This window comes from Paenibacillus sp. YAE3 (genome assembly GCF_057546105.1).
The window spans coordinates 1-57,671 of the sequence record NZ_BAAIYF010000017.1 but is presented as its reverse complement, the minus strand read 5'-3'; the positions used below and the strand labels follow the sequence as shown (position 1 = coordinate 57,671).

The following is a 57,671-nucleotide window of genomic DNA, read 5'->3' as shown; positions in this document are numbered from 1 at the left end:
CGCATCCTCGTTGCCGTCGAAGCCGACGACCGGGATATTTTTGCCGGAGCTTTGGATCGCTTCGATTGCGCCAAGCGCCATTTCGTCGTTATGGGCGAAAACCGCCTGCACTTCAGGATGAGCCTGCAGCAGGTTTTCCATGACGTTCAAACCTTTGGTCCGGTCAAAGTCCGCCGTTTGTTTGGCGACCACGTTCAGGTCCTTGTCCGCGACTTCATGGAAGCCTTTGCCGCGTTCGCGGGTCGCGGATGCCCCGGCGACGCCTTCGAGTTCGACGACCTTCGCGCCTTTGCCGACCGTTTTTTCGATAAATTCGGCGGCCATCCGTCCGCCCTTCACGTTATCCGATGCGACCAGGGCTTTCACGTCCCCTTTGTCTGCGGAACGGTCCAGCGTGATGACCGGAATGCCCAAACTGTTGGCCGACTGCACCACCGTCGAGATCGCGGCGGAATCCGTCGGGTTGATCAGTAGGACGTTGACGCCTTTTTGCATCAGGTCATCCACGTCGTTGCTTTGTTTCGCCGAGTCGTTTTGCGCGTCGACGACGATCGTTTCCATGCCGTGTTTTTTCGCTTCGGCCACGACGCCGTCCTTCAAGGATACGAAAAACGGGTTGTTGAGCGTGGAGACGGACAGGCCGATTTTGATATGCTTCAAATCTCCGCCGGTTTTGGGTTTAGCCCAGCCCGGCGGTTCCAGGGAACAGCCCGTGGTCAATATCAGCAGAAACGCCGCCAGGATTAACGTTAGCTTTTTCATATGATTCTCTCCCTTATGCCGATTTCTTCCGGTCGATGAGTACGGCGATCACGATGACGATCCCTTTGACCACCATCTGATAGAAGGACGATACGCCGAGCAGGTTCAGACCGTTGTTCAAAGTTCCGATAATGAGCGCGCCGATGAGCGTGCCCACGATGCGTCCGCGTCCGCCGGAAAGGCTTGTCCCGCCCAGAACGACAGCCGCGATGGCGTCCAGTTCGTAAGAGGTACCGGCCGTCGGCTGCGCCGAATTCAGACGGGAAGTCAAAATCGCGCCCGCCAAAGCCGAAAGCAGGCCAGCCAAAGAGTAAATCATGATTTTAACGCGGGATACCTTAATGCCGGATACGATGGCCGCTTTTTCATTGCCGCCGATGGCATACGTTTTGCGGCCGAAAGCCGTTTTATGAAGCACGATCCACAGAATCGCGAAAGTAATGATCATCGTAATGGCCGGAACCGGAATGCCGAATTGGTAACCGCGGCCGAACAGCTGGAATGTCATGCTGTCGCCCAGACCGGTGATCGGGTTGCCGTCCGTGTAAACTAGCGTAAGTCCTCTGAAAATCGTCATCGTCGCCAGCGTGGCGATAAACGGCGCCATCTTCCCTTTCGTAATCATGATGCCGTTGATCATGCCCATGACGCCGCCAAGCAAACAGCCGATAATGATGGCCAAAACCGGATCAAAGCCGGCCACGAGCATATTGGCGACGAAGGCGCTGGACAGCGCCAGAATGGAGCCGACGGACAAATCGATTCCGCCTGTCAAAATGACGAACGTCATGCCGAATGCGATCAAGGCGTTAATCGATACCTGCCGCAGCAGGTTAAGAATGTTAAGCGGTTCCAAAAAGCTTGGATTCAGAACCGATACGATAATGATGAGAATGATCAGGCCCAGCAGCGGCCCGAGCTTTTGCGTGATTTGCGAAAACTGGAAGCCTTTGGCCGTTTTTGCTTCATTAAGTGTTGTCATGTTACTGTCCCCCTGTAGCCAGCGTCATAATTTTTTCCTGCGTTGCTTCGTCTTTGCTCAGTTCTCCCGTGATATGTCCCTCGTGAACCACCACGATCCGGTCGCTCATGCCGAGCACTTCCGGCAGTTCGGAGGACACCATGATGATGGCGACGCCATGTCCGGTGAGTTCATTCATCAACTGGTAAATTTCGCGTTTGGCGCCGACATCGACGCCCCGGGTCGGTTCATCCAAAATTAGGAGCCGCGGTCCGATGCCCACCCATTTGGCGATGACGACCTTTTGCTGGTTCCCGCCGGACAGGTTTCCTGCCGCCGTTTCCCGCGAGTGCGTTTTGATCTGCAGCCGCTTGATCAGCGCATCCACGAAGGCGCTCTCTTTTTGCGAGGATATGAGACCTTTGGTCGTAAACCCGCTCAAGCTCGGCAGCACCATATTTTCGCGTACGGAGAAATCAAGCACCAGCCCTTCGTCCTTGCGGTCTTCCGTAATAAAACCGATCCCCAGCTTCACGGCGTCCACCGGTTTGCGGATCACCGCTTTTTTGCCGAACATCCGGATTTCGCCGCTGTCGAGGCGGTCCAACCCGAACAATGCCCTCATGATTTCGGTTCGTCCCGAACCCATAAGTCCCGAGAAGCCGACGATTTCGCCTTCGCGGACCTGGAAGCTGACGTCCTGGAACAATCCTTTGCGCGTGGCATGCTCCACTTCGAGCACGACCTCGCCCGGATTCGGATTTCTTGCCGGGAACCGTTCGGTCAGCTCTCTGCCGACCATTTTTTTCACGACTTCGTCGAAGTTCGTATCCGGAATATTTTTCGTATCCACCGTTTTCCCGTCGCGCATGACCGTAATTCGGTCGCAGATGGTGAATATTTCCTCCATCCGGTGCGAAATATAAACGATGGAAACACCATCTTTTTTCAGGGATGCGATCACTTCGAACAGCTTCTGGATCTCCCGTTCCGTCAACGCGGACGTCGGCTCGTCCATGATAATGACCTTGGCTTCGGAAAGCAGCGCCTTAGCGATTTCGATCATTTGCTGTTGGCCGACCGAGCATTCGCCCGCTTCAACGTTGAGCGGAATGTCGACGGCAAGTCTTTGAAACTGCTTCTTGGCAAGCGCCTTCATCTCTTTATATTTTAGAAATCCGACCGGAGATGACATTTCCCTGCCGATAAACAGGTTGTCAAGCACCGTCATATCCGGCCAAACGTTCAGCTCCTGGTGGATAAAAGCGATTCCCTGCCGTTCCGCTTCTTTCGGATTCGTGAAATACGTCTCCTTGCCGTCGATGAGGATCGTTCCCTCGTCTCTGGCATGCAGCCCGGTAAGAATGTTCATCAGGGTGGATTTGCCGGCACCGTTTTCCCCCATCAGGGCGTGAACCTCGCCTTCGCGCAGGTCGAAGTCGACGCCGGACAGCACTTGGTTGCTGCCGAAGGCTTTATGGATACCTTTCATTTGGATCTGCATAAGGGCTCCTCCTTAAAGTTTTTGCGAAGCAAAAACTGCTTCGTAAGCATAGGCTTAGTTTTTGCGAAGCAAAAACTTGCTTCGTAAGCATTAGCTTAATTTTGCGGGGCAAGGCTTCCTGAACGGCTTCGCAACGCCCCGCGTCCGGAAGCCAAGCTCCAGGCTTTTTTAGCCGAAATAAACGCCTGCCTGCAAAATGACGTTCGCAAACGGCTTTGCCTCGCCGGTCCGGATGACGGCTTTCGCTTTCCGGGTCCGCTCCTTAAATTCCTCGTGCGGGCAATGCTCGATGGCGCAGCCGGCGAATTTGTTTTCTATATAATGGAACGCTTCGGGATTATCGGTCCCGATTTCCTCCGCGATGACGATTTTTTCGATTTCCATGTCGGATGCGACCGCATTAACGGTTTCCTCGAAACTTGGCGAGCCGAGCGTCAGCGCCAGATCGATTTTGGGGACGCCGTCGGGAACGGGAAGCCCCACGTCGGCGATCACGATCGTGTCGGTATGGCCCAGGTCGGCCAAAATTTTTGAAATGTGACTGTTCAAGATGCCTTGCTTTTTCATGTTACAATTGCGCCTCCACTTCTTCGCGATAAGGCATGCCGCCTTGGGCCCCGAATTTCGTGACCGACAGGGAAGCGGCCCGGTTGGCGAAACGCACGCTGTCGTAAATCGGTTTTCCTTCGGCCAGAGCGACGGCAAACGCGGCGTTAAACGTATCTCCGGCGCCCGTCGTATCCACCGCCTCCACTTTATAAGAAGGCACGAGCACTTCCTTTTCGCCGTCGAAATAACGGACGCCACGGCTGCCTTCCGTAATGAACAGCTTGTTCGGATATTTGCGCAGCGCTTCGGAAACGCTTAAATCGGAGAACAAAATCGTTACTTCATGCTCGTTCGGCGTAAGGTATGCCGCGTTTTCAATGAGCTCCTCCGGCACCGGACGGGCAGGCGCGGGATTCAGCAGCAGCGGAATGCCCTGTTTTTTGCACAGCCGGCTGACATGCACTACCGTTTCCTCCGGAATTTCCTGCTGGATCATGACCATATCGGCTCCGTCGAAAGCAGACAACGATTGGTCGATATAAGCGGGCGTTACCTCGTTATTCGCCGCTTTCACGACGACGATGCTGTTGTCACCTTCGGCCAGCACGATGTGGGCGGTTCCGCTTTCCATATGTGTAACCGGTTCCACATGATCGATAGAAACATGGTTCGCTTTAAAATTGTTCAAAATGATGTCTGCGTAATGATCGTCTCCTACGCGTCCGATCATCGTCACATCGGCTCCGAGCCGCGCCGCGGCTACCGCCTGGTTGGCGCCTTTGCCGCCGGGAACCGTTTTGAAGCTTTCGCCGAGAACCGTTTCGCCGGCTCCCGGGCGCTTCGACGATGTGACGACGAGGTCGATCGATGAGCTTCCTACTACAATGATTTTAGCCATACTGCTCCACCTTTCTCGTCGTATCCCGCTCCGTGAACGTAACGGGCATTTGTATCGTTTTATTGTCTACGTTTTCATTTTCGATCAATTGAATCAAAAGGCTTGCCGCCGCTCTTCCCATATCGTACGCCGGCTGCCGGATCGTCGTCAGCGAAGGCGTCAGCAGCGTGCTCAGCGGTATATCGTCAAAGCCGATGATCTGCACGTCGTCCGGAACCTTTTTGCCCAGCCTGAGCGCCTCATGCAAAACCGCCGTCGCCACGATATCGTTGCTCGCAATGACGCCGTCGGTGTCGGGATGTTTCTCGAACAGCTCCTTCGCCCAGGTCCCCGCTTCCGTAAAGGAATACGAAGAGGTATGGATGACGTTGAAAGCAATCCCTTCGTTCGACAGCACATCGATCGCTCCCTGGTAGCGGTCCTGCGCCGGGCGAATATGCTTCGGCCCCTTGATCACCGTGATTTTACGGCTGCCGCGGGAAAGCATTTCCTGGGCGGCAATCCTTCCGCCCTCCCTGCCGTCCGAATAGACGGATGGGCGATTGTCCGCCGTCCGGTCGAGGAACACCACCGGAATGTCAAGCTTCCGGTATGTATCGTTATCCGGATGGTTCGTGGAAGCGATGACGCCGACCACGTTGTTTTGGACGAACGTCTGAATGTAATCTTTTTCTTTTTTCCTATTTTCATCGCTGTTCCCAAAGATAATCCGAAAATCGTTCGCCTGCATCTCATCCTCCACCCCGCGCGCAAGCTCGGGAAAGAAGGGGTTGGTGATGTCGGGCAGCAGCAGGCCGATCAGCCTGGACTTTCGTTTATACAGGGATCTGGCGACCTCATTCGGCGTGTAATGCAGTTCCCGGATCGCGGTTTCAACCTTCCTGCGGGTATCTTCATGGACATAACCTGTTTCATTGATCACGCGCGATACCGTCGCTACCGAAACCCCGGCATGCTTAGCCACATCTCTTATCGTTGCCATCTCTATTTATCACCTCAATGTGGAACCGGTTACACATATAAAATAGCACAACCCGATTTTTTTGGCAAGCATGAATTCGCATACAAAATACGGAAACGCGGCTGAAAAGCACAGGATATATTGGCGTTATATGATAATAGGGGACGAACTTTTATCACACGGTGACAGATTACTCCTTACATAATATGTAAACCTCTGATAAAATTAACCATGATCAGTTATATCCGCTGCCCTCCCTCGGGTTTTTCCGGATGGGGCCGTCTGAAATCTTCACTAGGAGGAGGTCCGAAATGGATTCCCGGAATGAAAGACCTGAAGAAACAAGGGAACGTCTGAGGCAGGAGGAACGAAAAAACAACCCTTTCGGGGCGTTTGGCGACGGAATCAACCGCGCCGAACATGGAAGTTTAACCGATTTGACCGGCGGATTAGGATGGAAAGGCACCGGTGTTATCCTATCGGTTCTGGTCATAGGGTATGTCATCTATAATATATGGTTTTGACGAATCGATCGGGCGGGCGATGACCTTGGATCAACCATTGGACAGCCTAAAAAAGACCCCTGGCAAGTTACCGCTCAGAGGGTCTTCGTCGTTCATCCCGAGCATCCGTGAGATGTTATTCCCCCGATAAATGGGAGTCCAGCCATGGCAGCAGCACCGGAAGCACATGCCGCGCTTGCATCGCGCCCGTATGATCGAGCCCATCCAAAATCCGCACGTCCCATCCCGCTTGCGTCAATTCGCCTTTGCGATGAACAAGCGGAGATACGATATCGACCGTGACGTTTCCCCACTTCTCCCCGTATTCGATGCGATCCTTGCTTCCCGCAAAACAAAGCCGCGGACAGGTCAGCCGGGATTGGGCCTTCCGGTCGTCGAACCCTCGCAAATGTTCGTAAAGCGTGACAAACTGCCTCGTCTGTTTTTCGCTCATGGACACTTCGACGTTGGACCAGTCGTATTCCTCGGTGGTTTCTCCCCATTCGGCCGCTTGCGCCGTTTCGCTCGGTTGGTTGCCGTAAACATTGGACAATGACATTTGATGCGTCGCGTTCGTGACTTTCAGCATTTCGCCGTACGGGCCATCGATCGGTGGATATCCTCCCATGACCAATGCCGTGAGCCGGTCGGTCCGGATCGCAAGCTGCAGTCCGCTGAGCGCCAGCCAGGAATAACCGTAATAAGCAAAACGCTCCGCTTCCGCCGCATCGGCAATCCGCAGAAAATCGGCGGCGATGTTTTCCGGGGTTAGCGTGTCCGGCTTTGGCGCTTGAAGCACATGCCCCTCGTAGTCGAAAGCGATGACGCGATATTTTCGGCTTAGTTCCGCTATAAGCGTGCGTCCGAGCGCCGGATCGGCTCCCCATTTTCGCATTTCATCCGCTTGCGGCCCTTCGACCGGAACCGGATTGACGGGCAGCAAAATAGCCGGGCCCTCGCCTTCAATGAGGACATCGATCCGGCTTCCATCGTGTAATTGAACGTTCATCTGTTAACCCTCCCCATGATTGGACTATTCCCCCAGAAACCTGTATCTTCCCGCTTCTAGCTTGGTAATCAAATTCAACGTGTTGGACAACTCGCTGTTCACATAGTTTTCCCAGAGCCCCGTCAGCTCCGGATGTTTGGAAGGTTCGGACGGCATTTCCTCCGTAGGCAGCGTGCGCAGAAAGGAAGCCGACTCCTTCAAAGCGGATGCCCGGTCCGAGAGCAGACGAATGACCTCCCCCCTCGGCAGCATGTCCATAAAAGCGATCCCGACGGCAAACGTCTGGATTTCGAAGCTTTGCAGCGCCGATCGAAGCAGGGATTCGAACTCGGCTTTCCCCTCCTTCGTGACGCTGTATTCCGTGCGCGAAGGCCCGAGCTTGACGTGGTTCCCGGAAGCCTCCGCACGTGTCAGCCCTTGAGCCTCAAGCTTTTCCAAGGCATGGTAGATCGATCCGGGTTTGACGTTCGTCCACGTCTCGGCCCGCCAAGAGGTCAGGTCGTTGTACACTCCGTAGCCATGGCTGACGCCTCTTCGCAACATGGAGCCTAACACAAGCAGTCGTACCGTTGACATTCAAAACGCTCCTTTCATTGACTTCGCATAAATCATAACGCAAAATAGATATCTAGTCAAATTTGAATAGATAAAAAAGCGCAAAAAAATGTCCCCCAAAATCAAAGCGATGACTTTAGGGGACACAGATCTATGCCCATTCGATTTGAACGTTTTTGCCTTGCGGCGAACCTTCAAACTCCAGAAATACCGTCTGCGTTTCGGCGTCATAATCGAACGTGATGTCCTCTCCGTCCACGGACGCCCGCCGCGGCGGATGCGGCACCCAGGCCCGGGTGCTGACGCGAATCCCTTCCGGGGATTCCGCCGTCCAATGCAGCCCCCGCTCCGATTGGATCTCCTTCCGGATTCTGGACGACGCGGCCAATATCCGCGCCTGCCCCCGATTGCCGGCATCGTAATCCAAATCGTAAAGCAGCACATTGCCGTTCGGCACCAGTTCCACGCGTGTGGCCAACGACAATCGGTCATCGAACAGTCGAATAAACGATCCTTCCAGCACCACGGGGTCTACACAGCCGGTTTCGTCAAGAAGATGGGCGATGCGGTAAGGCCCCCGCTGGATGTCGAGCAGGCGGTTTTCCTTGAACACCGCCTCTTCTCCGCGGAAAGCCAGCGCTTCCCTCAGGCTGTCCAGGACGCTGTCCGCGCCTTCGGCCGTTTCCGCGAATGCAGCCGGATGTTTCCGACGAACCATGACCGCCCCGGCGCCGGCCGGATGCAGTCCTTCTTTCGGGCAGCGTCCAAGCCCAAGCGTTTCGAAAAGATGCTCCTCCGGACGTTCATATGCGCCGCGCCGCGTTTCCCGGTTCCACCATTCCCGGACCCGATGGTAAGGGTCGCTCCCGTCCCCGGCATAAATCAGCACGCCGCCCTCCCGGATCCACTGCGCCAGTACCTGATGGATGCCGGGATGCTCAGGCTTCATGAATTCATAGCTTAAAAACAATACCTTGTACTCATCAAGATAGCCGGGAAAATGAAGCAAGTTATCGTATTGCAGCGGTCTCACCGGCACCCCGAATTTAAGCAGAGGAAGCGCAAGCCCGTAAAAAGGCGACCAATCCAGCAGCTTCCGCTCCTCCATGTTTAACTGGTCATCCGTTTCGGTACCGTCGTAGCGCGATTTCGAAACTTCCTGCTCATCCGTGTTCGCATCCACGCTGCCCCGCTGGAACATCGCCGAATTGGCAAGGCATAACCCAATGCCTGTACCCGGACGTTCGGCCGCGTCCGCCGAGTATCGATGCATTTCGCCAAGCATATGCATGACGCTTAGCAGCTTCGTCGCATACCGGCCGGGGATCGGCTCCTTGCCGGTGCCGTCTTCCTTCGGATAAGTTCCTTCGAACACGCGGCGCGGCCAAGGGCAAACCTCGTATTGGCTGACGCCCGGATGCAGCAGCGAAGCCGTGACGGTCGCCAAATAATTTTGCTCGTAATCGGCCCATGTATGCCGCGGGTTGTCTTCGATCGGATCATGGAGGAACCACATTTCGCGCCCCGTCCCCCGGGTCAGCTCCTGCATCATGCCGTATTCCAGGTAGGCCGTTTCAAACGTCCGCTCGCGGCGCACGCCCCGGTAGACGTTCGGCGTCCGGCTCGTTCCCGTCCAGATTTGGGCGATAAAACCGTCGCAGGCCGGCATCGTCACAAACAGCGCTTCAGGGCTGACGATCCTCCACTGGGTATAGTTGATCAGGCTATGCGTCGGGATGTAAAAACGCACGGTCCGGCCATAGGTCGCAAGCGCGTATTCCTTCATGGCGCTGCAAATCCGGTCCAACGCCCGGTAATACATCGCCGCTTTCAGCTTGGAAGCCCGGTACTGCGCGTCATGGGAGGCATGGGGCGGAATCCATTCTTCCCCGTAGACGTTCAGCCACTCCCGTTTGAACGCTTCGGAATAGCCGGCCGCCGCCCAAAATTCCGGCTCCTCCATATGGATCGCCTCCACGCCGGCATCGATCGCTTTTTGGATATGCGCAGACAGATAATCCGCAAAAGAAACGGTCGGCACCATGTAGGGAACGTCCACGTTATGAAGCAGGTGGTTTCCGGCGCGGTCCGTCTGGGCTTCGTCCCAATGATTCCGGCCGTCGAACCGGCCGTACAAATAATCCTGATAATCGCCCCAAGCCACGCCCGTCATCAAATGTACGGTATATCCGGCTTGTTTCCAGCCGGAGATTCGTTCGGGCAAATCGTCCGAAATCCCGTACACCATCACAAAATCGGTGCGCAGATCGTATTTCGGCCCGTAGGGCCTGGCTTCCTGGAATCCCGTCCACTCCGGAGCAGCCTTGGCTGATCGTTTCACCACCGTTTTCCTCCTTAGTTCGGCATGGCGAGCTTGACGACTTCCTTCCCTTTCAGCTCCTCGTTCACGAACTTCATCGCGTCGTCATATCCGGTTTTTTTGATCTGATCGCGAAGATCGTTAATGACCTTCAGCGCCGCATCGTCCGATTTGGCGAAAATCGCCTGCTTCCACACGTCGCCAACTTGGTCCATGGAAGGTTTGAGCGCTTCCCAACCCGGCGCTTTCGTGATGACGTCGCCGGGATTAAACGCGGAGATGACGCTGATGCCGTTCGGCCGCAAAATTTTGCGCGCGTTGTCCATCGCTTTCAAGCGTTCCTGATCCGCCCAGATGTCACCGCCGCCCACCGAGTTGATGCGGTCCATTCCCGTCATGTTTTCGAGGCCGATGCCGATGCCTTCGTTTTTCTTCACTTTCCCGGTCGTATCTTCGTAAAACTTGTCGAACCATTCCTTTTTGGCTACCGGTTTGCCGTCGACCTTTTCCCAATGCACCCCTTCGACACCGTATCTTACGAGCATGAACCCTTCGTCCGAAGCCAGGAAATCCAGCAGCTTGAGGGCGGCGTCGACGTTTTTGGCCTTTTTCGTGATGACCGTCACGTTGTTGCCCTGGATCGAAAGATCCACTGGACGGTTCGGCTCCGCCCCGGCTCTTTCGAGCGGACCGACCGGCACGTAATCCGAGCCCGGATGGGACTTCACGTAATCCTTGGACGCATCGAGAATGGCAGGATAATGCGCGGCCAATACCGCGATGCGGCCTTGCTTGATTTTTTCGTTCGCGATCGGGTCCGTTTGGGTGAACGCTTCCGGATCGAGCAGGCCTTCGGCGATCAGCTTGCGGTAGTATAACGTGTAATCTTCATAGGCTTTGGTGAAAAAGACGTTTTCGAGCGAGCCGTCGCCTTTGTCGACGTAGCTGGTGCCGTAAAACATGGTACTCCCGATGCCCACGGCCCATCCGTCATGGAAGCCGCCCAGCGGCAGTACCGGCATGCCGTTTTCGGTAAGGTTCGCGTCCTTGATTTTTTTCAGGAACTGGTACAAGTCCTCTTTCGTTTTGACCGATTGCGGATCGACCCCGATCTTTTCCGCGATGTCCTTGCGCACATAAAAGCCGTAAAGCCAATCGTTGACGTCATTCCCCGTCGCCGGATGGTTCTGATACAGCATGTATTTTTTGCCGTCGATGCCTCCGATCGCTTTTTCGTAAAGCGCCGGCGGAACGTTCTCTTTGGCGATCGCCTTGGCGAGGTTCGGGTACTTGTCGATTTTGTCGGTCAGATCCACCAATTGTCCTTCCTTGGCGGCTTTGATAATTCCGTCCAGTTCGCCTCCCCATGCGGGTCCGGTATAAATGTCGGGCAAATCCTGCGTCGCGAAAATCTGGTTGACCTTCTCCACCTCGCTGCCTTTCGTATAGTCGATCTTGATTTTGATCCCCGTTTTTTCCTCGATGGCTTTCGTGACGGGCGTCGTATCGGTGTCCGGTCCGGACGAACCGTTCCAGTTGTTCAGGATCGTCAGCGTCACGGCGTCCCCGTCCGCGGAATCCCCTCCTCCTCCTCCTCCTCCGCATCCGTAAAGCAAGCTTGTAAGCATCAAGACCGACAATAGTGAACCTACCGTTTTCATACGAAATTTCGCCATATAGACCCTCCCTGAAAACTATTTGATATGATCAAGTTCCATGAAGGAACCTGCATCAGCCTTTTACCGAACCGATCATGACGCCTTTGACGAAGTACTTTTGCAGGAACGGATAGACGCATAAAATCGGGAACACGGTAATGACGAGCAGCGCCATGCGCAGCGATTCCGGCGTCGCGCCGGCCATGTTGACGTTGACGGTTTGTCCGCCCTGCTGGGCCGCTCTTTGCATCGAGGAGGACAGCGCCTCGGCTTCGGTCAGCATCTGCTGCAGCAGCGTTTGCACCGGAATGAGGTTTTTGTCCGAAACGTAATAGGCTCCCGTAAACCAGTCGTTCCAGTGCGCTACCCCAATGAAAAGCGATATCGTCGCGATGACGGGACCGGACAAAGGAATGATGATGCGCATGAAAATCTGGAAGTCGTTTAACCCGTCGATCCGCGCCGACTCCTCGATCTCTTCGGGGATGCCCTGCAGGAACGTCCGGATAATGACGATATGCATGAAATTGAACAGCATCGGGATCACATACACCCAGAACGTGTTGATCAGGTGAAGCTTTTGGAGCGTAATGAAATAAGGAATGAACCCGGCGCTGAAGATGGTCGGCAAAAAGATGTAGAAGGTAAAAAAGGTGCGTCCCGGCAGCGTTTTTTTCGATAAAGCATAGGCCATCAGCGTGCATAATAGCACGTGCAGCACCGTTCCGATCACCGTCCGCAAAATCGTGATTTTGTAGGCCTGCCAGATTTGCTTGTTGTCAAAAACCTGGGCGTAGTTGTCCAGGGTGAATTTCCGCGGGAAAAAGTACAACGCGCCCATCATCGAGTCTTTGCCGTCGTTCAGCGAATAAATGAGGATGTAAATAAACGGATAAATCATCAAAAAACCGAACAGGGTCAAGAGGATGTAATTCAACAGATTGAATACGGAAAAACGATGCGTTTGCATACGGCTCCCCCTTCCTTAAAACAGCGAGACGTCGCTGACTTTGCGGGCAATCCAGTTGACGGTGACGATCAGCACCAGCGCGATGCCGCTCTGGAACAATCCGACGGCCGCCGCGTAACTCAATCTTCCCTGCTGGATCCCCGACGTAATGACATGCACGTCCAAGACGCTGCCGATATTCGCGGTCGCCGGTCCGTTCAGGAGAAGCAGCTGTTCGAACCCTGCGCTCATCAAGCTTCCCGTCGCGAGAATGAACAGGATTACCGCGATGTTGCGAATGCCCGGAAGCGTGACGTGCCAAATTTGGCGGAAGCGGCCCGCGCCGTCGATTTTGGCGGCTTCATATAGCTGCTGGTCGATGCCCGCGATGGCGGCCATGTAGATAATGGAGTTCCAGCCGATGTTTTTCCAAATGTCGGAGCCTAGGATCAGTTGATAAAACCAGGTGGTGTTATACATGAATTGCACGGGCTGCATGCCCATGGAGGTTAAAAGATCGTTGACCGGTCCCCCGTACATCGACAGCAGGCGCTGCATCAACGTAACGACGACGATCCAGGACACGAAATAAGGGAGGTAAGATAGCGTTTGGATCGTTTTCTTAAACTTCAAATTGCGGATTTCATTGAGGAGAAGGGCCAAAATGATCGGCATCGGAAAACCGACCAGCAGCTTCAGCAAGCTGATGACGATGGTGTTCCGAATGATCGCCCCGGATTGGTAGTAATCGAAAAACTGCTCGAAATATTTCAGTCCCGCCCAGGGACTGCCCGTAAAGCCGCCGACGAACGTAAAATCCCGGAACGCGACTTGAAGCCCGTACAAAGGCACGTAAGAAAAAATGAAAAACCAAGCGATGCCGGGCAGCATAAACAGATAAAACAATTTGTGGCGCCATACCCTTTTCCAAAGCAAAGATGATTTCATGAACCTCACCTCTCTTCTTGATGGTAAAAGAACCAGCCAAAAGATATGTAAGCGTTTGCATTATGTGCATATGCCTGATTCCCGATGATCCCGTTTCCCCCCTTCGCGCTGCTGTCCCGGGCACCGCTTGCCGTTCGCCTATGATTCGGTGCAGCCGCGGTCCCGCATGTTTCTGTTACCTCGCGATAACCGTCTGTTTTTGCCGGGCGTTTCTGCGCTGTCATTTACAGACTTTGGAATTATAATATAATATATATTTGTTATATTCAATATATTGTTAACAAAAAAACGCAGGCTTTTCGCCTGCGTCGCATGACAAAACGATTCCATTACATCACTTCGGGGGTTGGTGTCGGCGGGGCATATTGACCCGTTGAGTAGGTTTGGTCGATGATCGAACGGATTTCCTTTACCGATTTCCCCTGCTTGCTCAGCTCCGACACGGTCATGGCCGTCTCCACGCATACCCCGCAACGGGTGCCATGATCGTCCCATACGACGCTGCCGTCGTCCGGGTTCACTTCTTTGATAAAACAGTTTAAGTTGCTCTGATGCCCGGCGCTGTCGCCGCAGCCGCAATAACATGGGATGGATTTTAATATTTCCTTGACCTCGCCCGCCGTGCTGTATGCCGTTTTGAGCATCGGATCGAGCGCGTCCAAAAACGTCGGAAGCTTGTCCAATCCCGCCGTTTGCTCCTGCAGGTCCCCGTTTGCGGCCACCATCTGATGCGCGCCTGCGTGACTGTCCTTCGGCTCGGCTTCTTTGGCTCCGCAACCGGCCAGCAGCATGCTTGAAATGACGACGCCAAGAACGGTAATACGTGTTTTTTTGCCCAACATCATCTCTCCTCGTTTTTGGTTCTCGCAAAAGCCGATCTTTGAACCTCGTAATCGGGCTCATATTTCGCCTTTCGCGAATCCGGAATCTCCGCCTTTTAAAGACGGCGCAGCGATTACGCTTGATTGTAATCATTTCGTTTAAGCATTTCTTTTGCTATAATTGGGATCATAAGCTTAACACGCAAGCCGATAGAAAGGTGATTATCCATGGAACCGTCCATCAACCCGATCGAAGAATGCGATGCAACCTGCATGGGCTCGGAAGCCGAACTGAACCGGATCAAGGAAGGACTGATCGATGATCAGGCCGCCTCGCAGGTCGCGGACTGGTTTAAGGCATTTAGCGATCCCACCCGCGTGAAGCTTATCGATGCGCTTCTGCAGCGGGAATTGTGCGTGCATGACCTTACGGTCCTGCTCGGCATGGGACAATCCGCCATATCCCACCAGCTGCGTTATTTGCGAAATTTGCGCATCGTTAAACGCCGCAAAGAGGGAAAAACCGTCTATTATTCGCTTGACGATACGCATATCGAACAAATTTTCGTGCAAACGCTGCAGCACACCCAGCACGGGTAAACTTCAAAGAAAGGCCCTCCCGGGATCGGCGAGGGCTTTTTTTGCCGCAGGTTGCCAAAAATGCTCCGTTCCGCCCTATTATAAGCGAAATCGGTAAAAATGATATGGCGCAATCTTGAATTTTTCGCGATATTTTTTCGTAAGGTTTAAAAGAAACAGCAGCCTTATATCTGGTCCGGTACCATGAACGACGCCGCTTTCGGGAACCCCGTTTGACTTATTCCGGCATATTTCCGGCATTCGGATCCGGTTCGAACGTGTTGTTAAAATCCGTGTATTTCAGCTCCGTCACCATGCCTGCCGCCGCATGATGCAGGTCATGGCAATGGAACATCCAGTCGCCGGGATTGTTGGCTTCGAATGCCACGACGTAATCTTCGCCGGGTTTGACGTTCAGCGTGTCTTTATATTCCGCCGCTCCGCCGAGCGGCGTTCCGTTTTTGCTCAGCACCTGGAACGTATGCCCGTGCAGATGCATCGGATGGTCCTCGCCGGCCGAAGAGTTTACGAAATGGACCTTGACCTTATCCCCCGTTTTCACTTTAACCGGATCGGTGTCCGGGAACACTTTGCCGTTGATGGTATACACCATCTCCCCGTTGCGGCGGCTTGTGCCCAAGTCCATCGTATATTCGAGATTGTACTTATCGTTTAGCGAAAATTTGCCTTTCTCCGGCTTCCCGTATTTCGTCATGTCGACCGTTTCCAGCATTTGGGCCGAATCGTCCTGCTCCTGTTCTTTCTGCGAAGATGGCGCGTTTTCGTATTGGATCGCGATTTTCATGTTTTTGGCGGCCGGGCTATCGCTATGCTCGCCAAGAAGCCACGTTCCGGGATGATTCGCTTCGAATTCGATATCGTACCGCTCCCCGGGAGCGATGGCCAGCAGCTTGTTTTCGACCCATTCCGGATTCGCTATCCGGTTGCCGTCGGTTGCGACGATCCGGTAACGATGTCCTTGCAGATGCAGGGAATGGCTCATATATCCGGCGTTAACCAGCCGCAGCCGCACGATGTCGCCTTCCTTGACGATCAGCGGCTCGGATGCCGGGTACGTTTTGCCGTTGATCGTATATAAATCATACATGCTCATGTCGTGTCCCATGGATGCATCTCCATCATGGCCGCCGCTCATGTCATGTCCCGCCGATGCGTCGCCTTCGTTCCCTGCACCCATGTCCATGCCCTGCATGTCGTGGTCGTTCATATCCATGCCCGGCATGTCCATTCCGTGCTCATCATGTTCAGACGATCCCTCATCATGGCCGCCGGTTGTTCCGCCGCTTTCCGCATCCATGCCGCCGCTCATCCATTCATCCAGGACCAGCGTGTAATCCCGGTCGATGACATCCTCTTCGCTTTCGACGACAAAGGAACCGTAAAGCCCCATATCCACCTGTTTGACGCTATTCTGATGCGAATGATACCAGTAGGTTCCCGGTACCGTCGCTTTAAAGGCGTAAGTAAAACTCTTGCCGGGTGCGATGGCATTTTGGCTGACGCCGGGGATTCCGTCCATCTCGAAAGGCAAGGGGTATCCGTGCACATGCAGGGAAACGGGAACCTTCAGCGTATTTTTGACCGTAATCTTCACCATCTCCCCCTGCTTCACCCGGATTTGGGGACCCGGCACCGAATTGTTGAACGTCCATACCGGCAGCTTGCGGCCCTGTCCCGCATCCAGCGTGCTTTCCTGCGCCGTCAACGTGACTTCCCGCCCGTCCGCCGGGCTTGGCTTCACCGTCTCCGCCGCACCTTGGGTCAACGCCGTCCCGGCTGCCGGTTGATCGGAAGCGTGAGCACCGTGCATGTCCGCTTGTTTGCCTTCAAAGCAGCCTGCAAGGATCAGCGGCAAGGCGAACGTCCCGGCAAATAACGTTTTTTTGATTGCTGCAAATGTGTTCATGCCGAACACTCCTCCTTCATCTTCATGCTCTTCCCTAGTATATCCAGCAAATATGTAGAAAGATGGGATTTCGTCTTCACATTTGCTACACATTTTCAGCTATCGTTGTTTTATCCAAACCATTTTGCTCGACGGCTTGTTATGATGAAGAGGATGAAGATTGTGGAGGGAGAACATGAAGATGAACGCCAAAAGGCACTGCGATTCGGACGAAGACATGTTTCGGATCGATTGCGGAGACGTATTGTTAAGGGAAGCATGCGATCGCGCTTTTGCGCAATGTACCGTCCAATCGGGTCATACAAAAATGCGGTTTCCGTTTTCGCGGAAAAATCGAGATTGACGGGGAAGATTACAATGATTACCTTGTTGAAAAAGGTTTTTGGAACCGGCAGGCTTGAATGGTTCCGGAGAGCGGTCCGTAGAGTTCCAGAAGGATTCGCCACTCTTCCGTTGGGTAAAACGCCAAAAATCCGCGCCAAAGCGCGGATTTTTTTATGACTTTAGGGTTTGATGCTCCCATGTTACTTTTGAAGCGGACCGGCCTCGTCGACCCATACCGTAAGTTCTCCGAACGGTTTGCGTTTTCCTTGTGGCGCCTGTTTTTCGACAGGTACTCCCAAATAAATGAAACCCAGCACTTTATCTTTCGCGCCAAGCCCGAAATGCTCGTTCATCTTGGCGTGGTATGTCGGGGCTCCGGTTCTCCAAATGGCGCCAAGGCCCAATCCGTGGGCTTCGAGCAGCATGTTTTGAATGGCGGCGAATACCGCGCCGTATTCTTCCAGCTCGATCACTTTTTCATGCTCGGCAGGCGTCACGGCTACGGTAATGATCACCGGCGCCCGAAACGGTTTGGCTCTGGCCGCTTCGGCCGCGGCCGCTGCTTCCGGCGAAGACGGATCGGCTGCGGTTGCGAGCGCCACGTCCGCCAAAGCTTCCCCAAGCACCTTCCGTCCCTCGCCCCTCAGCACGAAAAAGCGCCAAGGTTCGGTCATTTTGTGGTTGGGGGCCCAGGTGCCCGCCTCCAAAATTTGCTCGATCTTCGAAACCGGAATCTCTTCTTCGGTGACTTTCCCGATGCTCCGGCGCGTGCGAATGGCCTCAGAAATGTTCATCTATGCGTTCCCTCTCTCCAATTAAGAATCTTTCTCAATGACTACATTGTATCAAAAAATCAATTGCAATGCCTGTGTAATGGGAGCAGGTCACATTTTACCCTGCGCAAATCTCCCGATAACGCCTCGTTAACAAAACTTCAATACAATGACCATGATACATATATTTCAGCCATCATTCGAAAGGGGTCAGTTTCATGACAAAAAAATGGTTCGTTTCCGCCATCGCTGCCTTGGCGGTCGGTTCGGCGCTGCTTCCGTCCGCCCATGCGGCCGCTCCGGAAGTAAAATATTCCTCCAACGGACAAGCCTTCACGCCGTCGACGCCGGCCGTTCTGCAGGACGATCGCCTTTTCCTGCCTTTGCGCGACGTCGCCGATCTGCTCGGAAAATACGTGGATTGGGATGATGCAAGCAAAACGGCTTTGTTTTCCGATAAACCGAAGCTGACGGGAAAATACACGCTTCATGAAAAAGATTTGGCGGAAGGCGTAAAATTTGGCGTCGGCTCCTCGCTGACCCATATTCCGGGCGACCCGGACAACGTCTTTTACACCACGGCCGATCGCGGCCCAAACGGCGAAATCGACGTTGACGGCAAAACGCGGCGCACCTTCCCGCTTCCGAATTACACGCCTTCCATCTACAAAATCCAGTTGGAGCAAGGGAAGATCAATATCCTTGAAACCATTCCGCTGAAAATCAGCGGCAAAGATCCGGTGAACGGAACGGACAAAATTACGGGCCTGCCAAACTTGAAATCCCGCGACGAAGTACCGTACGATAAGGCCGCCCAAAACGTCATTCAATACGATCCGTACGGCCTCGACGTCGAGGGGTTGGCTTATAATCCGCAGGACGGCACGTTCTGGATTTCCGACGAATACGGCCCCTACCTCGTGCAGGTCAAACGCGACGGCACCCTGCTGCAGCGGATCGCCCCAAAAGGGATCGACCCGGCATTAAACACGGCCGCGCTGCCGCTTAAGGACAACCTGCCTGCCGTATATTTGAACCGCCGCCAAAACCGCGGCGCGGAAGCCGTAGGGATTACGCCGGACGGCAAATGGATGTTCATGGCCATGCAGAGCCCGCTCCGCAATCCGGACAAAAGCGTGGACAATTCGCGTACGCTCCGGATTTTGAAAATCGATCTCGCAACATTGAAACCGGTCGCCGAATATGCCTACATCACGGAGGATGCGGGACAATTTCAAGATTTGAAGCAATCGGACATCGTCATTTCCGACCTGGTTGCGGTCAATGAGCATACGCTTCTCATCGACGAACGCGACAAAAACGCCGGGGACGCGGCCCAGCTGAAAAAAATCTTCGCCATCGACCTAAGCAACGCCACGAATGTTCTAGGCAAATACGATGACGCCTCCCAAGCAGGCAAAACGCTGGAACAGCTCAGCTTGACCGAGCTGCGGCAAATGGGCGTTCAAACGCCGGTCAAACGGACGGTGCTGGATGCCGTGGAGTTCAAGTACCCGAACGAAAAAATCGAGGGCATCTCCCTCGTGGACGGACATAAGCTGGTCATCGTCAACGATAATGATTTCGGCGTCAATGACCCCGGCTCGCCAGAAAACGGAACCGACCTCTGGACGTTCGAGCTGCCGTACGACATCAAATAAACGGATATCCTCGGCAAAAAACCGCCTCCCGACGCTAACGGGAGGCGGTTTTTTCATGCATCAGACGGATCGACTATGCGGAATCGGTACAAGCGCCGCTTTTTCCACCCAGACACCCGATTCAACGAAACTCAACCTTCATGTCGTATCCTTCCGGCGCGACCGTCCGGATTTCAATCTGCGGCGGCGCCGAAACGGCAAGAATCAACCGATCCGTTCCTTCGGTCCGCCAGGAAACGTCGATGCGCCCGCCATCCGGCAGCGGCACGGAACCCGAGGCGCGTTCCAGCCCGCATGGCTGCGGTGCCACCCTTACCGTGGTCCAGCCGGGGTTCGCGCCTTGAACGCCAAGGATATAGGCTCCGAGGAAATAGGCCGGTCCGGCGGACCACGCATGGCAATGGCTCCGGGTCAATACTCTCGGATCCTTGAAAAATCCGCTCCACGGGTACATCTCCCAGCATGCCGTCGCGCCGTTTTCGATCATGATCCCATAACTCGCGCGCATATCGTCGACCATGACATCCAGCCGTCCCATCCGGGCCAAGGCTTCGTAATAAAAGAAAGACATGAACGGGCTGCCGATGTTGACGAAGGACGGCGGCGGCTGAAGAATATGGGACGCAATTTTTTCCAGCCTTTCCCCATCCGCGATATCGCATAAATAAGCCACGACATGCGTCTGGGCGCTCAACGTCCCGGAGAAGCCGCCATCCCTGCGGATGCAGTCGGCATACGCCTGCCGCGCCTCATCCCAAAGGTGGATGTTGATCGAGGTTTTCAGCTTGTCGGCTTCCTTCCGGAAACGCGCGGAGCCCTCCTGATCGCCGGCAATGGCCCCTATTTCGGCCGCATGATTCAACGTCCGGCATAAAAACATATTTTGCGGGGCGACCACCCCTTCGTTCGGCTGCTCGAACGGCGCCCAGTCCAGAAGATTCCAGCCGTCAAACGAAAACAGCCCGTTCCCGTCGATATGCTTCAAATATTGCTCCATCGCGAGTTTGACGTGAGGCCAGATCCCGTGCAGGAATTCCTCGCGGCCATCATACCGGTAATATTCGAGGCACGCCGTCACCCAAAAAAAGGTCCAGTTCGGAATGACGCTGTTCCAGCCGCTCGGCACTTGATCTGCGTACAGCGGCGTTTGGAACTCCGAACCCGGCACAAGCTTCAGGCAGCGCTCGACGATTTCTTTGGCGCCGAAGGCATAGTAGCCGACCAGCGCTTCATTTCGGGCATCCCCGACCCAATAGGCCTGCTCGTACGCAGGGCAATCCACGAACGTGTCCTCCATGCATAGGCGGGTCGTATCACGACTGATCCTCCATATTTCATTGAGCAGCGTATCGCTGCTGCGGAAGCTGCCGATGTTCGCCACCGGATAGTTGCTTTGGATCATTTTCACCTCGAACAGGCGGACGGGCCGGCCGGCTCCCCGCACGGTCAGCGCCAGATAACGCAGCCCCCGGCGGATCAAAGACGTGTAAGCCTGCCTGCCTTCGCGGCAGCGGTAACGTAGCGTATTATCCAGCTGGTAGGTGTGCTGCCGCCAGCCGTCCTTCATGAACTCGAAGCCGTACAAATCGATCACGGTGCCGCTTGCGGCGTCCAGCTCGAATGAGATGTAGCCCGACAATTCCCTTCCGAAATCGATGACGATCTCGGTATCCCTACCCGGAAGCACGGGAAGAACGGCGGCGTCCGGGCCTGCAATCGCGGCGAACTGCAAAGAGGCAGGCATCCTCTGGACCGCTTCGTCCCTTTTCCAGACGCAAGAAGCAAAAACGTCGTTTCGGTTTATGAACGGAGGTTCCACCGGCCGAATCCAGGCTGCGTACGGCTGCAGGTCGGAAGCGGACGCGGCCGTTCGAACCGTTTGATAGTCCGGATGTTCGCGGTTCAAGGATCTCGTTGGCCGGTGATCGATTATAGCCACCGCATCAAACGGGCCGATCAAGCTGAACTCGGGCGGATCGGGTTGCGCACCCGATCCGCCGGCCGCTGTTCCCCCGGCCTTCATGGCTTCACCCGCATTTTGATCTGCCGTCGATTTCCCTGCCTTCGGCACGTTTACGGCCTCAAGCCTAAATGGCGAAGCGCAGTCGAAGCCGAGATGAAAGCCATGCCCGTGGCTCACGCCGGTAACGTCCATCAGGAGGAGATGTTCCCCCGCTTCCAAGGTTATCGTTAAATAACGCTCGGGAGCCTCGCCGGTAAATTCCTCCGGCGCGCACTCTTGTCCGTCGACGAAAATGACCGGATCGATGCGGCCCGAATCGGGAAGGCCGATCGTAAAGGAAGCCGCTTCGTTCAGGATGACCCGTGTGGCCAAATAGCCGCAAAAAGCGGCATTGTTGGCATGCTCCCCGCTGTTCGGCGACATCATGCCGTATAAATCGATGACCGCGCTCCAAGCGGGCGGGCGCACGCCGCTCATGCTTTCCACCCGTGACGGATAAACGGTCTCCTCCGTTAAATAAGGAATGTCCCTCGGCACCAGCTTCGTCCACGGCTCCACGCCAACGGGGCCAATGACCGAAGCCTGCTCCCAGTCACTGTCGTCATACGCGGCCGTGATCCACCGATCATCCCATTTTGCGGCATCGATGATTTCCGTAAAAGCCATTTGGCAGGAAATGCGCGAGGAATTCGGGTCATGCCCCCGGTGGATTGCCGTTTTCCAAGAGGAATCGGTGACGATGCTCCATTCCTGCGGACGCGGACCGCCGGAATCCAGGCTGGAATCCAAGCCGGACTCCGCATTCCGAATGTCCAGTTGGACCAAAAGTCCTCCGCGCCCGCGGAGGTATTGGAACGTGGATATGCCGTAATGCATGACCAGTACGGCGATGACCGTTTCTTTTCCCGGTTCCAGCAGATGACCGATCTCATATTCGTCGTAAGACCAGGCGAAAGGCCAGGAACGCACGGGCCCCCGTCCAAGCGGCTTGCCGTCGATGTACAGTACGTATCGGGAATCGGCGCTAATGCGGATGCTGGCGGATTGTACGGAATGCTGCGCCTTGAAGGCGCGCCGGAAGCAGCGCCATTCATTCCTCGGACTCGGTTCCCCGCTTCCCCAGATCCATTCGGCCTTCCATTCCGGATTCGCGGTTTGATTCATTGCGATGTTCCCCTTTCCCATCTTCCTTTTTCAGGTTCATGCGATTCGAATACCTCTATTATTCATGAAAGCCCTTCCTGAAAATAGGGGGATTCGGATCAATAAAAGGGGGCATTTGGCAACAATAAAAAAGAACGCCCGGTCTCCCTTGGAGAGACGAAGCGTCCTTTCTGCGATCTTCGAATGATTTAAAAACTATTAAGCTTTTGCTTTCAGCACCCGCATCGCGTTCAGCACCGCCAGGAGCGTAACCCCGACGTCGGAAAATACGGCTTCCCACATCGTTGCGATTCCGAAGGCGCCGAGCAGCAGGAAGATAGCTTTTACGCCTAACGCAAAAATGATGTTTTGCCATACGATGGCGCGCGTGCGTTTGGCAATCCGGATGGCGGCCGCCACCTTGGAAGGCTCATCCGTCATGATCACGACGTCCGCCGCTTCGATCGCCGCATCCGAGCCGAGGCCGCCCATGGCCACGCCAATATCCGCGCGGGCGAGCACCGGCGTATCGTTGATGCCGTCGCCGACGAACACGATTTTTTCTTTCGGGGATTTCCGGGCGTCCAGCTTTTCGATCTCCTCGACCTTATGCTGCGGCAGAAGTTCGGCATGGATTTCGTCCAAGCCAAGCGAACGGCCGACGGCATCGCCGACGGATCGGGCATCTCCCGTCAGCATCACAGTCGTTTTTCCCATCTCCTTCAAGGTACGGACCGCCTCCGCCGCGTCCTCTTTCACCTCATCCGAAATCGTGATATACCCGGCATATTGCCCGTCTACGCCGATATGAACGATCGTGCCCGCCGTTTCCGGCTTTTCATAGGGAAGGGCTTCCCGCTCCATAAGCTTCGCATTCCCTGCCCATACTTCCTTGCCGCCGACCTTCACTTGAACGCCATGGCCGGAAATTTCGTTGTAGCCTTCAATCCGCGTCTCATCCAATTCCTTTCCATACGCCGTACGGATCGATTCCGCGATCGGATGGGTGGAATGGTATTCGGCATGCGCCGCTATTTCCAGCAGCGCAGCTTCATCCAGCCCTTCGAGCGCCGGATGGATGTTCGTTACTTTGAACGCTCCTTTGGTCAGCGTTCCGGTTTTATCGAATACGACATATTTGACGTCGTTCAACGCTTCGAGATAGTTGCTTCCTTTCACCAAAATGCCGGATTTCGATGCCGCCCCGATGCCGCCGAAAAAGCCGAGGGGAATCGATACCACCAGCGCGCACGGACAGGAGATGACCAGAAAGATCAGCGCCCGGTAGATCCATTCGGCAAAGCTCGCCCCTTGGATGAAAAGCGGCGGAACCAGCGCCAGCAGCAGCGCTACGATGACGACGACGGGCGTATAATATCTGGCGAATTTGGTGATGAACTTTTCGGTAGCCGCCTTTTTGCTGCTCGCGTTTTGGACCAGATCCAAAATTTTCGAAACCGTCGATTCCCCGAAATCCTTGGAGACTTCAATCGTCAATACGCCGTTTTTGTTGATGAACCCGCTCAGCACCTCCTGGCCGGCCCCAACGCCTCGCGGAACCGATTCCCCGGTTAATGCCGACGTATCCACCATCGAGCTGCCTTCGACGACGATCCCGTCCAGCGGAACCTTCTCTCCGGGCTTCACCACGATATGATCTCCGACCTGCACTTCCTCGGGAGACACGCGTCTCGTATCGCCGCCCGTTTTTACGTTCGCATAATCAGGCCGCAGGTCCATCATGGCGCTGATCGATTTCCGGGAACGGTTTACCGCAATCCCTTGGAACATCTCGCCCAGCTGGTAGAACAGCATGACGGCGACGCCTTCGGGATATTGCCCGACGCCAAAAGCGCCGATCGTCGCCAGCGACATGAGAAAATATTCGTCGAATACCTGTCCCCGCAACATATTTTTCACCGCTTGAAGGACGATGTCCCCGCCGGCAACGAGATAGGCGACCAAAAAAATCGCCAGTTCGATATAAGCATTCGTCTGCAGCAGCATCCCGGCAGCCGTCAGCGCCGCACCGACGAGCAGCCGCGCAGCCATGACCCTGGTTCCGCCGCGGCCATGGTCGTGACCGTGGGAATGTCCTTCCTCCCCGTGCGCTTCCGCATGGTCATGCCCGTGTGCGTGATGGTGCCCACGTTCGTGAGGATGACCGTGTCCGCGGCTGACGCCTGAAGATGCGCCCTGCTTCGTTCGGGGATCCAAGACGTTGATGTGCGGCTCAAGCTTTTTGATCTTATGTTTCACCTTGGACGCCAACTCATCGTCTTCGCCGTCGGCTTCATAGGTCAGCGTTTGCTTGACGAAATTAACGGAGCAGGAGGCGATTCCCTCCATCTTTTTCACGCCGTCTTCGATTTTCATGGCACAATTCGCGCAATCCAAGCCGTCCAGCACGAGTTCCCTTTTCACTCTTCCGGTTGCTTCAGCCATCGCAATGCCTCCGATCCAATCTGCAAATATAATATGAGCATATGTTCATGTATTAAACTTGTTAAGCACATTATATTCACTTCGCCGGGACGATGTCAATGAAATCGAACCTAAAATAGCTAGCATGAACCAAAAAAGCCGCGTTCATACGCGGCTCATGCAGAAATATAGAATCATATTCGGGTTTAGGTGCGATTCGTTTTCCTTTTGAAGTCGAACATGATTTTAACGACGAGGGAAAGGACCATGATGAATATCAGCGACAGCTGCCAACCGGTAAAACCCAGCCAAAAAGCTTCATCCGGGGCGGCGCCAAGCAGCGAAGCGGCAAACATACCGATCGCCAGCCAGAGGACCGAAACGATGAAATGATACCCGCTGAACAACCGTTCCCGCTGCCGGAACTGGTAGGCGACGATGGCGGCGGCAACGGCCGCCGAAACGATGTCTGCCGCTCCGCCGCGGCCGGAAAAGACGCGAAGCAAGTTCCATATCCCGTCTCCTGCGGCTAGCCAAGCCAATGCGGTATTGGCATAAACCGCCCATGGCCTGCGGTATTTCAGGCATTTGTACGCCGGAATGAGGAAGGCGACCGCCGCGGCCAACGCCATCCCTTCCGTCCCGCCCGTGTAATACAGGAGAGACAACGGCGAACGAATGACGCTTTGGATATCAAACACGATGACGCTGAACTTCCAGACCAGGATGCCGATCAGAAGGGCCGTCGTAAGATCGTCCATCACGGGCTTGCGAACGGCAGGATCCACGCGTCTGACAAGCAGAAAAGGCGCGAAATAGCCTAAAACGGCGGAGGCTGCCAGCATGAGCAGCGAAAATTTCAGCATGAAGGGGCCGATCATGACAACTTGCAATGGAATGCTCCTTCCCGTATGGAAAATAAGACCGGGCGTGCAGAAGGCATCGACTTGTCCGGCACGTCAAAGAAAAAAACCGGCGGAGACGCCAGGTCATCTGCATCGGCCTTACGAGCGGCAGCAAACGCCGCAGTTCCAAACGGCTTGGTCGTTGCTCGGCGCATATATCCGCAAAAAGCCGTACCGCTTTAGCATGCGCGCCGCTTTTTTGATCTGGCGGCTGTTTTCCGCCAAAATCAGCACCGGTTCATCGGACGTTAATTGCGAATGGTGAACGTAAGGCAATCTTCCGATAGAAATGTTGATCGATCCGGGAACATGGTGCTTGATATAATCGGCCGCGTCTCTCACGTCAAGCATTTGCAGGTCCTGCCGGTTCTCTCGTTGCGCCTGCAGTTCTTCGGGACTGATGAAGGTCAATCCGTTCACCGGCCGCAGCTCTCTTACGGCCCATAAGCCAAACGCTGCGGCAAGAACAGCGAACAATACCCACAGCATCGATACATGTTCCTCCTTTTACCGTAGATGTTCATCGTCAAAATAAACCGAGCGCCGTCCCTGTGGTGGCCCGATTTATGCAGAAAGATTCGTATTTGCGCGGAAATAGTTCAGCTCGTTAACCATACCCTTTGGGGTATAGACCGATTATAAAATCCATCTTGGCAAAAGTCAATCATGATCAAACCTCTTCCTGAAGGACCGTATCCGCGATCCGGAGCTGCTGGTTGGCAAACTCCCTGTACATCGGATGGCTTTCGACGAGTTCCTGATGCGTTCCCCTGCCCGTAATGCGTCCTTTTTCGATAAAAAGGATCTGGTCCGCATCCACGACCGTCGACAGCCGGTGGGCAATGACCAGCGTCGTGCGTCCTTTCATCAGGTTTTGCAGCGCTTTTTGCACGAATACCTCCGACTGGCTGTCCAGGCTTGACGTCGCCTCGTCCAGCATCAAAATCTGCGGGTTCCGCAAAAGCGCACGGGCGATGGAAATCCGCTGGCGTTGGCCGCCGGACAGTTTGATCCCGCGTTCCCCGACTTCCGTTTCGTACCCTTCGGGCAGCTCGTCGATAAAAATATCGGCGTAAGCCATATGGGCTGCTTGTTTAAGTTCCTCATCGCTCACGTCCCGGTCCATGCCGTAACATATGTTATCGCGGATCGTCCCCGCGACGATCGGACTTTCCTGGGGAACGTAACCGATCTGTTTGCGCCAGGACTCCAGCGAAAATTCGCTGACATCCTGCCCGCCGACGCGAATCGTGCCGCTGTCCGGGAGATAAAAACGCTCGATGATCGAAAACAGCGTCGTTTTGCCGCCTCCGCTCGGGCCGACGACGGCCGTCACCTTCCCCGGCTCCAACGTGAAGCTGATATCATGAAGGACGGTGTCGCCTTTTTCGTACGAAAAATAAACATGCTCCAGCTGAATCGTTTGGACCGGGCCGGTCAACGCCTTGCCAACCTTGACGTTTTCCTGGCGGTCTTCGAGAATGCCGACGATGCGTTCCGTCGCACCGACCGATTTTTGGAGCTGCGTGAAAAACATCGTAATCTGGTTCATCGGCATGATGATCTGCACCAGATACAAAATAAACGCCACCAGGTCGCCCGCGGAAAGGGCGCCGCTGGAAACCCTCATTCCCCCGTATCCGATGATGAGCACCATCAGGCCCATCATGACGAACGAAATGATCGGCCCGATGAAAGCCTGGATTTCCCCTTCGCGGATCCCGAGTTTCAGCAAGCCCGCAATCGCCTTCGCTCCCATGGCGTTTTCCCGTTCCTCGGCGTTCGAAGCTTTGACGAGTCGGATTTCGGACAACACCTGATTCAGAATCGTCGTAAAATCGGCCGTTTCGTCCTGCAGCCGGCGCGAAATATTCAGCATGATTCGTCCAAGCGGCACGAGCACGGCCGCGGTCACGGGAATCGCCGCCAGGATGATCAGCGTCATTTTCCAATCGAGAAGGAGCAAAATGACGATCGCCCCGACCATCGAAATGACCCCGTTAAAAAATCCCGTGACATGCTCGGACACCAGCCCTTTGAGCACGGCCGTATCGTTGGTCATCCGGCTGATCGTATCGCCCGTGCGGTGATTGTCGTAATAGGGAATCGTCAGCTTCAGCAGCTTTTGCCACAGCCGCTCCCGCAGTTTGGCGACGACCTCCTGTCCAAGGCGGTTCAACAAATAAATCGATATCCCGCCCGAGATGGCGGAAGCGACGAAGCTGGCGATCAGCATGGCGATTTGGGACGGTTTAATGCTGTCGGCCGTAAAACTGTCGACAAGCCCTTTCGTAAACAGCGGAACCACGAGGCTGACCAAAGTCGAAATGACGCTGAGCAGCACCGCCACGGAAAGCATCCAAACGGAAGGTTTGGTTTCGCGGACCAATCGGACGAACGCTTTCCAGTTTCCCTTTTGATAACCCTCATTCATACGATGATTTCCCCTATCCGAATATTCTTTTTATGATCCCAATCCGATTATACATATATTTCCTGATGAAGTCATATTTCGGGGCCGGTTTGTCGAATCCGCAACTTTTCAGACAAAAGCAAAAAGACGCGGACCATTTTCCGCGCCTTCGTTTCAGGATACGAACAAGCTGTTGACCTTCAGATCGATGGAATCCCAGAAGGACTGGATGTCTTTTTTGAGCGGTCCCTGCATGCCGCCGGTTCCTTTTTCGTAAATCACGTCGTTGTTCCGGTTTATGGCGTCGAGGTACTTTTCCACGATAATCGCCGTCTTGGACTCGGGATGGTCGCTGACGAAGGTTCGGTAGCTTTTTTTCACGTCCGGCAGCAGCTTTAACGTCCGGTCATCGATGGCGTCATAGCGGAAGTCGGTCAGATACGTATCCAGATAGGATTTGTACATCTGCAAAACTTCTTTCGCCCGGAGCCCTTGCGGGTGCTCGATCAAATAATATTCGGCTTTGAGGATCCGGTCGCCGAGCTCTTCCCTCGAGACCGCGATCGCCCCGTCTTCGATATAGTTTTTCTCCGAGTCCATCGCTTTCAACGCCAAGTAGCTTCGGATATCACCGGAGACATAACGGCTGTATCGTTGCAGCTTTTTGTAATCGACCTTCCAGTAAAACATGCCTTCCGTATTGCCGAGGGCCAGCCCTCCCGCCATTTGGTCCAAAAGCCACTGCTTGAGCGTATCGTCGCCTTTGATGTTGTCTACGTTCATCGGGTAACCGATTTCGTTCATTTTTTGCGCCGTTTCGGGCTTTGACAGCATCGTATCGAAGTTGTCGTTCAAGCTGGGCAGGTACCGGTCATAAAAATGCTCGAGCTCCAAAATGAGCCGGTCCGCCTGCTCGGGCGTCGTTTGCGGCATGTTGTCGTCCAAAAATCGAATCGTCTCTTCCGCATCCTTCGCCTGCGATGCCAGCAGTTTGAATTGCTCCAGCACGTCTTCTTTCGTTTCGGCCGGCTCCCCGGCGGGAGGCTGCTGTTGTTCATGCTGCCCGGCAGGCGTTTGAACCGTAACCTTTTGGGGACTGCCGCAGCCGCTGACGGCGATCATCAAGGATATCCCCAGCAGCAGGTGAACGCTTTTCCGTTTCAACCTCCTTCGCCCCTTTCCATATCTCTAGTCACTTAAACCGATATATCTCTGTCATCAGTTTGGTTCTTTCCGTCGTCAGGTTCATCTCGGGATGTTCCTGGCTCATCATCAGCCGATCCCCGTCAGGGCTCCAAATCAGGATGCTCTGCAGGTTCGGGTATAACGACACGAGGGTCGTATGGCCCGTCTTCGCGTCCATCACATAAAGGCCCGAGCCGCCCCGCTCCAGGTTGAACATCGAATAGGCCAGCTTGGAACCGTCCGGCGACCAGGCGATTTGCCTGATGAGCCGCCCTTCCGTCAGCCGGGTCGGCTTTTCGGTTGCACCCGTCCTGACAAGCTCAAGCGTATTGGCCTGTTCTCCGGTTTCTTCGGCGACGGCAAGCCGGGAACCGTCCGGCGATACCGAAAAATCGGCCGCACGGGTCCGAATCAGCTCAGGTTCCCCTTCCGCTTTCGGAAACCGTGACTCTTCGATTACGATCCGCAGCTTGTAAAGGTTGTTGTCCCTGTCGATGAAATACCCCGTGAACCGGTTGGGATCTTTCGGGTCGGGGACTGCTTCCACTTTGATGACGTCCTGACCGTCTTTCAGCTTCATCACGGAAGTGACATGACCGTCCAGACCGGCGACGGCAAGCCCGTCGATCTCCGCGAACAGGTACGCCCGATCGCCCAGCCAAGCGCCGCGCACGTTGCCGTTCAGGCTGGACTCGTTTCCGCTTGAAGCTTGCAGCGGAATCTTTTTTAGGCCATCCGCATAAACGAATGAGGCTTTCATCTGATTGCTGACGAACAACATGCCGCCCCCCGGCGAAGGATTGACCGTCAAAGCGTCTTGAACCCCCAGAGCCCTGTCCGGGTCCTTCTCCTTGACGAGCGAATGGACATATAGCGGTTCTTCCATCCACTTCGGTTTTTTCGAGGCGATGATTTCCGTATCCGACAGCCACGCGAAGCCGTAAGCATCTTCGAGGCGGATGATTTGCCCGAGCTCGATCCTGCCGGTTTCCTCGCGGATCGGAGGGTTTTTGACGGTGACGCGCGCGCCGCCGTTTTCGCTGCATCCGGCCAGGATCGCTAGCGAAGCGGCCATGGCCGCAACGACCTTGGCGAGCTTCCGCCCGGCGTTTTTTTTCATTGCGGCCCCCTCCTTTCCCGTTCTCTGCCGGATCGCCCGAGCTTCGATCTGTTTCGAGTATATCGAACAATCGTTTCGAAAATATAATCAAATGTTTCTAACTTGTATCCGTTTTTGAACTTTTATAGCCTGTTTCAATCCCGCCGGAAACATCCGGTCAATGCCTTCGGGCCAGCGGAAACGTGACGATAAACGCCGTCCCTGGACCGTCGGCAGGCGTTTCGATCCCGATCCACCCGTCGTTTTGCAGCGTCAGCTGCTTGACAAGGGCCAGTCCGAGGCCGCTGCCTCCCGATTTTCGCGCACGGTCGTGATTTACGGTGTAAAACGGTTCGAAGACCAGATCCCGCTGTTCTTCCGGAATGCCGACTCCGGTATCGCGAATGCGCACCACCGCGTCTTCCTCCCCGGCTGCATTCGAGACCGTCACCTCCCCTTGGGCGACGTTATATTTAATGGCATTATCCAACAGATTGACGAAAATATGCGTGAGGTTGTTGCGGTCGCCGACAATGACGGCGGGTTCAAGCCGCTGCCGGATCGTGATGCCGAACTGTTCGGCTTTACCCTTCATTCGTGCGCACACATCCGTCAGCAGTTCCTTGAGATCAACCTCCTCCGGATGATGGTCAAACGCATATTTTTCCGCGGCAGCCAGACGGAGAACCCGTTCCACCAGGTCGTACAGCCGCCCCGTTTCCTTTGTGATCGATGCATAGGCATCCTGGATCAATGCGGGATCGTCGGGGTACAGATGCAGCAGGTCGGCGTACGCGCGGATCGATGTCAGCGGCGTTTTGAACTCATGGCTGATGTTATGGATAAAATCCTTCTGCCGCTTTTCAAGCTGGCGCAGCGTTTCCAGCGTTTGCATCAGCTTTTCCTGCTCTGCGTGCAACGACTGCACGTTCGCTTGGATGGCCCGGTTCATCTCGAAAATGCCGCCGCTCAGCTCCCCGAGCTCGTCTTTGCGCTTGAGGCTCGGTTCCGCCAGGTAATCCCCGCGCCGGATGCGCTCGGTCGCATTTTTCAGCGCGTGAATGGCATTGGCCTGCCTGTTCATGTAGATCCATCCGAACATAAACGAAACGATGAGCACCGCCGCTCCGGCGAACAAAAACAGCCTCAACATGCTGCGGTAAAAAAGTTGTTGGCTGCCGACAGAGGTTTGAAAATGGACGACGCCAAGCTGCTGTTGATCGCTGACGACCGGCGCCAAATAATCCAGCACGTCCCCTTGAATTTCATAGGCGATTTTATTTTGCAAGGCAAACGGCAGCGTACGCCGCACATCCGGTTTTTCGGCCATAATCAGCGAATCTCCGGTTGCCTTGCCGTTGGCGTCATACAATATGACCCGCATCCCGCTGACGTTGCCAAGCTCGCGCGCCAAAGCCGGCCCCTGCAAACGCATGAACGCCTCTTTGTCTACCTGCGTTCCCGTGACGTACATTTGCAAGATCCGGTCCTCCGCTACAGCCGCCTGCTGTTCCATCGCATGTTCCATCTCCCGTCGCTGGTTATTGGAGATGCCCTGCAAAACCAGAAAACTCAGCAAACCGATCGCAAACACGAGCAAAACGGCCAAAAACCCCGTTAATTTCCACTTTAAGCTGAAACGCATGCCAAATCCTCCGCTATTCTCTTCGGTCCCCCGCATCCTAAAACGATGCAAAGGCGACAGTTGATCTAAGATTAGCGGAGAAGCGGCATAATTTCAATGGCAGGAACCGGGCCCTTGGCACCCGGGGTTCAATCAAGCTTGCTTGGAATAATGCGGCGGAATTTTCCCGTAAGTGCCGATCCGCCACACCCATTCCAGCGGTCCCATGGGAAAGCGGCTGAGCCACAGCGTGCTGAAAATGGCTTGGATGACCAAAATTTCGATGGCAATCATGGCCAATATCAAATAGTAGGCCTGGCCGCTCAGGTTCAGCACCGCATCCATCGTCAAAATCAGGACGGTTTGCATGATGTAATTGGTTAACGCCATCCGACCAAGCCGGTTCAGCGGCATTAGCCACAGCTTCATGAACGGCAGCTCCAGCAGGAGCGTCAGCGTCGTGACGTAAAACACGTCCTCGGGCAATCCTCCGGCCACCATCGCGATGTCGACCAAACCCGTTGCATCAACGATCCGGGATTCCGCCCATAATCCGAGAGGAATCAGGACAAGGGAGAGGATCATGGCGACGATCCATCGTTTTTTGTGCTGCCGCACGTTTTCAAAAATTTTGTTTTGCCCTGCCCACAACCCGAACAGGAACATCCCCAGGCTGATCCCGATCGGTCCGAGCCAGCAGGCCGAAAGCAGGAAAAGCACTCCGATGGACAAATTGGCGCCCGGTTTCAGCCGGTAAAGCGGAAGCAGCAAAAATCCTAAAATCGCGTAAATCAGCAAAGCTTCGCCCGGTTGAAACTGATGATGCACAAGGCCGAACACGAGCAAAACCAGCAGCCTGCGCACGAACAGCACGTTCGCCTTCTCCCCTCTGGCCCGGGCCCGGGAAACGAACAGATAAAACCCGAGCCCGAACAAAAAGCTGAAAATCGTATAAAAACGGCCGTGCACCGCATCGTTCACAAACGTCAGCAGCCCTTGGTCGAGACGGCTCCAAAACCCGTATTCCGGCGGAACCGGGACGTAGGGAACCATCTGATAAATATTGATGAATATGATGCCGACAAGCGCGAATCCGCGCAAATAATCCAGCGTGTCGATTCTTTTCACGAACATGAAGCTCCTTTCCTTACACCATCACCCTTTTCAGTTTTTGAATGTACCGCGAGCTCACCAAAACGAAATATACGGCTTGCACGACCAGAAAAGCGGCCGAAGCCAGCAGCACGGGCTGGTTCACGTCATCCAAATCGAAGCCTTCGCGCACCCGGTTGAGCACGACCAAAGTTTGGACCGCCGATACGAAGATCGGCGTGAAAAACAGCACCGCAATTTGCACGGTCGAAGATTTGCCCATCTCGCCGGACTGCAGGCCGATTTTGGACATGGCGTTATAGATTTGCTGGTCCTGCCTCAGCTCGGAATGCAGCTTGAAATACAGGAAGCTGGCCGAACATACCGACAACAATGAGGCGATAAAAACGCCGACGAAGCTCATCATGGCCGTCGCCTGTTCGTGCTGGGCGTACATTCCCCCGCGGGAAGACAGCAGGTCCGCCGATTCTCCGCTTACGTTCCGTTCATGGGCCCATTGTTCGAGCTCCAGTCCGACCTTGTATTCTTTGTCGTTTCTGCCCGGCGGCGTTTGGCCGGACCAATCGGGAACCATATAAATGTAAATGGTATAGATCCAATAGCTTCGATCGGCCGGGATCTGCTTGACCAATCCGTCATAGAGGGCGGAACTCACGACGAGAAGATTGGTGCCGGTCACCGGCGAAACCTCTTTTTGCGTACGGATTTCCTTGACGACTTCCAGCCCGGAAGACGGATTTTTCAGCTCGATCGACGAGCCTGCGGACCAGTCCGGGTTATTCCGCGCTTCCTTGTCGGACTGCACCAGGACGGCTTGTTTCCCTTCGAGCGCATCGACCTGTTCAAGCCCCAGCGCATCCGCAATGCTTTTATACACTTCCTCCGACATGACGGTAACGGTGCCTTTTCTTCCGGAGGCTGTCGCAACATAGGATTCGGTTTTGAATTTTTCATAAGTGATGCCTTTTTCTTTCAGTTTTTGGTCGACGGTTTTCAATCCGCTTTCGCCTTGCGCAGGGTCGCTGACATAATACCGGAACGGATAAGGATCTTCGTGGTACATGTTTTGGGTACGGACATTGACGGACATGACAAATGCCACGGCCATGCAGCAAATGGCGGTAACGACGGTCACCATGAACAAAATGACCGCGTTGTCCTTGATTTTATAGGCCATTTCCGAAATCCAGATCAAGTTCGTGCCCCGCCAGGTCAAGCGCCGGCTTTTTTTGAGCATTCGGAACACAAGGACGGTAATTTGCGTGAAAAAGAAATACGTGCCCGCAATCCCCGTTGCCGCCGCGACGGCCAGGCTTTTGTCGACCGTGACATACCCGGCAGCGAGCAGCAATACCCCGAACAGGGAAATCCAAACCGAAACCTTCGGCTCTTTTTTCGGTTTGCTCCCGCCCTTCAGCAGTTCGAGCACGCGGCTCTGGTTGATAAACAGCAGCGTAAAAGCCGATATGACCAGAAACAGCAGCAAAAACGCGCCGACCGTCAAAAGAATCGCTTTGGCCGGAAAATAAAGCCCAAGCTCCTCGATCCCGATCATGCGGGCGCTAAGCGTCAAAAACAGCTTGGACAACAGCAGCCCCGCCAACATCCCGGTAACGATCGACAACGCCCCGATGATCATGTTCTCGACGAAAACGAGTTTGCTGAGCTGGCCCTGGGTCGCTCCCAAAATGGTCAGCAGGCCGAATTCCTTGTTCCTGGCTTTCAAAAAGGAGCCGATCGAATACAGCACGAACAGAAACGCAAAAATATAAATGACGTATTCCATGATGAGCATGACCATCTGCACGTTGGAGCCAAGCTCGGTTTTATCGATATCCGGATGGAAGATGAACAGCGCATACGTAAAAAACACCATGACCATGAAGCAGCTGCTCAGGAAATAGGCGAAATATGCGCGCGCATTCCGCTTGACGTTGTTAAACGCGAATTGAGGAAAGCTCATGAGCCTGACCTCCCAAATACGAAAGCATGTCGATGATTTTCTGGAAAAAGGCTTGCCGGCTTTCGCCCCTGCGAATTTCCCCGGAAATCGTTCCATCCTTGATGAACACGACGCGGTGGCAGTAGCTGGCTGCCTGAGGGTCATGCGTGACAAGCATCATCGTGACGCCGTCGTCTTCGTTAAGCTTCTCCAGCGTCTGCATGACGATCTGCGAAGAATTCGAATCGAGCGCACCCGTCGGTTCGTCCGCCAGCAAAAGCGAGGGTTCCGGAATGATGGCGCGGGCAATCGCGGCGCGCTGCCTTTGCCCGCCCGAAATTTCATACACCCTTTTATTCAAAATCCCTTTGATGCCAAGCCTGTCCGCGATCGCTTCAAGCCGGGCTTCCATCGATTTCAGGCTTTGTTTGTCCAGCGTCAGCGGAAGGACGATGTTCTCCGCCACGGTCAGCGTATCCAGCAGGTTAAAATCCTGAAACACGAATCCGAGCTTCCGCCTGCGGAACAAGGCCAGCTCTTTTTTCTTTAAGGCATGCGGGTTGCTGCCGTTAATCAGCACGGTTCCGGAGCTTGGCGCGTCGATCGTCGAAACCATGTTCAGCAGCGTCGTTTTCCCGCTTCCCGAAGGCCCCATCACGCCGACGAACTCCCCTTTTCGGATGCTTAAGTTCACGTCCGTCAAGGCGCGGGTCGTTACTTTGCCCGGATATACTTTGCTGAGTCCCGTCACTTTTAATATTTCGGTCACAAACATCTCTCCTTCTGGGTTCTCTTCTCTCTATGTATCTCACTTTATAGCATGACCGGCTTCAAAACCATGGATTCTCCTTACCCGAACCTTAAACCTTTGTAAGGTTTTGTTCGAATCGGCCGAAGGCGGCAAAAAAAAGAACGCTGCACGGATGCAGCGCCCTGATAGCTCATGCGGTTTTAAACGTAAACCTAACGGTCGTTCCTTGGCCGGGTTCCGACTCCAACTCCACCTTGTGATCGAGCTTGCGGCACACTTCCCGGACGAGAAACAGTCCCATGCCCGTCGATTCATGGTATTGCCTGCCTTGATTTCCCGTAAAATAGGGATCGAACACCCGTCCCAAATCCTCTTTGGCGATGCCGATGCCTTCGTCGCGAATTTCAAGGACGGCATGCGCTCCCTGCTCAAAGGCATGAAACGCAACCTTCTTGCCTTCGCCTTCCGAATAATTGACGGCATTGACGATGACTTGCCCGAGCACGAACGCCAGCCACTTGGCGTCGCTGATCACGGCAAGGCCAGGCGGAATTTCGATCGCCGGGTAAACCTTTTTCCGGATAAACCACTGCCTGTTTTCGGCGACGGCTTTTTCGACCGCTTCCGCTAGCGGCATGCCCTCCACCTTGAAGTCCTGCTCGAACTTGTCCAGCCTCGCCGTGTATAATGCCATCTCCAGCCCCTTTTTCAGCCGGTCGATTTCCTCCTGCAGCCCGTCCGCGATTTCATCGTCGAGATCCAGATCCTGCAGCGTGAGCTGAATGACGGAAACGGGCGTTTTCATCTGGTGAATCCAGCGGTTGATGAAAGCGGTATGGTTATCGAGCCGCTGCTGCGTGCCGTAGAGCTCGTCTTTGTACAGCTGGAATTGATGGCGAAGCATATCGCTCACCGCCTCGGCCATCGGCGCTTCGCCCAGCCGGGTAAGCGATTGGTCCATGGACTGCTGCGGAGACTCCAGCCGTTCGTACAGCTTCCGATGGGTGTAGTAGCGGTAAGCCAAATATAGCGCCAGCACGACGAAGCTCAGCAGCGCCCCATAAAACACGGTGGACCAAGAATGGTCCTCGACCGCCAACCAATACCACAATCCGACGATCAACATTTGCCCGGCATAAAAAAGGATTAAGGGCAGCTGTTCCCGAAAAAAAAGCTTCATCGTCATTCCTTTCCTTCCAGCCTCAGCATGTATCCTGCCCCGCGAACCGTCTCCACGGGATCATCAAACCCAAGCTCCTTCAGCTTTTTGCGGATTCTCGTAATATAGACGTTCAGGGTATTGTCGTCGATAAAATGCCGGTCTTCCCACATGAGATCCAGCAGGCGTCCGCGGCTGACGACGCGATCCGCTTTCTTCATAAGCGCCTCCACCAGGACCGATTCCTTTTGCGTAAGCTCTACCGACTGCCCCTCGTAAGTTAACATGAACCGCTCGGGGTATAATACCAATCCCGACGCTTCCACCGTCCGTTCCTCGGATTTCGCCGAATAAGAGCCGTATGCCCTCCGCAAATGGCTGCGGATTTTGGCCACGACGACCTCATAATGAAACGGCTTCGTGATGTAGTCGTCCGCCCCGTTTTCAAGCGCCATCACCTGATCCATTTCGCTTTCCCTGGCTGATATGAACAATATCGGGCACGTCGACAGCGTGCGGATTTGGCGGCACCAATAAAAGCCGTCGAACATCGGCAGGTTGACGTCGATCAGGACCAGGTGCGGCCGCACGTCCCGGAAATCGTCCATCACCTTGGCGAAATCTTCGACCGTAAAAGCCGTATAGCCGTATTTTTGGATATGCGTTTTCAATAATGACGCGATTTTCGCATCGTCTTCAATAATGAGAATGTTTACTTGATCCACCGTTTCATCTCCGTTTCAAGCCGTTTCCCGTCTCTATTCGATTTATGCGTACGCTGAACCGTCAACGCTTCCTATCATATACAAGGATCGGAAAAAATCCAACCCGGCGGGATCGCAAAACCGGACGGATCGATGCCCGGCATATCGCCGGGCTGCATTCAAAGCATCACCCATCCGATCGCAAGATGCCGGTCTGGGGCGACGGCTGCCATCCGGTCAGCCACTCTTTGGCGCAGCGGATCAGCTTTTTCGTTGCCGGGGCCGTGTTTTTGGCCGAGTTCAGGGCGATCCCGAGCGAACGGAAGCTTTGGTCCTCCAGCTCGAGCGCGACGATCCGGTTGGTTCGTCCCTGCAAAATCATCTCCGGCAAAATGCTGATGCCCAGCCCGTTCTCCACCATTGCGATGATGGCATAGTCGTCCGAGGCCTGAAACGGGACGGGCGGCTTGATCCGCCCTTTCCGCAACACGCGGCGCACGTCATAATCGCTGCCCTCCTTCGGCATAATAAACGGTTCGTTCGCGATTTGGCCGTAGCGGACAAACGGTTGGTTCGCCAGCGGATGGTCCGGCGGCATGACGCACAGCATCCGATCCTGCCGCAGCGGGATGATGCGGAAGGAGTCCATCGTCGGCAGCGAAACGAATCCGAAGTCGATTTCCCCTTGCAGCAGCCACTCCTCGATTTCATGGTAATCGCCTTCGAACAGTTTGAGCTCGATATGAGGATGCTGGCTTAAAAAACTTCTGATGATCCCCGGCAGCCATTGCACGGAAATGCTCGTAAACGTACCGATTCGGATCGTCCCGGTTTCGATCCCGTTAATCAGGGCCACCTCCTGCTTCAGCTGTTCCTGTACCCGGAGCATGTCCCGGATATAGGTCAGCACCCGCTCCCCGTTGTCCGTCAGCTTCACCCCGGACCGGCTCCGGCTCAGCAAAGAAAATCCGAATTCCGTCTCGAGGCTCTGGACCGCGTGGCTCACGCCCGACTGCGTCAAACCGAGGACCTCCGCGGCTTTCGTCAAGCTTCCCAGATCCACGACCTGCTTCAATATTTCGTATTTTACGAGACTCATCGCACTCACCTGTTCCCAGCAAAATAAGGCTGAAATTTTACATGAATTTTCCTCATGTTTAGAATGATAAACATTCAATTTTCTTATTTTACGATACCATTTATACTGATTCAGGCACAAGGGAAACCGATCGGGTAATGGCATTCGTGCCGGCCGCCAACCTTCATTTTTGACGTAAAGGCAGAGAAATGGGAACATGAAACAATACAAAGCGGATTTGATCATTTTACTGGTGACGTTTTTTTGGGGAACCTCCTATTCGTTCATGAAAATCGGGCTCGATACGCTGGCTCCGTTCAACTTGATCGCGCTGCGGTTCGGCGTCGCCTTCATCGCGGCAGGCATTTTGTTCCACAAAAAACTCCGGCGCGCAGACCGCAAGGCCGTTCAATACGCGCTGCTGCTCGGAACGCTCCTTTTTGGCGTATTCGTCTGCATCATCTTCGGACTGCGAAATACATCGACATCGAACGCCGGCTTCCTGATGAGCATGACGGTCATATTCGTCCCCGTGCTGACGGCGCTGTTCCTGAAAATCAAACCGGACAAGAGGCTGGTCGCCGGCATCGCGGTTGCGGTGGCGGGCATCGGGCTGCTGACGTTAAAGCCGCATGCCGCACTCCAATCCGGGGATGCGCTGTGCATTCTTGGCGCATTGTTTTTTGCAATACATATCATCGTCACCGGCCGCGCGGGGAAAAAAGCGGATTCGGTAACCGTCGGCGTTCTGCAGCTGGGATTTGCCGCGCTTTGGGGCGCCTTGTTTTCGTTTCTTTTCGAGCAGCCCGAACTTCCGAACACCGCCGCTAGCTGGCTTTCGATCCTTGCGCTCGGCATTTTGTGCAGCGCGGTGGGTTTTGTCCTGCAAGCGATCGCCCAAAAATATACGTCCCCGACGCATACCGGCCTCATATTTGCGCTGGAGCCCGTCGTCACTGCCTTTTTCGGGATCTGCTTCCTGAAAGAGACGTTGACCATGCAGGGCTACATCGGAGCCGGGCTTGTCCTCGCCGGCGTGGCCGTATGCGAACTGGACATTCGGAAGCTGCTCGTTGGGCGCAAAAGGCCCGGGAAGTCGTCGTATCATCGGGCGGCTTAAGGATATCGTTCGGCTCGGTCATGCAGATCGGCGCGGCGATTCCTTGTCCCGAGAACATTTAAGCGGAAGCAAACAAGCCCTGCCGGGTGCAACCAGCACCGGTCAGGGCTTTTATGTCGTTCGGCCGCGGGCGGACGGCAATCGTGTACGTAAACCGCAGCGGCCGTTTTTTGACTTAACGTCGATTTTGATCCGTCCGCGATTATTTTCGCAAACCGTATGTTTGAAGCAGCGCCGTCAAATCCTTGTTGATGCTCTGCACATCCGGGCCGGATGCCGGGCGGTCAGTCAATCCGTACGCCTGCTTCAGTTTGAGAATCGCGTAAACCCGGTTGTTCAGCACGTCCTCCGGAATCGTTCCGTCGGCTACCGCTTTTTTCAGGGCGCGGATCGCTGTTTTTTCTTTCTCGACATCATGCCCGACCAAAACGATGTTGCCTCCGGCCAAAATCGCCTCTACCGACGCTTTGCCGATTTCGTAGTTTTTTTCGATCGCGCCCATCGTCATGTCGTCGGAGATGACCACCCCTTGAAACCCGAGCTCGTTGCGCAAAAGATCCGTGATCACTTTTTTAGAAAACGAAGCCGGGTGATCGGGATCAAGCTTCGGCATGAGCAGATGCGCGATCATGACCACATCGGCCTTGTTTTCGACGGCTTCCTTGAAGGGGATGAGCTCCAGCTTCCGGAGGCGGCTCAAATCATGGTTCACGACAGGCAGTCCGATGTGGGAGTCGACCGAGGTGTCCCCATGCCCGGGAAAGTGCTTGACGACGGGAACGACGCCTTCCTTCCGAATGCCCTCCATCGCGGCGATGCCGAGCCGGCTGACCACGTCCGCCTGGTTCCCGAATGAGCGGTCGCCGATGACCGGGTTATTCGGATTGCTGTTTATGTCCAGCACGGGAGCGAAATCCATGTTCAGCCCGAAGCCGGACAACTCGCGCCCGAGCACGGCGCCGATCCCTTGGGACAATGCCTCGCTGTTCTTCGATCCGATCGCTTTGGCGGTCGGCACCTTTGCGAACTCCTTCGGCATGCGCGTCACGCGTCCGCCCTCTTCGTCGACGCTCATCCAAAGCGGCACCGGGTTCGATTGGTTGGCCTCCTTCAGGTCATTAAACAATTTCAGCGCCTGCTTGGCGTTTTCCATGTTGTTTTTATAAAAAATGAAGCCGCCGACATGATAGGATTCGATCAGCTCGCGGGTTGCATCGTTTGCTGCGGTGCCGTCCATGCCTACAAGGACCAGCTGCCCGATCTTTTCGTCCGTATTCATTTTCCCCAGCAGCTCAAGCGCCGGATCGTTCGGGACTTGATTAACGTCCCCCTGATCGTTCCCGCCGTCCTGACCGTTTCCTTTCGAGGCGCCGGAGTCTTCCGAAGCGCCGCCGCTCCCTTGCTGTGCTTGTTGGTTCGATGTGCCTTCCCCCGGTTTGGCCGGTTGAACCTCATCCCGGTTCCCGCCGCATCCGGCCAGCAGCATGACCGCCAGCAGCAAAGCCAAACCGGTCTTCCCTAGTTTTTTCACCATTCAAGGCTCCTTTCGAAAGCAGATATCATCGTCGATCTTCCCCCGTGTCATCCTTCTCGTTACCGTTCGGCATATCCTCTTTTCCGCCTTTTTGTTCGCGCCCCTGGAACAGCAGGTTTTTCCGCGATGCCAGCGTCGTTCCCGGCGGCACGGCAATCCAGTGGCTTTTGGCGGTCCCGATGCGCTGCGAGGTGTAGATCCCGCTGTATCCTGCAAACAAATAACTGATCAGACAAGCGATAAACATGTAGATCGCCCCGTCCGCCCCAAAGAGCTCGATGCCCATCAAAAAGCAGGCGATTGGGGTATGAGTCGCGCCGCAAAACACCGCGATAAAACCTAACCCGGCCAAAAACGGCCCGTACATCTGAAAGACGTCGGCCAGCGTATGACCCAGCGTAGCCCCGATCGCAAACAGCGGCGTCACTTCGCCCCCCTGAAATCCGGCGCCCAGCGTCACCGACGTAAAGATCAATTTCCACAAAAACGCAAAAACAGGCACGTCCCCGTCAAACGAATTCGTAATCAGCGGGATGCTGAGACCCAAATAGGCGCGGGAACCGGCAATATACACAAGGCCGATGACGATCAACCCGCCGGCGCCGCTTTTGAGCGCCGGGTTCGAAAACGCTTTGGCGAACAGCTTTTTCAGCGCATGCGTCAGCTCGCTGAAACAGATGCTGGCAAGCGCAAACAGCAGCGAAGCTGCCGCGACTTTAAGGAGTACGATCAAACTAAGCTCGGGCGCGACCATGTGCGGGTACTGGACATGCTCCACTCCCCATAGACGGGTGGTGACCAGGTGGCCGACGAAACTGGCCGTAAAACAAGGGATGAGCGCTTCGTACCGGATCAACCCGATCGCGATCACTTCCAGGCCGAAGACCGTTCCGGAAAGCGGCGTGCCGAACACCGAGCCGAATCCGCCGCTGATTCCGCACATAAGCAGAATTTTCCGGTCGACCGGTCCGACCCGGGTCCACTTGCCGAATGCTTCGGCCAGGCTTCCGCCCATCTGCACCGCCGTTCCTTCCCGGCCGGCCGAGCCGCCGAACAAATGCGTCACGACGGTGCCGAACAACACGAGCGGCGCCATCCGCAGCGGGATGGTTTCTTTGCCGTCATGGATTTGCTCGAGAATGAGGTTGTTGCCTTTGGCGCTGTTTTTTCCGATTTTCATGTACAAATAGCTGACCAAAGCGCCGCCGGCAGGCAGCAAATATAAAAGCCAAGGGTGCGATTCGCGGGTGTCCGTCGCGTATTCGAGCGCCAGCAGGAAAAGGGCCGAAGCCGATCCGCTTAGGAGGCCGACCGCACCTCCGAGCCAAATCCATTTGATAAAACTCCGGAACAATGCCGCGTGCAAAAATTTCGGACCGCGGCGCCCGTTCGCATGCATCATCTTATCCATCATTTCTGTTATGCCCCTTTTGTTTAACAATATGTATAATTTTTCCTGGCGCGCCGGGCAGGAGCATGAAAATAAACAGACTCCTACCAGTGCGCACGTTCATCACCGGTAGGAGTCATCAGCCTTTTCAGGCGGTTATGGCGAACTCCATCGCCTTTTATTCGCTTGTTTCATTGTATACGAACGGATCGTTTTCAGTCAACAGAAAGCCTGCTTCCGTCCGCTGCCTTTTTAAGACGCTGAAAAGTTGGCTTCGGTTACCCCGCGTCATCGGCGTACGGAAGCATGTTTTCCCGGTATTTGCCCGGGGTGACGCCTTCCAGCTTCTTAAAGGCCCGGATAAAAACGACGTCGCTCGTATATCCGACCATCTGCGCGATTTGGGCATTGGTCAGGTCCTTGTCGCCCATATGCTGCTTGGCAAGCTCGATTCTTTTTCGGACGATCGTGTCGCTGAGATTTTTCCCGCTCTGCTTCTTATAAAAGGTCGAAACGTATTGCGGCGTCATGCCGAAACGGTCGGCCACCATGCCGAGCCCCATGTTCGGGTCGGTAAAATGCCGCTCCACGAACGCCTCCATCTCCTGCAGCAGCTGGGAGCTGTGGTCGGTCCGCTCGGTGACGAGCGACTCGGCCAGCAATTCGTAAAGCTTTTTCGTCCGCTTGTGCATGCCTTCCGCCGTTTCGTACGAAAAAATATCCTTGACCAGATCGATGTCCGGCCCCAAAATGTCATGCTGATCCGTCCCCGTCGCGTTAATGATTTTCAGGAACGTGCTCGTAATGTTAAAGAACAGGCATCGGCCGATCTCCGGCGTAATGCTGCCCGATTCGAAATTCATCGCATAGATCGTATCCAGCAGCTTTAGGACGTTTTCCGTGTCTCCGCTGCGGACGAAGTTGATCAGCTGCACCTCGATGTCGATCGGGTAATAATAGTGGGCATGCACGTTTTTGATGTCCTGGAAATAGATGATCGTGCCGCCGCCCCGGATGATGCGGTATTCGAAGGCAGCCACCGCCTCCGCATAGCTTTCCCCGATGCTTTTCGCTCCCGAGTGGGGAAGCCCTGCGGCCACGGTAATATCCATCTTGAAGCGCTGCTCGATGACCGTTTTGAGGGACTCGCACATCTCCGCGATCACGCGTCCCGCTTCCCCGGACAGCCCCGGATCGAAGTTGTTCAGGAAAGCCAACCGATCGCGGTCGAGTTCGACGGCAAAAGACTTATGCGGACTTGGGATCATATCCGTTCCGATATTCGAGACGATAAAGCGCCCAAGCGCCCATTGTTCCTCGCTTTGCTCCGCATTAAATCCGGCGATGCTGTCAAGCTGCACGACGATGACCGAAAAGTAATCGCTTACAAATTCGATGTCCATAAACCGCAGCGACTGTCCGCCTTTCTCCGACGTATCCACGTCCATCTGTCCGCGAAGGAGGCGCGACAGGTAGTTGGAACGGATCACGGGAGTTTGGCGGGCCAACAGGCTGCGCAGGTTTTTTTCCTCGTGCAGGGAACCCTCGATCGTCTGCAAAATAAAATCGTATTCGTTGACGGACGGCTTGCCGCTCCAGTTTTTCCCGCGCAGGATCGCATTGACTGCTCTCCGCAGCGGGCTGTAATTGCGGTATGTAATCATGAACGCGGCGGACATGCCGACGGCCAGGCATAAGGCGAACAGGATGACGGCCCATTGCTTGATCAAAATGACCTGCTGCATGAACACGCTTCTCGGCGTGACCAGGACGTATTTCCAGCCTTCCTTTTTGGAGGCGGTATACGAAACCATCTTTTGTTCCCCGTTCAAGGTCTGGTTAAACAACCCCCCGCCGCCTTCGATCCGGGACAACAGCTGGGACGGGAGAGGCTCCCGGTCCGTCGCCATGATCGTCCTGCCGTCGCCGTCCACGACATAGATCGAACTGTCGCTTGCGGACTCGATCTGCGCGAACATTTCTTTGATCTGGCTTTCGTCGATCAAGGCGACAAAACTGCCTTTAATGTCTTTCCGGTCGCGTCCGGGAAGGGATTGGGCGAACGTCACGACGTTCAGCGGACTTTTGTCCAGGCTTTCCGTCGGATCGTATTCCGCACGGCGGAGCAGCGTCGCGGTAGGAAGATATGCCATCGTGTGGAAGCTTCCCAGCATCTCTTCCCGCCACTGCTCGTAGGATATGCCTTGATAACTGTAATACATGTCGTAAAACTTTCGCGAATCCGTCATGAGGCCGGACTTTAGAACGAGATCGCTATTTTCGAAATAAACGTAATAATCCAAAATGAAATTCGTGATGTTCCCGGGGCGGGACATCGTATTTTGCATGAATTCGATAAACTTGTAGCGGTCCGGGCTGGACGGATCTCCGCTGAGCTTCAGCAAATATTCCAGCTTCGGATCAAAAATGATTTGCTGCGCCAATTTTTCCACTTCGTTCAATTTACCGTCAAGGGACAGCTTCAGCTGCTCCAGCATCGCCTTATTGGACCGGTTGGCCCCGTTTTCGAGGCTGGCTTCGACCTTGGTGTACAGAAAGGCGCCCATTGAAACGGGTATAAGCAAAAGAACGAGATTCGAGATCAACATCGTCATCCAAACGCTTCTCAGATTGGATATCCCCAGCGGACGAAGCAGCCATTTCAACAAGCATCACCCCTACCTTAATTTGCATTATGCAGCTTACGCAAAAATGAACGATTACGTACATTATAATGCAAGCAGTAAGGGCCGGTCACCCGTTTTATTCTTTAATGGCACCAATCAAAACCCCTTTGACGAAATACTTCTGCAGGAACGGGTACAGGCAGATGATCGGCAGCGTCGACACGATGATCGTCGCGTATTTGATCGTCTCGCCGATGGCGTATTTATCGTCCGCCGCCACCCCGGTCGACATCGAATCCGTGGAGTTTGCGATCAAAATTTCCCGCAGGACGAGCTGCAGCGGGTACATGGTGCGGTCGCGCAAATACACCAGCGCCGAAAAATACGAATTCCAATGCCCTACCGCGTACCATAAAATCATGACCGCGATAACCGGCATAGATAACGGGATCACGATCCGGAACAGGATGGTCATCTCCCCCGCCCCGTCGATTTTGGCGGATTCCTCGAGGGAAACGGGCACGCCCTGGAACGCGGTTCTCATAATGATCAGGTTAAACGTCGATATCGCTCCGGGAATGAGCAGCGCCCACGGCGTGTTCATCATGCCCAGCTTATTGACCAGAATATAGTTCGGAATCAAGCCGCCGCTGAACACCATCGTGATGACGATGCCGAACATGAGCATATTTTTGAAGTACAGGTTCCGGCGGGAAAGGACGTACGCTCCGAGCGCCGTCATGAACAGGTTGATCGCCGTCCCGGCCGCGACGTAAAATAGCGTGTTCCTGTAGCCGCTCGTGATCATCGGGTTATCAAAAACAGCTTTGTATGCGTCCAGATTGAACCCAAGCGGCTTCAGCAGCATGCCCCGGTGTTGGATGAAAGCGGACGCCTCGCTGAGGGAGGCAAACAGAACATACAAAAACGGGTATAACGTGACGAAGCAAAGCAGCAGCATCAGGATCGTGTTGACGACCCCGAATATTTTTTCGCCGGTTGTTTGTGCGCCCATCGTTTGGCCTCCTTACCACAATTTGTTTTCGGATACGCGTTTGCTGACGGCGTTTGCCGAAACGATCAGAATCAAGCTGATGACCGAGTTGAACAAGCCGACGGCCGTCGTGTAGCTGTAGCTCGCCTCCAGTACCCCTTTGCGGTACACGTAAGTGGAAATGACATCGGCCGTTTCGTAGGTGAGCGGATTGTAAAGAAGCAGCACCTTTTCGCTGCCGACCGAAAGCAGATGGCCCATGTTCAGAATCAGCATGATGACGATCGTCGGCATGATGCCAGGGATCGTAATATGGAAAATCTGCTTCCACCGGCTCGCGCCGTCGATTTTGGCCGCTTCGTACAGCGTCGGGTCGATGTTGGCGATCGCCGCCAAATAGATGATCGAACCCCAGCCCACGCCCTGCCAAATGCCGGAGGATACGAAAATAAACCGGAACCAGCCCGCTTCCTTCAGGAAATCGATCGGCTCGACACCGATAAACCCAAGCAGTTGATTGATTAAGCCGTCGCGGCTCAAAAAGTCGAACATCATCCCTGCCACCACGACGATCGAAATGAAGTGGGGCAGATAGGAAATCGTCTGGACGAACCGCTTGAACATCATCTTGCGGATTTCGTTTAACAGCAGCGCCAAAATGATGCCGGCCGGGAACCCGAAAATCAGGTCGTACACGTTCAGGAGCAGCGTGTTTCGGATGAGTCTCCAGAAATACACGCCGTTAAAAAAGCTGTCGAAGTGCTTGAACCCGACCCAAGGGCTGCCCCAAATGCCGCTGGCAGGAGAATAATCCTTAAAAGCGATTTGCAGGCCGTACATCGGACCGTAATGAAAAATGACGTAATAAGCGATGACCGGGAGCGCCATCAAATAGATGACCCAGTTGCGGCGCAGATCCTTTCGGATCGTTTGGGCGGTGGAGAGATCGTTTTTGGGCTTGGCGGAACGCTTGTTCATCGGCTTGTTTTTGCTTATCTGCCACATGCTTATCCCTGCCTTTCTGTAGGATTCCGGATGAAATAGGAGCCTGATGGTAAGTGCGAAACGAATTGTCTTCCCCTATTTTTAGAAAAGCCGGGGGATGAGCGTTCATCCCCCGACCCTGAATCGCGTTCATGCCATTAGCGTTTGTTGAACCGGTCAAGGGCTGCCTGCTGGATCTTGATCGCGTCTTCGATGCCCATAGCCTCGATTTTCTTCACATATTTATCGAAATTATCGAGCGGTTCGGCGCCCATGATGAATTTCAGGAACATTTCGTCCCGGTACGTATTGATGTCCGTCATGATCGAAGCGTATTGCGAGCTTTCGTCTTTGGTCGGCGTCACGAGCGGCATTTTGCGTTCGCCGGTCGGCTGGGACCAAATTTCGAGCGCTTCGCGCTGGTTCGGCAGCGCCAGGTACTGCATTTGGAAATCGTCGCTGAGCACGAACGGCGCGCTCCACGTCGAGCGGTTATGCTTCGCGAAGGATTGCTGCAAGCTTACCCCGCTTGGCGGGTTCAGGACCTCCGGCAAAAAGACCGGCTTGCCGTTTTCCATTTTGTAAGCTTCGCCTTCCTTGCCGTAGTTAAACAGCAGGTTTCCTTTTTCGCCGTACGCGTAATCCAGCCATTTCACGGTTTCGATCGGGTTCGGGTTGCTGGTCGAAATCGCCGCTCCGATGCCGTTCGTCGCAAAGTCCTTTTGGCCCCAGATCGCTTTATCCCCTTTGTTCAACACCGGATAAGGAGCCGCCACCAGATTGAACGTCGGGTCTTTATCCTTCATCAGGTTGGCGTATTTGCCGATGCCGCCTCCGTTGTAGGTCGGCGCCGCGCCGAGCTGGTTGCCCGTCATTTTGGCATCGAACAGCTTGTCGTTCGGCGCCGCGAAGTCCTTGTCGAGCAAACCTTCCTTGTACCATTTGTTCATCGTCGTCAAAAATTCTTTGTATTCCGGCTGGATCGGACCGTATTTCACCTGGTTGTCGACCTGGTAGAACCCGTAGTTGATTCCCCAGGCGCCCAGGAATGGCGCGTCGATGCCCACGTCGTCTTTCGTGAAATACAGCGGGATTTCGTCCGCCTTGCCGTTGCCGTTCGGGTCTTTTTCTTTGAATGCCTTCAGCACCGTATACCATTCGTCGATCGTCGTCGGCTTTTGCAGGCCGAGCTTATCCAGCCAGTCCTGCCGGATGGCCGGCCCGTAGAATACCCGGACTTTTTCGCCGCCGCGGAAAAACGGGAACATATACAAGCTGCCGTCATCCGTCGTCACTTGCTTTTTCCAATCCGGATGCTCTTCCAGCAACTTCTTCAGATTCGGCGCATATTGATCGATCAGATCGTTTAATTTGATGATTTTGTTGTCCTGGATCGCTTTTTCCGGTCCGCCCGGATAGCCGATCCATGACGTCTCGATGACGTCGGGCAGCTTATCGGATACCATCATGAGGTTGAACTGCTCGGCTGCCTGCGCTGCGTCCGTCGGCGGATGCTGGAAATCGACTTTGACGCCGGTAATGTTTTCAAGCTCTTTGTACATGCCCATTTCGGCGTACGTTTTCATTTGGGCCGCAGCCGCAGAGTGCATGCTTACCCAATACGTCAGATGCGTAAGCTTTGCCGGTTCCCCCGATTTGCCTTCCGCGGAAGTCCCCCCTTTTGCTTGATCTCCTCCGGAACTGCTTCCACATGCCGCAAGCGATAAAACCAATGTGGCCGCCAAAAGCGCAGTCCCGATTTTTTTGCCTCTTTTTACCATGTAAGCGCCTCCCTTTTGATCGTTTCTAAACTATCCGGAGCTTGGTTCATTTCGTCCAGCCGGTATCCAAAGTATAGGGAACGCCCCCGCCGGCAAGATACTGGAAGTTTTTCATAAACCTTATATTTTCGTAAGATTGCGGACTGACGATTCTTATTTTTTTCAGCCTTTTTTTAATATTAAAATTGTACAGAAACGCGTCAAACCCTTGTCGGAACGGCGTTTTTGAGGATCGTGAAATTCGTCAGCCGTCCACCCGAACCAGCCTCAACGCCCGCAGCTTGACCGCATCGGCGTGCCAAATTTCCGTGAATTTCGGCGCCGGATCCTTCAGCCTCGACGAGAGCAACGTCAACGTATGGACGCCCGCCTGATCCCAAGTAAATTGTCCCATTCGCGACAGCACGGCCGTATACGGATGCTGGCACGAAGGCGAAACGGAATCCGCCAAATCTTCCCGGGGATCCACGGCGATCACTTGGCCTGCCGATTCCAGCAGAATCGGTTCCGGATACAGTCCGTTCCATTCCTGATCATGGCGTTTGAAGCTGACCAGCAGCAGTTCGTAGGTTCCCGGCTTCACCAGTTTAAACGTCCATTCCGCGCCCCGGATGACGGGAATGCCCGATTCTTCGTCGGCTTCCCGGACCAGGCTGATTTTGGCATGCGGAACTTCCAGCTGGAATACGCCGTCCGGCATCTGCGTGAGGGTGCGGTCGAAGTCGTTTTCCCCTTCAAGCTCCAAGACGACGACGGATACATATTCATCCGCGGGCTCGTCAGGCAACCGGATTTCGAGCGTATGAAGCTCCAGCTCCTCATCGTAAGCCTGCTCGAATTCAAGCTCGGTACGGCTCTGATCGGCCAAGCAGTAGGCGCGAAGCACCCGGTTCCGGATTCCGCCGAGCCGCAGGCCGTTAGCCGGCCATTTATCGTTGTGGACGTGAAGATAGACCCGCCCCGGCCGGGTGGTCAACGCCCCCCATTCAAGCTCCACGGGAAAAGGGCTCCCGTCCGTTCCGTAGATGGCCTCGGCATTTCGGCCGGTCCATTCCCCAACCTCGCGCAGACGTTCCGCGGAAAGCTCGGGAATCGTGCCTTGCGGCGTCGGGCCGACGTTCAGCAGCAGGTTTCCGCCTTTGCCGATCACGTTCACGAGCTTTTTGATGAGCGAATCCGCCGTTTTCCACACCTGATCCTTGGTGGTATACCCCCAGGACTGGTTCAGCGTCATCGGCGTTTCCCACGGCCGGGTATCCTCCCCGCTCATGCCGATTTCATTGTCGCCCTTGGATACGAAGTCTCCCATGCCCATGAAATGGGACACCCGGGAGTTGATCAGGCAATCGGGCTGGAGGCTGCGCACATGGCGGACGATGTCCTTGCTGTCTTCTTCGGACAACCCTCCGGCGGTGTCGAACCAAAGCAGCCCCACCCTGCCGTATTCCGTGAGCAGCTCCTTCAGCTGGGGTTTCGCTTTGCCTTCGAAATATTCCGGAAAACGTTTCTCCTCCAGCTTGTAATCCCAAGTATTGTTATGCTCTTTATGCAGCGCATGCGGGTGATGCCAGTCGATGACATGCGAATAATAAAAGCATAAGACGATTCCCGCTTCTGCGCAGGCTTCGGCCAATTCCTTCAACGGGTCGCGGCCGAACGGCGTGGCGTCCACGATGTTAAACGGATCGGCTTTCGAGCCGTACATGGCGAAGCCGTCGTGGTGTTTGGCGGTAATGACGATGTAACGCATGCCCGCTTCCTTTGCCAACGCCACCCACGCTTTCGCGTCAAATTCGGTCGGGTTGAACCTTTGCGCCAGCTTCTCGTATTCGCGGACGGGCGTTTTTTGCGCGTACATGATCCATTCGCCCTGCGCGGGAAGCGCATACAATCCCCAGTGGATGAACATTCCGAACCGGGCCGCCGTCCACCATGCCGTTCGCGGGTCGCGCTGCGCCGTTCGGTTTTGTTCTTCCTGGCCTGTGCTGCCTGCTTTGCTTATTCCCATGATGTTCACGCTCCTTTCCTACCAGTACGGCTTCCAGTCTCTCGTGACCCGGACAAGCGCTTCGTGCATGTAATAATCGCCCCAGATGCAGCATTCGTCGACGCCGTTGTTCCCCGGTTTGCTGTATACCGCATGGAGCAATATCCCGTTCGACTCCGGCACGTCCGTCGTCATGTAATTTTCGATCAAGGATTCCAGAATCTTTAGCGCGGCATTTTCGTACTTCCGCTTCAGCGGTTCGGTCAACGGGAAATGCGCCGCGGCTTCCAGCAACCCGCAGACGGCAATGGCGGCGGCAGAGCTGTCCCTTTCTTCCGTCCCTTCGGTAAAGATCAAATCCCAGTAGCAGACAAAATCCTCGGGCAGCCGGTTCAGGAAATAATTCGCGATTTTCGTCGTCAAATCGAGGAGTTCCGTTTCCCCGGTGTAGCGGTAAGACAGCGGAAAGCCGTAAATGCCCCAGGCCTGCCCCCGCGACCAGCATGAATCATCGGAATAGCCTTGGGCGGTCTTCCCGTATTTCGGGTCGCCCGTTTCGGCGTCCATATAATAGGTGTGATAGCTGGAGGCATCCTCCCGAATGAGATATTTGGCCGACATGCGGACATGGGAAAGGGCGGCATCGTAAAATTTCCGGTCCCCGGATTCTTCGCTGGCCCAATAAAGCAGCGGCAAATTCATCAAGCAGTCGATGATCATCCGGCCGCGCTGCCTCGGATCGTCCAAATTGCCCCAGGCCTGGATGATGCCCGCTTTGTCCAGATAACGGATATAAAGAAGCTCGGCGGCGTCCAAAGCGATCTGCTTCGCTTCTTCGTTTCCGGTCAGCTTATACGCCGATACGCAGGAAAGCGTATACAGAAAACCGAGGTCATGCGTATTCGTATACCGCCGTTCTTCGATCCGCTGCTTGTAGCTGGACAGCTGCTTTTCCGCCGCTTGCCGGTATCTTTCTTTTCCGGTGGTCTCGTAAGCAAGCCACAGCATTCCCGTCCAAAAAGCCGGCGTCCACTCCGTATTGCCGACCTGCCGGTAAACGTTGCCCGTGCTGGCTTCGGACGGAAAGGTGTCGATGAACGTTTCCAAATTGCGGTCGATTTGACCCAAAATAAAAGACAATGCCTCTTCGCACCGTTTTTTCGTCAACCGGGGCGCGTCGTCATACCTGCCGGCGGCCAGGATTCCTTCGTCAATGACTTGCTTCATGCGTGCACTCCTCCCAAACATTCAATTGGTGTTCGGATCAAATTGTAGCCAGTACGAGCGAAACGGGCAATCTTTATCTTTTTGGATGCACTGCCGTTTTTACTCCATCCGGGCGGGGGGTGAAAAAAAGTCGATGCCCCTTAAAAATCGTCGGCACAGAAAAAAACGTAAGGCCGGCCGCTTGCGAATCAAGCGCCGGACTTACGTTTGACGTCCGAACGGTTTATTTTTTCTGAATCCAAAAAGTCAAAATTCCGTTCTCTTCCCGGCTCTCCAGCAGTTTATGCCCCGTGGAGTTGGCCCAAGCCGCAAGGTCGTTTCGGGCCCCTTGGTCGGTTGCCTGCACTTCGAGAATTTGTCCCGACGCAAGTTCGTCGATCGCTTGTTTCGTTCTGACGATCGGCATCGGGCAGGCTAAGCCTTTGGCATCCAGCTGTTTATCCGCGTTCATCGGTTTTCCTCCTTAATAAATGGAACTGAAAGTATATCGGCCTTAACGATCATGCAGGTTCAACGATCAATCATGAACGGCACAGCGGTTCGGTCCGGTCTCCATCTCACGCTGCGTCTCTTCGTCGGGGCTGATTTTCCCCATGTTGGTCTGGCGTATTTCCCGGTAAGCATGCGGCTGCGGCGGCAAATGTTCCGTTACCGTCTGCCGGAAGGTTTGCTCGTCTTCTAGCTTGAGCCCGGGGTTTTGCCGATACAAATCGCCCAGCTTGGCCGAAACCGCCCCTGTCCGGTCTATCTCCGCAATCGTGCCGAAATGGGCGGGCAGGACGATAAGCTCCTCAGGCAGGCCGCTATACAGACCGTATAATGTGTTCCGCAAATCCCCGACCCAATCTTCCGCTTTCCCTGCGAGATCAGGACGGCCGATGGAAGCGACGAACAAAATGTCTCCCGTCAACAGATATCGATCATCCACCAGGAGCGTCGTGCTGCCGAGCGTATGCCCGGGCGAATGTATCGGTCGGACATCCGTATGGCCGATTCTTATGTCTCGTCCTTCGGTAAGCGGAAGGTATGAAAATACGACTTCGTCCGCATCCTGCGGCGGAAGGAAATAGGATGCGCCGGTTCGCCCCGCAAGTTTACGCCCTCCCGAAATATGGTCGGCATGTAGATGGGTATCTACGACGTGTTGAATGCGAATGCCCCGTTCCCTTGCAAAATCGATATAAGGCTGCGCCATGCGGGCTGCATCCACCACGACGGCTTCCCCATCGGAAACGATCATGTACGACAGGCATCCTTTTCCGAGGCGGTTAAATTGGTATACTTCCCCGCCGTTTTTCAGGTCCCCGGCCTTTACCGGCACCAGATGTTCGCCCCACCGCTTCATCCCGCCTTCCAGGTAATGCACCTCGCTTCGTCCCGCTTCCGCGATTCGTTCCGCGATAAACTTGGAGGAACCTTCCTTGGCGCACACGACCAGCAGCCGCTCGCCTTCCGGGATCCGGTTGAGCGCAGGCTCGACGCTATCCAGCAGGTCGAAATACGGAATGTTGATGATTTCCAACGCTTGTCCTTCGATTTTCCAATCCTTAAATTCGGTTTCGTTGCGCACATCCAGTACGAACAGCTTCTCCTGCCGGGTGATGATGCGGCCCAACTCATCAGGAGTCATGTTGACCGGTAAAGTTTGTGGATTGCTATCCATCGCATCTCCCTCCAATGGTTAGAACGACAGGCTGATGTTCGCGTCTTTGGCAAAATCGATAAAGCTCGCCGCCCCGCCAACCTCGGTTCCTTCGATCAAGTCCTCGAGCTTCAAGCCCATGACGTCCATCGTCATTTGGCAGGCGATGATTTTGACGCCGAGCTCCCGCGCCATATTTACGAGTTCGGGAATCGGGGGGACGTTCGCTTTGGCGAAGCCGTCCGCGAAATGTTCGGTGCCGGCCGGCATCGGCAGCTGCCGCATCGCCTTTCGATGAATCAGGTTCAACCCTTCAAAGGTAAAAAAGATGCCGACTTCGGCGTCGCTGGCGGCGGCCGCGGTTGCGATATTAAAAACTTTGTAAGCGTCGAACATGCCGCCGTTTGCCGCGATGATCGCTACTTTGTTTCCCATGTTTTGTTCCTCCCAATACTGGTTTTTAGTGCGCAATCGTGCGCAATTTAATTTCGGACGACTTCGCCTTTCCAGCTCAGCATGCCGCCGGACATATTTTGCAGTTTCCGGTGTCCGTGAGAAGCCAGAAATTCGCAGGCTTGCCGGCTCCGTCCGCCGCTGCGGCAGATCAGGATCGCGTCTTTGCCGCGCTCGATTTCGTCATGCCGAACTTCGAGCTGGCTCAGCGGGATCAGCTTCACGCCGGGAATGTGGCCTTCCTTGTACTCATCCAACTCCCGGACGTCAATCAGCTGGACGTCATCGCGGCCGCTTCGCAGCAGCTCTTCCACATTTTCGGGCATAATCTCCGTCCAAGTTTGGTTTGACATTCGGTGAACCTCCTTCCGCTAAATACCCACCAGGGTATAAATTGATGATAAAGAAAAACGTCATGCGACGTTTTTATCAGGGTCCTCTTTTAACAACTCATGCTTTATATACCCCCATGGGTATAAGTCTAACCAGTCTTTCTATCCTTTGTCAAGCCCGAACCGAGGAAAGAGATCCTACTTTTTGCTGGTGAAAACGGGCCGGAACTCGATATAATGAGGATATTCATTGGAGTTGAACCATTGACCCGATCCCTATTTTAACTAAGGCGGTGTAATCATCATGAACGCAATCGTAAGCAAACCTTGGGTGCTCGCCCGCATGTACGAACCGGATGTGACCATCGTGGATTGCAGATTCGAACTCGGAAAACCCGAAGCCGGAAAAGAAGCTTATGAACGAGAGCATATCCCCGGGGCTATTTACCTCGATTTGGAGAAAGATCTTTCTTCCCCCGTGCGCGAGCATGGCGGCCGCCATCCCTTACCCGACCCGGAAGAGCTCAGCCGTACTTTGGCCAAAAACGGGATCACGCCCGAAACGCGGATCATCGCGTACGACGATCAAGGCGGCATGTACGCTTCCCGGCTGTGGTGGCTGCTGAAATATTTGGGGCATGGGCAAGCTTTTGTCATGAACGAAGGTTTTAGCGCCTGGAAAGCTGCGGGTTATCCGGTGACGGCCGATCAGCCGATCCGCATTCCTGCAAGCTACAGCTACACGCTGCATCCTGAGCTGCTTGCGAGCATGGAAGACGTGCGCCGCGCGGCAGGCCGGGATGACGCCATCGTCATCGATTCCCGGGATCCCCGGCGCTACCAAGGTTTCGATGAAACGATGGATCCCGTGGCCGGACACGTCCCGGGCGCCAAAAATAAATTTTGGAAGCTTCTCTTGGACGAACACGGCAAGCGGATCGATGTTTCGCGGCTGCAGGAGCATTACAAAGAATTTCCGCGGGACAAGGAGATCATTGTCTATTGCGGCTCGGGCGTATCCGCCTGCCCGAACTTCATCGGGCTGAAAGAGGCGGGATACGAAAATGTGAAGCTGTATGCGGGAAGCTGGAGCGACTGGATTTCATACAGCGAGAATCCGGTGGCGACTGGGGAAGAGTAAAAACCATAAACCCGCACCGGATGCGGGCCAGGGCAGCGCCAAGACGCCGTGGGGCCGGGGGGCGCAGCCCTTTTCGGACAATCAAAGAAAAACTCGCCGGAATATCCGCGAGTTTTCTTTTTTTATGCCCGTGCGCAGCCGAAGCAACTGTTGCATGGATCATATCTGTAGAAAGTTATTCAATCATATGTTTCGTGGCCTGATACATATTTTCCGTGTACAGATCGATTTCGTCCCGCGACATGCGCAAGCGATCTGCGGAAGTGCCGTATCCGATTTCGGTTTTCCCCTCTTTTAATCCTTCAAAAATGCCGTCTGCAAAGGCGTCCAACGGTTCCCCGTGGACATGCAGACCCGCCCCGCCCAAATCCGTATTCACGGCCGGAGGAGCAATTTCAATGACTTCGACCGGCGTTTCTGAAAGCTGATGTCTCAGGCTCATCGTGAACGAATGCAGCGCCGCTTTGGTGGCCGAATAAATCGGAGCAATCGCAAACGGAGTAAAAGCGAGCCCCGATGTGACGTTCACGATGGCCGCATATTCTTTTGCCGCAAAAAACGGAGCGAACAGCATGGAGAGATGGAATGGCGCATCGATGTTGGTCGTGATTTCTTGGCTGAAATAACTCCAATCGTTTTTCGCATCCGCTTTGAGCACGTTAAACCGTTGCTGAATGCCTGCGTTGTTCACGAGCACGTTCACTTCCGGATAGTTCACGGTGACCCAATCAAACAACGATGCCCGCTCGGACTCGATCCCTATGTCGCACACGCGAGTAATAAGGCCGGGGAGTTTTTCTTTCGCAGCTTGAAGCGCGTGTTCGCGGCGTCCGCAAACGATTACTTGGTTTCCCGCTTTAATAAAACGTTCCGCAAAAGCGAGCCCGATTCCGGTACTTCCGCCGGTAATCAGTATGGTGTTTCCCGATAGTTTCATCTTGCTTCCTCTTTTCCATTATTTTTTTGCTTTTCCGCCTGGATACGGTTGGTATACCTTGCAATTTTCAGATCGATTTCATGGAGCGATGTTTCCATCAATGAAATTTCGGCCAGCACGGATTTTTTATGTTCCTTCATCATGTCAAGCCGGAGTTGGGTGGTGTGATCCCCCTCGACGACCCAATCCACATATTGCTTGATTTTTTTGATTGGCATGTGCGTGTTTTTTAAATGAGTGTTTTGCATAATTCCGTTTCAGAGAAGAAGCGATAGCATATTCACTGTCGTTAAGGGGTAATTTTCGAAAATGGTATTATATGGATGAAGAAAAGGGCAGACTTGCAGAATTTTAGAA

At 54.6% G+C, this 57,671-nt stretch carries 48 protein-coding genes and 1 riboswitch (1 of these 49 running past the window's edge); of the genes, 5 read left to right on the top strand and 43 right to left on the bottom strand.

Translation table 11 applies throughout. The annotated features are described in order from the left end of the window. The 6 genes from rbsB to AC27KL_RS24955 form a co-directional block, all read right to left on the bottom strand. On the bottom strand, positions 1-762 hold the 5' portion of the coding sequence (rbsB, locus tag AC27KL_RS24980) for a ribose ABC transporter substrate-binding protein RbsB (RefSeq protein ID WP_036709308.1). 156 nt of this gene lie to the left of the window's left edge; 762 of the gene's 918 nt are visible here — the first part of the coding sequence; it begins with the start codon at positions 760-762; the stop codon falls past the left edge of the window. A gap of 13 nt (positions 763-775) precedes the next feature. Further along, entirely contained in the window at positions 776-1,744 is a 969-nt protein-coding gene (gene rbsC, locus AC27KL_RS24975; protein ID WP_036709305.1) for a ribose ABC transporter permease RbsC, read from the bottom strand. A gap of 1 nt (position 1,745) precedes the next feature. Then, positions 1,746-3,227 (bottom strand): sugar ABC transporter ATP-binding protein, encoded by a 1,482-nt coding sequence (locus tag AC27KL_RS24970; RefSeq protein ID WP_487171471.1) that lies wholly within the window; start codon positions 3,225-3,227, stop codon positions 1,746-1,748. A 168-nt stretch (positions 3,228-3,395) separates the two neighbouring features. Continuing rightward, positions 3,396-3,794: a D-ribose pyranase gene (gene rbsD, locus AC27KL_RS24965; RefSeq protein ID WP_487171470.1), complete on the bottom strand. Its 399-nt coding sequence runs from the start codon at positions 3,792-3,794 to the stop codon at positions 3,396-3,398. 1 nt (position 3,795) lies between these two features. Next, positions 3,796-4,674, bottom strand: a complete 879-nt coding sequence (rbsK, locus tag AC27KL_RS24960) for a ribokinase (protein ID WP_487171469.1) — start codon at positions 4,672-4,674, stop codon at positions 3,796-3,798. Continuing rightward, entirely contained in the window at positions 4,667-5,656 is a 990-nt protein-coding gene (locus tag AC27KL_RS24955) for a LacI family DNA-binding transcriptional regulator (RefSeq protein WP_339320906.1), read from the bottom strand. The genes rbsK and AC27KL_RS24955 overlap by 8 nt, the downstream gene beginning before the upstream one ends. A 290-nt stretch (positions 5,657-5,946) precedes the next feature. Here AC27KL_RS24955 and AC27KL_RS24950 point away from each other — a divergent pair, with 290 nt between their 5' ends. Next, a complete protein-coding gene (locus AC27KL_RS24950) occupies positions 5,947-6,159 on the top strand; it encodes a DUF6366 family protein (protein WP_487171468.1) in 213 nt (70 codons plus the stop codon). Positions 6,160-6,274: 115 nt separating this feature from the next. Here AC27KL_RS24950 and AC27KL_RS24945 read toward each other — a convergent pair whose 3' ends face one another. From AC27KL_RS24945 to AC27KL_RS24915, 7 genes are all read right to left on the bottom strand, one after another. Beyond that, positions 6,275-7,147, bottom strand: coding sequence for an alpha/beta fold hydrolase (locus AC27KL_RS24945; protein WP_487171467.1), 873 nt, complete (start codon positions 7,145-7,147; stop codon positions 6,275-6,277). A 24-nt stretch (positions 7,148-7,171) separates the two neighbouring features. Beyond that, positions 7,172-7,723 carry a PadR family transcriptional regulator gene (locus AC27KL_RS24940; RefSeq protein ID WP_487171466.1) on the bottom strand — a complete coding sequence of 184 codons (552 nt, stop codon included), beginning with the start codon at positions 7,721-7,723 and terminating at the stop codon, positions 7,172-7,174. A 130-nt stretch (positions 7,724-7,853) separates the two neighbouring features. Then, entirely contained in the window at positions 7,854-10,046 is a 2,193-nt protein-coding gene (locus tag AC27KL_RS24935; RefSeq protein ID WP_487171465.1) for a hypothetical protein, read from the bottom strand. Between the two features lie 11 nt (positions 10,047-10,057). Further along, positions 10,058-11,698 (bottom strand): extracellular solute-binding protein, encoded by a 1,641-nt coding sequence (locus AC27KL_RS24930; protein ID WP_487171464.1) that lies wholly within the window; start codon positions 11,696-11,698, stop codon positions 10,058-10,060. Positions 11,699-11,753: 55 nt separating this feature from the next. Further along, positions 11,754-12,650: a carbohydrate ABC transporter permease gene (locus AC27KL_RS24925; protein WP_339320911.1), complete on the bottom strand. Its 897-nt coding sequence runs from the start codon at positions 12,648-12,650 to the stop codon at positions 11,754-11,756. Between the two features lie 15 nt (positions 12,651-12,665). Beyond that, complete coding sequence (locus AC27KL_RS24920; RefSeq protein ID WP_212947592.1) at positions 12,666-13,577, bottom strand: ABC transporter permease; 912 nt, start codon at positions 13,575-13,577, stop codon at positions 12,666-12,668. Positions 13,578-13,906: 329 nt separating this feature from the next. Then, positions 13,907-14,422 (bottom strand): PCYCGC motif-containing (lipo)protein, encoded by a 516-nt coding sequence (locus tag AC27KL_RS24915; protein ID WP_487171463.1) that lies wholly within the window; start codon positions 14,420-14,422, stop codon positions 13,907-13,909. Positions 14,423-14,626: 204 nt separating this feature from the next. Here AC27KL_RS24915 and AC27KL_RS24910 point away from each other — a divergent pair, with 204 nt between their 5' ends. Beyond that, positions 14,627-14,998, top strand: a complete 372-nt coding sequence (locus AC27KL_RS24910; RefSeq protein ID WP_487171462.1) for an ArsR/SmtB family transcription factor — start codon at positions 14,627-14,629, stop codon at positions 14,996-14,998. Between the two features lie 217 nt (positions 14,999-15,215). Here AC27KL_RS24910 and AC27KL_RS24905 read toward each other — a convergent pair whose 3' ends face one another. Together AC27KL_RS24905 and AC27KL_RS24900 are read right to left on the bottom strand one after the other, a co-directional pair. After that, on the bottom strand, positions 15,216-16,904 hold the full coding sequence (locus AC27KL_RS24905) for a multicopper oxidase family protein (RefSeq protein WP_487171461.1): 1,689 nt from the start codon (positions 16,902-16,904) through the stop codon (positions 15,216-15,218). Between the two features lie 524 nt (positions 16,905-17,428). Further along, complete coding sequence (locus AC27KL_RS24900; RefSeq protein WP_339320914.1) at positions 17,429-18,022, bottom strand: nitroreductase family protein; 594 nt, start codon at positions 18,020-18,022, stop codon at positions 17,429-17,431. A gap of 197 nt (positions 18,023-18,219) precedes the next feature. Here AC27KL_RS24900 and AC27KL_RS24895 point away from each other — a divergent pair, with 197 nt between their 5' ends. Beyond that, entirely contained in the window at positions 18,220-19,662 is a 1,443-nt protein-coding gene (locus tag AC27KL_RS24895) for an esterase-like activity of phytase family protein (protein ID WP_487171460.1), read from the top strand. Between the two features lie 121 nt (positions 19,663-19,783). On the opposite strand, the gene AC27KL_RS24890 is transcribed toward AC27KL_RS24895, so the two are convergent. The 14 genes from AC27KL_RS24890 to AC27KL_RS24825 form a co-directional block, all read right to left on the bottom strand. Beyond that, positions 19,784-22,789 (bottom strand): family 78 glycoside hydrolase catalytic domain, encoded by a 3,006-nt coding sequence (locus AC27KL_RS24890; RefSeq protein ID WP_487171459.1) that lies wholly within the window; start codon positions 22,787-22,789, stop codon positions 19,784-19,786. Positions 22,790-22,987: 198 nt separating this feature from the next. Next, on the bottom strand, positions 22,988-25,213 hold the full coding sequence (locus AC27KL_RS24885; protein WP_487171458.1) for a heavy metal translocating P-type ATPase: 2,226 nt from the start codon (positions 25,211-25,213) through the stop codon (positions 22,988-22,990). Between the two features lie 185 nt (positions 25,214-25,398). Continuing rightward, positions 25,399-26,085 (bottom strand): hypothetical protein, encoded by a 687-nt coding sequence (locus AC27KL_RS24880; protein ID WP_487171457.1) that lies wholly within the window; start codon positions 26,083-26,085, stop codon positions 25,399-25,401. A 111-nt stretch (positions 26,086-26,196) separates the two neighbouring features. Further along, the gene (locus tag AC27KL_RS24875; RefSeq protein WP_339320919.1) at positions 26,197-26,586 is read right to left on the bottom strand and encodes a rhodanese-like domain-containing protein; all 390 of its coding nucleotides are present in this window, start codon (positions 26,584-26,586) and stop codon (positions 26,197-26,199) included. Between the two features lie 181 nt (positions 26,587-26,767). Beyond that, positions 26,768-28,531, bottom strand: a complete 1,764-nt coding sequence (locus AC27KL_RS24870; protein ID WP_487171456.1) for an ABC transporter ATP-binding protein — start codon at positions 28,529-28,531, stop codon at positions 26,768-26,770. A 153-nt stretch (positions 28,532-28,684) separates the two neighbouring features. Continuing rightward, positions 28,685-29,674 (bottom strand): hypothetical protein, encoded by a 990-nt coding sequence (locus AC27KL_RS24865; RefSeq protein ID WP_487171455.1) that lies wholly within the window; start codon positions 29,672-29,674, stop codon positions 28,685-28,687. Positions 29,675-29,702: 28 nt separating this feature from the next. Continuing rightward, complete coding sequence (locus AC27KL_RS24860; RefSeq protein WP_487171454.1) at positions 29,703-30,815, bottom strand: TolB family protein; 1,113 nt, start codon at positions 30,813-30,815, stop codon at positions 29,703-29,705. A gap of 157 nt (positions 30,816-30,972) precedes the next feature. Beyond that, on the bottom strand, positions 30,973-32,439 hold the full coding sequence (locus AC27KL_RS24855; RefSeq protein WP_487171453.1) for a sensor histidine kinase: 1,467 nt from the start codon (positions 32,437-32,439) through the stop codon (positions 30,973-30,975). Between the two features lie 132 nt (positions 32,440-32,571). Then, positions 32,572-33,546: a DUF418 domain-containing protein gene (locus AC27KL_RS24850; protein ID WP_487171452.1), complete on the bottom strand. Its 975-nt coding sequence runs from the start codon at positions 33,544-33,546 to the stop codon at positions 32,572-32,574. Positions 33,547-33,565: 19 nt separating this feature from the next. Next, positions 33,566-35,494 (bottom strand): FtsX-like permease family protein, encoded by a 1,929-nt coding sequence (locus tag AC27KL_RS24845; protein ID WP_487171451.1) that lies wholly within the window; start codon positions 35,492-35,494, stop codon positions 33,566-33,568. Next, complete coding sequence (locus AC27KL_RS24840; RefSeq protein ID WP_487171450.1) at positions 35,469-36,242, bottom strand: ABC transporter ATP-binding protein; 774 nt, start codon at positions 36,240-36,242, stop codon at positions 35,469-35,471. Before AC27KL_RS24840 ends, AC27KL_RS24845 begins: the two co-directional genes overlap by 26 nt. 172 nt (positions 36,243-36,414) lie before the next feature. Beyond that, entirely contained in the window at positions 36,415-37,404 is a 990-nt protein-coding gene (locus AC27KL_RS24835; protein WP_487171449.1) for a sensor histidine kinase, read from the bottom strand. Between the two features lie 2 nt (positions 37,405-37,406). Beyond that, on the bottom strand, positions 37,407-38,108 hold the full coding sequence (locus AC27KL_RS24830) for a response regulator transcription factor (protein WP_487171448.1): 702 nt from the start codon (positions 38,106-38,108) through the stop codon (positions 37,407-37,409). A gap of 166 nt (positions 38,109-38,274) precedes the next feature. Next, positions 38,275-39,186 carry a LysR family transcriptional regulator gene (locus AC27KL_RS24825; protein WP_339320929.1) on the bottom strand — a complete coding sequence of 304 codons (912 nt, stop codon included), beginning with the start codon at positions 39,184-39,186 and terminating at the stop codon, positions 38,275-38,277. 196 nt (positions 39,187-39,382) lie between these two features. Here AC27KL_RS24825 and AC27KL_RS24820 point away from each other — a divergent pair, with 196 nt between their 5' ends. Further along, complete coding sequence (locus AC27KL_RS24820) at positions 39,383-40,285, top strand: DMT family transporter (RefSeq protein WP_339320930.1); 903 nt, start codon at positions 39,383-39,385, stop codon at positions 40,283-40,285. 202 nt (positions 40,286-40,487) lie between these two features. On the opposite strand, the gene nagZ is transcribed toward AC27KL_RS24820, so the two are convergent. The 12 genes from nagZ to AC27KL_RS24760 form a co-directional block, all read right to left on the bottom strand. Continuing rightward, entirely contained in the window at positions 40,488-41,819 is a 1,332-nt protein-coding gene (gene nagZ, locus AC27KL_RS24815) for a beta-N-acetylhexosaminidase (protein WP_487171447.1), read from the bottom strand. A gap of 25 nt (positions 41,820-41,844) precedes the next feature. Beyond that, positions 41,845-43,230: a voltage-gated chloride channel family protein gene (locus AC27KL_RS24810; protein ID WP_487171523.1), complete on the bottom strand. Its 1,386-nt coding sequence runs from the start codon at positions 43,228-43,230 to the stop codon at positions 41,845-41,847. A 102-nt stretch (positions 43,231-43,332) separates the two neighbouring features. Then, a riboswitch (Fluoride riboswitch) is annotated at positions 43,333-43,394 on the bottom strand. A gap of 93 nt (positions 43,395-43,487) precedes the next feature. Next, a complete protein-coding gene (locus tag AC27KL_RS24805) occupies positions 43,488-45,875 on the bottom strand; it encodes a helix-turn-helix domain-containing protein (protein WP_487171446.1) in 2,388 nt (795 codons plus the stop codon). A gap of 97 nt (positions 45,876-45,972) precedes the next feature. Continuing rightward, positions 45,973-46,851: a carbohydrate ABC transporter permease gene (locus AC27KL_RS24800; RefSeq protein ID WP_339320933.1), complete on the bottom strand. Its 879-nt coding sequence runs from the start codon at positions 46,849-46,851 to the stop codon at positions 45,973-45,975. A 12-nt stretch (positions 46,852-46,863) separates the two neighbouring features. Beyond that, complete coding sequence (locus AC27KL_RS24795) at positions 46,864-47,808, bottom strand: ABC transporter permease (RefSeq protein WP_487171522.1); 945 nt, start codon at positions 47,806-47,808, stop codon at positions 46,864-46,866. Positions 47,809-47,972: 164 nt separating this feature from the next. Then, positions 47,973-49,595, bottom strand: coding sequence for an ABC transporter substrate-binding protein (locus AC27KL_RS24790; protein ID WP_339320934.1), 1,623 nt, complete (start codon positions 49,593-49,595; stop codon positions 47,973-47,975). Between the two features lie 244 nt (positions 49,596-49,839). Next, complete coding sequence (locus AC27KL_RS24785) at positions 49,840-51,603, bottom strand: alpha-L-fucosidase (RefSeq protein WP_487171445.1); 1,764 nt, start codon at positions 51,601-51,603, stop codon at positions 49,840-49,842. Positions 51,604-51,621: 18 nt separating this feature from the next. Continuing rightward, the gene (locus AC27KL_RS24780; RefSeq protein WP_487171444.1) at positions 51,622-52,809 is read right to left on the bottom strand and encodes a glycoside hydrolase family 88 protein; all 1,188 of its coding nucleotides are present in this window, start codon (positions 52,807-52,809) and stop codon (positions 51,622-51,624) included. Positions 52,810-53,032: 223 nt separating this feature from the next. Beyond that, positions 53,033-53,260 carry a sulfurtransferase TusA family protein gene (locus AC27KL_RS24775; RefSeq protein WP_487171443.1) on the bottom strand — a complete coding sequence of 76 codons (228 nt, stop codon included), beginning with the start codon at positions 53,258-53,260 and terminating at the stop codon, positions 53,033-53,035. A gap of 66 nt (positions 53,261-53,326) precedes the next feature. Beyond that, a complete protein-coding gene (locus tag AC27KL_RS24770; protein WP_487171442.1) occupies positions 53,327-54,472 on the bottom strand; it encodes an MBL fold metallo-hydrolase in 1,146 nt (381 codons plus the stop codon). Between the two features lie 18 nt (positions 54,473-54,490). Next, on the bottom strand, positions 54,491-54,886 hold the full coding sequence (locus AC27KL_RS24765) for a DsrE/DsrF/DrsH-like family protein (protein WP_339320939.1): 396 nt from the start codon (positions 54,884-54,886) through the stop codon (positions 54,491-54,493). A 47-nt stretch (positions 54,887-54,933) separates the two neighbouring features. Beyond that, a complete protein-coding gene (locus AC27KL_RS24760; RefSeq protein WP_487171441.1) occupies positions 54,934-55,257 on the bottom strand; it encodes a rhodanese-like domain-containing protein in 324 nt (107 codons plus the stop codon). A gap of 283 nt (positions 55,258-55,540) precedes the next feature. Between AC27KL_RS24760 and AC27KL_RS24755 the strand changes: the two genes are divergently transcribed. Beyond that, positions 55,541-56,377: a sulfurtransferase gene (locus AC27KL_RS24755; RefSeq protein ID WP_487171440.1), complete on the top strand. Its 837-nt coding sequence runs from the start codon at positions 55,541-55,543 to the stop codon at positions 56,375-56,377. A gap of 175 nt (positions 56,378-56,552) precedes the next feature. Here the strand turns inward: AC27KL_RS24755 and AC27KL_RS24750 are convergent, their stop codons facing one another. Both AC27KL_RS24750 and AC27KL_RS24745 read right to left on the bottom strand, forming a co-directional pair. After that, positions 56,553-57,314, bottom strand: coding sequence for an SDR family oxidoreductase (locus tag AC27KL_RS24750; RefSeq protein WP_487171439.1), 762 nt, complete (start codon positions 57,312-57,314; stop codon positions 56,553-56,555). Then, on the bottom strand, positions 57,311-57,532 hold the full coding sequence (locus AC27KL_RS24745; protein ID WP_487171438.1) for a MerR family transcriptional regulator: 222 nt from the start codon (positions 57,530-57,532) through the stop codon (positions 57,311-57,313). The genes AC27KL_RS24750 and AC27KL_RS24745 overlap by 4 nt, the downstream gene beginning before the upstream one ends. Positions 57,533-57,671 lie beyond the last annotated feature (139 nt).

Coding starts and splice junctions, on each gene's coding strand:
- AC27KL_RS24890 (WP_487171459.1), bottom strand. CDS start 22,789: ATGAATCAAACCGCGAATCCGGAATGGAAGGCCGAATGGATCTGGGGA.
- AC27KL_RS24910 (WP_487171462.1), top strand. CDS start 14,627: ATGGAACCGTCCATCAACCCGATCGAAGAATGCGATGCAACCTGCATG.
- AC27KL_RS24945 (WP_487171467.1), bottom strand. CDS start 7,147: ATGAACGTTCAATTACACGATGGAAGCCGGATCGATGTCCTCATTGAA.
- nagZ (WP_487171447.1), bottom strand. CDS start 41,819: ATGGTGAAAAAACTAGGGAAGACCGGTTTGGCTTTGCTGCTGGCGGTC.
- AC27KL_RS24760 (WP_487171441.1), bottom strand. CDS start 55,257: ATGTCAAACCAAACTTGGACGGAGATTATGCCCGAAAATGTGGAAGAG.
- AC27KL_RS24870 (WP_487171456.1), bottom strand. CDS start 28,531: ATGAATGAGGGTTATCAAAAGGGAAACTGGAAAGCGTTCGTCCGATTG.
- AC27KL_RS24885 (WP_487171458.1), bottom strand. CDS start 25,213: ATGGCTGAAGCAACCGGAAGAGTGAAAAGGGAACTCGTGCTGGACGGC.
- AC27KL_RS24800 (WP_339320933.1), bottom strand. CDS start 46,851: ATGGGCGCACAAACAACCGGCGAAAAAATATTCGGGGTCGTCAACACG.
- AC27KL_RS24900 (WP_339320914.1), bottom strand. CDS start 18,022: ATGAACATTTCTGAGGCCATTCGCACGCGCCGGAGCATCGGGAAAGTC.
- rbsK (WP_487171469.1), bottom strand. CDS start 4,674: ATGGCTAAAATCATTGTAGTAGGAAGCTCATCGATCGACCTCGTCGTC.
- AC27KL_RS24955 (WP_339320906.1), bottom strand. CDS start 5,656: ATGGCAACGATAAGAGATGTGGCTAAGCATGCCGGGGTTTCGGTAGCG.
- AC27KL_RS24895 (WP_487171460.1), top strand. CDS start 18,220: ATGACAAAAAAATGGTTCGTTTCCGCCATCGCTGCCTTGGCGGTCGGT.
- AC27KL_RS24905 (WP_487171461.1), bottom strand. CDS start 16,904: ATGAACACATTTGCAGCAATCAAAAAAACGTTATTTGCCGGGACGTTC.
- AC27KL_RS24875 (WP_339320919.1), bottom strand. CDS start 26,586: ATGCTGTGGGTATTGTTCGCTGTTCTTGCCGCAGCGTTTGGCTTATGG.
- AC27KL_RS24820 (WP_339320930.1), top strand. CDS start 39,383: ATGAAACAATACAAAGCGGATTTGATCATTTTACTGGTGACGTTTTTT.
- AC27KL_RS24915 (WP_487171463.1), bottom strand. CDS start 14,422: ATGATGTTGGGCAAAAAAACACGTATTACCGTTCTTGGCGTCGTCATT.
- AC27KL_RS24855 (WP_487171453.1), bottom strand. CDS start 32,439: ATGCGTTTCAGCTTAAAGTGGAAATTAACGGGGTTTTTGGCCGTTTTG.
- AC27KL_RS24765 (WP_339320939.1), bottom strand. CDS start 54,886: ATGGGAAACAAAGTAGCGATCATCGCGGCAAACGGCGGCATGTTCGAC.
- rbsD (WP_487171470.1), bottom strand. CDS start 3,794: ATGAAAAAGCAAGGCATCTTGAACAGTCACATTTCAAAAATTTTGGCC.
- AC27KL_RS24750 (WP_487171439.1), bottom strand. CDS start 57,314: ATGAAACTATCGGGAAACACCATACTGATTACCGGCGGAAGTACCGGA.
- AC27KL_RS24835 (WP_487171449.1), bottom strand. CDS start 37,404: ATGAAGCTTTTTTTTCGGGAACAGCTGCCCTTAATCCTTTTTTATGCC.
- AC27KL_RS24825 (WP_339320929.1), bottom strand. CDS start 39,186: ATGAGTCTCGTAAAATACGAAATATTGAAGCAGGTCGTGGATCTGGGA.
- AC27KL_RS24775 (WP_487171443.1), bottom strand. CDS start 53,260: ATGAACGCGGATAAACAGCTGGATGCCAAAGGCTTAGCCTGCCCGATG.
- AC27KL_RS24810 (WP_487171523.1), bottom strand. CDS start 43,230: ATGGATAAGATGATGCATGCGAACGGGCGCCGCGGTCCGAAATTTTTG.
- AC27KL_RS24925 (WP_339320911.1), bottom strand. CDS start 12,650: ATGCAAACGCATCGTTTTTCCGTATTCAATCTGTTGAATTACATCCTC.
- AC27KL_RS24745 (WP_487171438.1), bottom strand. CDS start 57,532: ATGCCAATCAAAAAAATCAAGCAATATGTGGATTGGGTCGTCGAGGGG.
- AC27KL_RS24940 (WP_487171466.1), bottom strand. CDS start 7,723: ATGTCAACGGTACGACTGCTTGTGTTAGGCTCCATGTTGCGAAGAGGC.
- AC27KL_RS24790 (WP_339320934.1), bottom strand. CDS start 49,595: ATGGTAAAAAGAGGCAAAAAAATCGGGACTGCGCTTTTGGCGGCCACA.
- AC27KL_RS24785 (WP_487171445.1), bottom strand. CDS start 51,603: ATGGGAATAAGCAAAGCAGGCAGCACAGGCCAGGAAGAACAAAACCGA.
- AC27KL_RS24860 (WP_487171454.1), bottom strand. CDS start 30,815: ATGAAAAAAAACGCCGGGCGGAAGCTCGCCAAGGTCGTTGCGGCCATG.
- AC27KL_RS24920 (WP_212947592.1), bottom strand. CDS start 13,577: ATGAAATCATCTTTGCTTTGGAAAAGGGTATGGCGCCACAAATTGTTT.
- AC27KL_RS24755 (WP_487171440.1), top strand. CDS start 55,541: ATGAACGCAATCGTAAGCAAACCTTGGGTGCTCGCCCGCATGTACGAA.
- AC27KL_RS24930 (WP_487171464.1), bottom strand. CDS start 11,698: ATGGCGAAATTTCGTATGAAAACGGTAGGTTCACTATTGTCGGTCTTG.
- AC27KL_RS24950 (WP_487171468.1), top strand. CDS start 5,947: ATGGATTCCCGGAATGAAAGACCTGAAGAAACAAGGGAACGTCTGAGG.
- AC27KL_RS24845 (WP_487171451.1), bottom strand. CDS start 35,494: ATGAGCTTTCCTCAATTCGCGTTTAACAACGTCAAGCGGAATGCGCGC.
- AC27KL_RS24795 (WP_487171522.1), bottom strand. CDS start 47,808: ATGAACAAGCGTTCCGCCAAGCCCAAAAACGATCTCTCCACCGCCCAA.
- AC27KL_RS24770 (WP_487171442.1), bottom strand. CDS start 54,472: ATGGATAGCAATCCACAAACTTTACCGGTCAACATGACTCCTGATGAG.
- AC27KL_RS24780 (WP_487171444.1), bottom strand. CDS start 52,809: ATGAAGCAAGTCATTGACGAAGGAATCCTGGCCGCCGGCAGGTATGAC.
- AC27KL_RS24970 (WP_487171471.1), bottom strand. CDS start 3,227: ATGCAGATCCAAATGAAAGGTATCCATAAAGCCTTCGGCAGCAACCAA.
- rbsC (WP_036709305.1), bottom strand. CDS start 1,744: ATGACAACACTTAATGAAGCAAAAACGGCCAAAGGCTTCCAGTTTTCG.